Raw genomic sequence first — 55,921 nt, forward strand, 5'->3', positions numbered from 1 at the left:
CCATGTGAAACAGGCATTGAGTCCCAAAAAACTAACCCACTTGGCTCATCCAGCGCAAAATAAACGTTACTATCTGCTCAATATCATTCAGGTTTAGTACCGGCACACCCTGCCTCAGAGGAATATCACTGGCAATGGCGATAACATGCTTGTCCAGCGTTAACTCCGCTAAATCATGACCGCAGTCATGCCGCCAGAGCAGGATCTTGGGCACCGCCTCATGTTTAAAACCCTCGACTAATACCAGATCCAGTTTTGTTGCATCCATTCTGCTAACCAGATATGCCAAATCCAGCTCGGCTTCATCTGGGGTTTCTGTCATTAACGCCCATCGTTGTGAACTGGCAACCAACGTTTGCGCCGCACCTGCTTTACGTAATTCATAGCTGTCTTTACCGGGCTTATCGACGTCCATATCGTGATGAGTATGTTTGATTAAGCCCGGACGAATACCTTGTTCGCAGAGAGCGGGAATCAACTTTTTAAGCAGCGTCGTTTTGCCGGTTCCGCTCCAGGCAGCAATAGCAAGTAGTGGGATCATGTTCTCTCCTGCCAGTGCGCGAGATCATCTGGGGTGTTCACATTTGTGAATGCGGATTTCACATCACTACAATCCACCGAATGTCCTCCGGCTTGTCGCATAAATACCATCACTCGACGTTCGCCGCTGGCGAGATAATCCTGCAAAAATGGTAAAACGCTGCGGTGTACCAGAGCAATTGCCGGGTGATCTCGTTCGCCATCATTAGCCCACACTGCCGGCGCATTATGCTGCCGGTTCTTTTGTAACCGAGCCATAAGATCCGTTGGTATACGCGGCGTATCGCACGGGCAAAACAGAAACCACTCCCCATCGCTTTGCTGCATAACGGAGAGAATTCCCGCCAGCGGGCCGGGAAAGTTATCCAGCATATCTGTGAGGACGGGTAAGCCACTGGCGCGATAGATTTCAAGGTTTCGATTGGCGCTGATAACTAAGCTGGATACCTGTGGTGCCAGCCGTTCCGCAACATGTTGCCACAGCGGTTTGCCATTTAATTCCTGCAGCCCTTTATCTTTTCCACCCATCCGCGAGGCTTTTCCTCCCGCCAACACCACACCTGTTACTGCACTACTGTCCGTCACCCTTATCGCCTCTTTTATTGTGGGTTTTACCCTGCTAACGTGTCTGTACCCAGAGTAAGGAGCACGATTATGAAATGTAAACGCCTGAATGAAGTTATCGAACTTCTCCAGCCCGCATGGCAAAAAGAGCCGGAGCTTAATTTAGTGCAATTTTTGCAGAAACTGGCGCAAGAGTCAGGTTATCAAGGCGACCTGGTGGATTTAAGTGATGACATCCTGATCTATCACCTGAAAATGCGCGACTCCTCGAAAGATGCGGTGATCCCCGGCATTCAGAAGGATTATGAAGAGGATTTTAAAACCGCGCTGTTGCGCGCGCGCGGCGTAATTAAAGAGTAAAAGCTTGTAAGCGGCGCAACCGAATACGCTACGAAATGATATCCTGAATTATTAGTCGTATTTTTGGATCCCAGGATGACCTGCAACGCCTTTACTTTCCAGACATTACACCCGGATACCATTATGGATGCGCTGTTTGAGCAGGGGATCCGGGTGGATTCCGGGCTTACTCCGCTTAACAGCTATGAAAACCGCGTTTATCAATTTCAGGATGAAGATCGCAAACGCTATGTGGTGAAGTTTTACCGCCCGGCGCGTTGGTCTGCAGAACAAATTCTTGAAGAGCATGAATTTGCTTTAGATTTGCAGCGTGATGACGTGCCGGTTGCGGCGCCGCTCGCTTTCAACAATCAAACCTTACTCACGCATCAGGACTTCTTTTTCGCTGTTTTCCCAAGCGTTGGCGGCCGTCAGTTTGAAGCCGACAACCTGGAGCAAATGGAGTGGGTGGGCCGCTACCTTGGCCGTATGCATCAAACCGGCAGTAAAAAGCGTTTTATAAGTCGTCCGGAAATAGGCGTTAAAGAATATCTGATTGAGCCACGCCAACTTTTTGAAACATCAACGCTCGTTCCTTCTGCTTTAAAAGATGAATTTTTGCGTGCAGCCGATAAGCTTATCGATGCTGTAATGGCGCAATGGCATAACCGTTTTAATCTTCTGCGTCTGCATGGTGATTGCCATGCAGGGAATATTCTCTGGCGAGACGGGCCAATGTTCGTTGATTTAGACGATGCCCGTAATGGCCCCGCCGTACAGGATCTCTGGATGTTGCTACACGGCGATAAAGCCGAGCAGCGTATGCAACTGGAGATAATTGTCGAGGCCTACGAAGAATTCAGTGAATTCAACATGGCTGAGCTGGGGTTAATGGAGCCGCTACGCGCCATGCGCCTGGTTTACTATCTGGCATGGCTGATTCGTCGTTGGGACGATCCAGCATTTCCCAAAAATTTTCCGTGGCTGAGTAGTGAAGATCACTGGCGCAGGCAAATATTGATTTTTCTTGAACAGGTGAAAGTTCTTCAAGAACCACCTTTAGCATTAACACCAATGTATTAAATGGAGAGAGTTGACCATGAAGAAGATTTGGCTGGCGCTGGCAGGAATGATTCTGGCTTTTAGCGCCTCAGCAGCACAACCTACAGACGGCAAGCAATTTATTACGCTCGATAAGCCAGTGGCGGGAGAGCCGCAGGTGCTTGAGTTCTTCTCGTTTTATTGCCCGCATTGCTACGACTTTGAGCAGGTCTGGCATGTTGCTGACGCGGTGAAGAAGAAGCTGCCAGAAGGGACAAAAATGACCAAATACCACGTGGAATTCTTAGGCCCACTGGGTAAAGAGATGACGCAGGCGTGGGCTGTGGCCATGGCGCTTGGTGTGGAAGATAAAATCACCTCTCCACTGTTTGAAGCCGTGCAGAAAACGCAAACCGTGAAGTCTGTTGCTGATATTCGCGATGTCTTCATCAGCGCGGGCGTGAAAGGCGAAGAGTATGACGCTGCGTGGAACAGCTTCGTGGTGAAATCGCTGGTTGCTCAGCAAGAAAAAGCGGCTGCGGATTTACAACTGCAGGGCGTTCCTGCCATGTTTGTTAACGGGAAATACCAGGTTAACCTGCAGGGTATGGACGGGAGCAGCCTGGACGCCTTCGTTCAGGACTACGCAAATACCGTGAAATATCTGGTTGAGAAGAAGTAAAAATAACGCCGGTCACTGACCGGCGTTTTTGTATTCTGCTTTGATAGTATCAATCAGTTCGTCTTTTCCAAGCCACAGTTTATTCAGCCACTGCTGGAAACGCCGTTTAAAATTCTTATCGTTAACGTAGTCGCCATGTAGCGCTTCATCCACCGGCAATAAATTGACTCGCACGACAATACGCGTCAGCTTACCGCTGAGCATATCAAAGAACGGCGTCCGGTCGTTTTCCGGATAACAGAGCGTAACATCAAGCAATTTATCGAACTGTTTACCCAATACATTTAGCGCCATGGCAACACCTGCTGCTTTTGGCGACAGCAGGTTTTTGAAAGAAGAGCGTGTCTGTTGGCGCTTTTCTTCTGTAAAGCGTGAGCCTTCAACAAAGTTCACAATGGTGGTTGGGTGAAAGCGAAATTTCTCGCATGAACGGCGCGTAGTTTCGACATCTTTACCCCGACGTTCAGGGTGGCGAATCAGATAACTTCTGGAGTAACGACGCATAAAAGGCATATCCAGCGCCCAGCAGGCTAGGCCAATAAAAGGTACCCACGCCAGTTGCTGTTTAAGGAAATATTTGTTCATGGGAATATGTTTACGAAACAGTACACATAACACCACAATATCTGCCCAACTATGATGATTGCAGATCAGCAAATACCAGTTCTTCTTATCCAGGCCTTCCAGCCCTTCAACATCCCATTTTAAATAAGGGTTGAGATGCAATAACCAGGAAAGCCCTTCACACCAGCAATACATCATAAAATTGCAGAAAGCGGAGATCGCGCGCCATACCACGGGAACTGGAATTAACAGCTTGAGCATTCCGGCGATAATAATGGGCACGGAGCAAAAAATGGTAACCAATATGGTGAGCAGGACACTCAAAAATAGAGTGGCTACCGCAAGGAATCTCGACATAGTTATATTATTCAGAAAGTTAGCTGCTAAAAGCACACTAAAACAAGCGCAAGGCGCAGATCTTAACAGAAAACGGTTATCAGGAATGCTTAAACCTTGCTGGTAATACCTGAGGAATTATTGGCAATAAATCAAATCAAAATTACTTATATCCACACAGCGTAAATTGTCAGCAAATAGCAATAACGATCATCTTTTATATTATAACTCATTGAATATAAATAATTTGTATAATCCTGCGATCGGCGAAATGGCACAAAAGTCCAGCCTGATAAAAACTATTCACAAACTTATCCACAGGATGTTTATGCGAGCGATCCTGACGATCGCGAAATCTTTTCGGCATTTTCCGCGAAAAACTCATGTTTTCTCCCTGTCTGTGGCATCCTTTAACCATAATTTGATAAACAGGCATGGACATCATGGTTCAGATCCCAGAAAACCCACTTATCCTTGTTGACGGCTCGTCTTACCTTTATCGCGCGTATCATGCGTTTCCGCCGCTGACCAACAGCGCCGGTGAGCCTACTGGCGCTATGTACGGCGTGCTCAACATGCTGCGCAGCCTGATTTTGCAATACCAGCCGACACATGCTGCGGTGGTGTTTGATGCGAAAGGCAAAACCTTCCGTGATGAACTGTTTGAGCATTACAAATCACATCGCCCGCCAATGCCGGACGATTTGCGTGCGCAAATTGAGCCGCTGCACACCATGGTAAAAGCGATGGGATTGCCGTTACTGGCGGTCTCCGGCGTTGAAGCGGATGATGTCATCGGCACGCTGGCGCGTGAAGCCGAAAAAGCGGGGCGGCCCGTGCTGATAAGCACAGGTGATAAAGATATGGCGCAGCTGGTGACGCCAAATATTACGCTTATCAATACCATGACCAACACGATCCTTGGCCCGGATGAAGTGGTGACAAAATATGGTGTCCCGCCGGAGTTAATTATCGATTTCCTCGCTCTGATGGGGGACTCCTCAGATAACATTCCAGGTGTGCCAGGTGTTGGCGAGAAAACGGCGCAGGCGCTGCTACAAGGGCTGGGCGGCCTGGACACGCTCTATGCCGAATCGGATAAAATCGCCGGGCTCACCTTCCGCGGTGCCAAAACCATGGCGGCGAAACTTGAGCAGAACAAAGAGGTGGCTTACCTCTCTTACCAACTGGCCACGATCAAAACGGATGTTGAACTGGAGCTGACCTGCGAACAGCTGGAGGTTCAGCAGCCTGCGGCGCAGGAACTCCTTGAGCTATTTAAGAAATATGAATTCAAACGCTGGAGCGCAGATGTAGAAGCGGGCAAGTGGCTCCAGGCGAAAGGCAGTAAACCGGCGGCGAAACCGCAGGAAACCATTGAGATTGAGGCAGAAGCTGATATTCCCGCAGCCGCACTATCGGCAGAAAATTACGTCACCATTCTCGATGAAGAGACGTTGCAAACATGGATTGGCAAACTGAAAAGCGCACCGCTCTTTGCTTTCGATACGGAAACCGACAGCCTGGACAATATCAGCGCCAACCTGGTTGGCCTCTCCTTTGCGACCGAACCGGGTATCGCGGCTTATGTGCCAGTTGCGCATGATTATCTTGATGCTCCGGATCAAATTCCGCGCGAACGCGTGCTGGAATTGCTGAAACCGCTACTGGAAGATGAAAATGTCCGTAAAGTGGGGCAGAACCTTAAATACGATCGCGGCGTGCTGGAAAATTACGGCATTGAACTGCGCGGTATTGCCTTCGATACCATGCTGGAATCCTACACGCTGGATAGCGTCGCTGGCCGTCATGATATGGACAGTCTCTCCGAGCGCTGGCTGAAGCACAAAACGATCACCTTTGAAGAGATCGCTGGTAAAGGTAAAAACCAACTGACCTTTAATCAGATCGATCTTGAGCAGGCCGGGCGTTATGCGGCGGAAGATGCCGATGTCACGCTGCAACTGCATCTGAAGATGTGGCCGGAGCTGCAAAACAATGCCGGGCCGCTGAACGTCTTCCAGAACATCGAAATGCCGCTGGTGCCGGTAATTTCGCGTATCGAGCGTAACGGCGTCAATATCGATCCCGCCGTGTTACACAAGCACTCCGAAGAGTTGACGCTGCGCCTGGCAGAGCTGGAGAAAAAGGCGCATGAAATTGCGGGCGAGCCGTTTAACCTCTCGTCAACCAAGCAGTTGCAAACCATTCTGTTTGAGAAGCAGGGCATTAAGCCGTTGAAGAAAACGCCTGGTGGCGCGCCGTCGACGTCGGAAGAGGTGCTCGAAGAGCTTGCGCTGGATTACCCACTGCCAAAAGTCATTCTCGAACATCGTGGGCTGGCGAAGCTGAAATCGACCTATACCGATAAGCTGCCGCTGATGATTAACCCGAAAACCGGGCGCGTGCATACCTCGTATCATCAGGCTGTGACGGCAACGGGCCGTTTATCTTCGACCGATCCGAACCTGCAAAATATTCCGGTACGTAATGAAGAAGGCCGCCGTATTCGCCAGGCCTTTATCGCGCCGAAAGATTACGTCATTGTCTCGGCGGACTACTCGCAAATCGAGCTGCGTATTATGGCGCACCTGTCACGCGACAAAGGCCTGCTGTCTGCATTTGCCGAAGGTAAAGACATTCACCGCGCAACAGCGGCAGAAGTGTTTGGTTTGCCATTGGAAAGTGTCAGTAACGAGCAGCGCCGCAGCGCGAAAGCGATCAACTTTGGGCTGATTTACGGCATGAGCGCCTTTGGCTTATCGCGCCAGCTCAATATCCCGCGTAAAGAGTCGCAGAAGTACATGGATCTCTACTTCGAGCGTTATCCTGGCGTGCTGGAATATATGGAGCGTACCCGCGCACAGGCGAAAGAGCGTGGCTATGTTGAAACACTGGACGGGCGTCGTCTTTACTTGCCGGACATCAAATCCAGCAATGGAGCCAGACGAGCCGGTGCGGAACGTGCGGCGATTAATGCTCCAATGCAAGGCACGGCTGCGGACATCATTAAACGCGCCATGATCGCTGTAGATAGCTGGCTGCAAAGCGAGAAACCGCGCGTGCGGTTGATCATGCAGGTACACGATGAACTGGTGTTTGAAGTGCACAAAGATGATGTTGAGGCCGTGTCGAAAAAGATCCATGAACTGATGGAGAGCAGCACTAAACTGGATGTGCCGTTGCTGGTGGAAGTCGGGAGCGGTCAAAACTGGGATCAAGCGCACTAAGTGTTCTGTGGGTAAAGAGCTTTTTCTGTAAGTAAGCAACAAATCACCGTGAGTTTTGTGACAATCATTAGAATTCCCTATGTAAAAATTGAAAAGAAATTACAAAAAGTGCTTTGTCCGGATCTAAAAAGGGAGTAGAGTTATTCGCGTAGGGTACAGAGGTAAGATGTTCTATCTTTCAGACCTTTTACTTCACGTAATCGGATTTGGCTGAATATTTAGCCGCCCCAGTCAGAAATGACTGGGGCGTTTTTTATTGTGCGAAAGAAAGAAAAAAGCGCGGCGAATGCCACGCTTGATAGGAAGGTTACTCGCCCGTTTCTTCTTCCACTGGCGGCAGGTTATTGAACCAGCCATCCAGTTTCTCACGTAGTTTGTCCACGCCCTGTTTTTTCAGCGACGAGAAGGTTTCAACCTGTACTTCGCCGTTAAAAGCAAGCACAGCTTCACGTACCATATTCAGCTGCGCTTTCCGCGCACCGCTGGCCAGTTTATCCGCCTTGGTCAGCAGCACCAGCACTTGCAGATTGCTCTCGACTGCCCACAGGATCATCTGCTGATCAAGATCTTTCAGGGGATGGCGAATATCCATCAGCACCACCAGGCCTTGCAGGCACTGGCGTTTTTCGAGGTATTCGCCCAGCGCGCGCTGCCATTTGAGTTTCATCTCTTCCGGCACTTCCGCGTAACCGTAACCCGGCAAGTCGACAAGACGTTTGCCTTCAGCGACTTCAAACAAGTTGATCAGCTGCGTACGGCCGGGCGTTTTCGAGGTTCGCGCCAGGTTTTTCTGGTTAGTCAGGGTATTAAGTGCGCTCGATTTACCTGCGTTGGAGCGGCCAGCAAAAGCCACTTCAATGCCGGTATCAGCGGGTAAGTGGCGAATATCAGGCGCACTGGTGACAAAGTGCGTCTGTTGGTAATTCCAGTTAGTCAAAATGGTCGTCTCCATCGTCAAAGCATGCGGCGATTATACCTGAACCCACGCAAAAGGCTGTTTTTCTCGCCAGAAACTCTGCTGTGAGCCATTACCGCGCGCTATGTAAGATATTTGCCCTTTTCGTTATACGAACTTTCGGAGAAGTTGCAGATTAAAAAATGGCTAAAAGTTATTTAATCAAAGGGTTATGTATATAGAATTTTCTTAAACTGCGGGTTCCGGGACTTTTCCTGCTTGTCAGTTTAGCTCAGAAGGGTAAAGTAACCCACCAAGGCCGGATGCTGCTTGTGGAAGGATAACTCACGGAATGAGGGGTCAGGAGCGCCAGGAGGCGAAGACCGGAGACTAACGTCAGAAGACGTTGAAAAGGAAAAGGAACCGTAACAGGGAACGTTCTACGCTAACGGATAAACAGGGCAAGTTGATAGCGAACACGGAATGTAAAACCCATTACGGGTGAAGGGTCAAGAAAAAAGGCGACAGTTTGCACTGTCGCCTTTTTTCTTTGCTTGCTTTCTGCTAGATTCCGCCGCAATTCTATACTGATGAAAAACGACTTAAGACCACTAATATGAAAAAACCGTCCACCAATCCGCGCGGTAAAGTGCGCCGTAAAACCCGTGAAGAGTTAAATCAGGAAGGCCGCGATCGTAAGCGTGAGAAAAAGCACCGCGGTAATGCTTCAGGCAGCCGTGCGAACGGTGGCGACGGCGCTTCTGGCTCCGGAAGGGGTAAACAGCAAAAAGATCCGCGTATTGGCAGTAAAAAACCGATCCCGCTGGGTGTCACCGACACGCCGGTCAATAAGCAGCACAAACCTAAGAGCGAGAAACCTATGCTTTCACCACAGGCTGAGCTGGAAATGCTGGAAACGGATGAGCGCCTGGACGCGCTACTGGAACGTCTGGAAGAGGGTGAAACCCTGAGCGCTGACGATCAAGCGTGGGTCGATGCCAAACTGGACCGCATTGATGAGCTGATGCAGAAGCTTGGCCTCTCTTACGATGATGACGAAGAAGAGGAAGAAGAAGGCAAAGAAGATATGATGCGTCTGCTGAAAGGCGGCAACTAATCCTTTTCTATGGGGCTTTCTGTCCTGCTTATAACCCTTCCGGTTATATGTTATCTGGTGTGGTTATTCGTTAAACTACAGCGGTTGTCGCGGCGCAAGCTGTGGCTGCGCAACCGGCTTATGACCCGAAACGAGGTCAGGCCGGGCCGCCGGAACCGCCAGCGGCGTCATCGGAAGGAGTAAACAATGTCTGAGCAAGTCATCGACTGGGACCTGGCCCTGATCCAGAAATATAACTATTCCGGGCCGCGTTACACCTCATATCCTACCGCGCTGGAGTTTTCCGACGCTTACGGCGAAGACGATTTTCGCCAGGCTGTGGCGCGTTATCCTGAGCGACCGCTGTCGCTATATGTGCATATCCCGTTTTGTCACAAGCTGTGCTACTTCTGCGGTTGCAATAAGATTGTCACCCGCCAGCAGCATAAAGCCGATCAGTATCTGGACGCGCTCGAGCAGGAAATTATTCACCGCGCGCCGCTATTTTCAGGTCGCCACGTCAGCCAGTTGCACTGGGGCGGGGGAACACCGACTTACCTGAACAAAGCGCAAATCAGCCGTCTGATGAGCCTGCTGCGCGGTCATTTTGCGTTTAATGCTGATGCGGAAATCTCGATCGAAGTTGATCCGCGCGAAATCGAACTGGATGTGCTCGATCATCTGCGCAGCGAGGGCTTTAATCGCCTGAGCATGGGCGTGCAGGATTTCAACAAAGAGGTTCAGCGTCTGGTTAACCGCGAGCAGGATGAAGCCTTTATCTTCGCGCTGCTCAATCATGCCCGCGATATTGGTTTTACCTCGACCAATATTGACCTGATTTACGGCCTGCCAAAACAGACGCCGGAAAGCTTCGCTTTTACGTTACAACGCGTGGCGGCGCTTAGCCCGGATCGCCTGAGCGTCTTTAACTACGCCCATTTGCCAACATTATTCGCCGCACAGCGCAAAATCAAAGACGCTGATTTGCCGACGGCGCAGCAGAAGCTCGATATTTTGCAGCAGACCATCGCTTCGCTGACCGGCTCCGGTTACCAGTTTATTGGCATGGATCACTTTGCCCGCCCGGACGACGAGCTGGCTATTGCTCAGCGAGAAGGTGTATTGCATCGTAATTTCCAGGGCTACACCACGCAGGGCGACAGCGATCTGCTGGGGTTGGGTGTTTCTGCCATTAGCATGATCGGCGATAGCTACGCGCAAAACCAAAAAGAGCTGAAACACTATTATCAGCAAGTGGACGAGCGCGGAAATGCGCTGTGGCGCGGTATCGCGTTAACCCGTGACGACTGTATTCGCCGTGATGTGATCAAAGGACTGATTTGCAACTTCCGCCTTGAGTTCGATGCGGTGGAACGTGCCTGGGATCTCAACTTCCGTGACTATTTTGCCGAGGATTTGCGCCTGCTGGCGCCGCTGGTGGTGGACGGGCTGGTGGCAATGAACGAGCAGGGATTGCAAGTCACAGCGAAAGGGCGTTTGCTGATCCGCAATATTTGCATGTGTTTCGATGTTTATCTGCGGCGCAAGGCGCGTTTGCAGCAGTTTTCACGCGTGATTTAACGAGATGGCGCATCAAGCCTACAAAACACGTTCTGTAGGCCTGATAAGCGCAGCATAACGCGAAGATTAGCTAAACAGCCCAACCAGCGCGGCACACAGAACAGCCGCGATGGCTGTTTGCGGTGTGTGGCTTGCCGACGCGCCAGCTTCTACGCCTGCAGTGACCACATTGATTAATGATTCCAGCATGATGACCTCTCCCATGAACGGGCAAGATCATACGTCACTGCCGGTAACAGTAAAGCGCAAAATAACGGCAATTTGCGATCGCGATTCATTCTTTACATTTCACCCGCACACTACTCCATTCCCAGTTCTTTCAACTTACGCGTCAGGGTATTACGACCCCATCCGAGCAGCCGCGCCGCTTCCTGTTTGTGGCCCTGCGTGTGACGTAGCGCCGTGGTCAGCAAGGTACGCTCCATTTCCGGTTGCGCTTCTGAAAGCAGGTTTTGATGACCGGAACGTAATGCGCGATCCGCCCATTGCGCCAGCAGCGTTGCCCAACTGTCCGGCAGGCTCTGCGAAGGGCTGTCCGGCACGCTGGTTTCGAACAACTCGCCTGGCAAATCCTGAATCAACACTTCCTGGCCTGCGGCCATAACCGTTAACCAGCGGCAGGTGTTTTCCAGCTGGCGGACGTTACCCGGCCATGCCAGACGCGTTAACGCGGTTTCGGTTTCCGGGTGCAGTTGTTTCGTTTCCACGCCCAGTTCACGGGCGGCGACTTGCAAAAAGTGGCGTGCTAAACGCGGAATATCTTCCCGGCGTTCACGCAGCGGCGGCAAATGAACGCGGATCACATTCAGGCGGTGAAACAGATCCTCACGGAATTTGCCCTCCTGAACGCGCTGTTCCAGGTTCTGGTGTGTGGCTGCGATAATACGGACATCGACCTTCACTGGCGCATAGCCGCCAACGCGATAAAACTGGCCATCGGCCAGCACGCGCAGCAACCGAGTCTGCACATCCAGCGGCATGTCGCCTATTTCGTCCAGAAACAGTGTCCCACCATCGGCTTGCTCAAAACGTCCCTGACGAATTGTATTCGCGCCGGTAAACGCCCCTTTTTCGTGACCAAACAGTTCCGATTCAATCAAATCCTTCGGAATGGCGGCCATATTGAGGGCGATAAACGGCGCTTTCACACGCGGACTGTGGCGATGCAGCGCATGAGCCACCAGTTCTTTACCGGTCCCCGATTCACCATTAATCAATACGCTGATCGACGAGCGCGACAGGCGACCGATAATGCGAAACACATCCTGCATCGCCGGTGCTTCACCGATGATGTCAGTTGTCGGGCCGCTGGCCTGCACATTGCGCGGCTGCTGCTGTTCCTGATAATGGCTGATAGCGCGCTCAACCAGCGCAACGGCTTCGTCGATATCAAACGGTTTAGGCAGATAATCGAATGCCCCTTGCTGATACGCGCTTACCGCCGCATCAAGATCGGAATGCGCGGTCATAATTATGACCGGGAGCATCGGATGGCGCTGTTTGATCTGTTTCAGTAACGCAAGACCATCCATCCCTGGCATACGAATATCCGAAAGCAGTACATCCGGGGTTTTGGTGGTGAGTGCGTCTAGCACTTCATTGGCACTTTCAAACGTTGTACAACTCAAGCCAGCTCCGGTGAGCGCGCGTTCCAGCACCCAACGGATGGAGCTATCGTCATCAACGATCCAGACTATCCCTCGTTGCATAAACACCTCTACTTCCGAATAGGCAGAAATACCGAGAATTCGGTATGGCCTGGCCAACTGGTAAATTCAATTTTGCCAGAATGTTGATCAATCAAACTGCGTGCGATAGATAACCCCAGCCCGGTACCGCCTTCGCGTCCGCTTACCATCGGATAGAACAACGTATCCTGCAGGTGCGACGGAATACCCGGGCCGTTATCTTCCACATCTATTCTCGCCGCGAGGCGATAACGCACACCGTGCAGCGTTAGCTGGAAGGCAGTACGGGTACGCAGAATAATTTCGCCCCCCTCCGGCCCCAGCGCCTGCAAAGCGTTACGCACAATATTCAGTAAAACCTGTTCGATTTGGTCGGGATCGTGCGCGAGCTCCGGCAAACTTGGATCGTAATCACGGGTTAAGGTGACATTCTCCGGTAGTTCCATCGATACCAGTTTCACTACACGCTCAGCCACTTTGTGAATACTTTCGGTAACGTGCATCCCCGGTTGTTGCGGCCCTAACAGGCGATCAACCAGGTTACGCAAGCGGTCAGCCTGCTCGATAATCACTTTGGTGTATTCCAGTAATGCTGGATCGGGCAGGGCTTTGCTCAGCAACTGCGCCGCACCGCGTAAACCGCCAAGCGGGTTTTTAATTTCATGCGCCAGACCGCGTACCAGATCGCGCGCCGCAACTTGTTGCGCATGCTGGAGCTGCTCCTGGCTGAGACGGCGCTGGTTATCCATCGGCGCCATTTCAAGCAGAATCAAACCATCCGGCAGACGCTGCGCCGTCAGCGAAAGAATGTGTGAGCGCCCGTCAATCACGAGGGTCACTTCGTTATCGGTAAACCCCTGTCCGGCATGCAAACTTTCCCGCATCAAATCGATGTTCAGTGAAAAGTAACTCAGCAGTTCGGGGAGCGGTGTGCCGAATAACTTACGAGAGCTTTGCGCCAGCAGTTGCTGTGCCGCAGGGTTGGCGTAATGTACCGCCAGGTCGTCATCAACCAGCAAGATGCTGTTGATCAAAGAATTGAGGATCTGCCCAGCATCGGGCAGCACGCCGCTTGCCATTTAGCAGTCTCCCGGAGGTGTGCACCAATTTAGTGCAGTATAGCGTTTTATTGATAAAAAGCGCGTTAGATCAGGTTGTTGGTGGAGAAAAAAGCCCATCCAGGGATGGGCTAAAAGTTCCACGGCAACTAAAAATCCTCTGGCATCTTTCTCACCGTAGCAGCGTTGGCTGCCCTCATTAGCCCGAATCACTTATAGACTAAGCTCATCGGGACTCATTCGGTTGCCACCTTGCTGCGACAAGACTTCTGCCGAGTCTTAATTATTAAACGCTGTAGTACAGTTCGAACTCTACCGGGTGCGGCGTCATGCGAACGCGGTCGTTCTCTTCCATACGCAGCGCGATGTAAGCATCGATAGCGTCGTCGGTGAACACGCCACCAGCAGTCAGGAACTCGCGGTCAGCATCCAGCGCGTTGAGCGCTTCTTCCAGAGAGCCTGCAACCTGCGGGATCTCTTTCGCTTCTTCAGCCGGCAGGTCATACAGGTTTTTGTCCATCGCTTCGCCCGGATGGATTTTGTTTTTAATGCCATCCAGACCGGCCATCAGCAGCGCTGCGAAGCACAGGTACGGGTTAGCAGCCGGATCCGGGAAGCGAACTTCGATACGGCGCGCTTTCGGAGAAGCCACCACCGGAATACGGATAGAAGCAGAACGGTTACGAGCAGAGTAAGCCAGCATTACCGGCGCTTCATAACCCGGGACCAGACGCTTGTAAGAGTTGGTGGTCGGGTTAGACAGGGCGTTGATCGCTTTTGCGTGTTTGATTACGCCGCCAATGTAGTACAGCGCCATTTCAGACAGGCCAGCGTATTTGTCGCCAGAGAACAGGTTCGTGCCGTTCTTGGACAGAGACATGTGGCAGTGCATACCGGAACCGTTATCACCGAACATCGGTTTCGGCATAAAGGTCGCGGTTTTGCCGAAGCGGTGAGCAACGTTGTGCACCACATATTTGTAAATCTGAATTTCGTCCGCTTTTTTGGTCATGGTGTTGAAGCGGGTAGCCACTTCGTTCTGACCAGCCGTTGCCACTTCGTGGTGGTGAGCTTCAACAACCAGGCCCATCTCTTCCATCACCAGACACATGGTAGAACGCAGATCCTGTGATGAATCAACCGGCGGAACCGGGAAGTAACCGCCTTTCACTGCCGGACGGTGACCTTTGTTACCACCTTCGTATTTGGTGGAGGTGTTCCATGCGCCTTCGATATCGTCGATAGCGACGCTGGAACCGGAGATGGAGCTGCCGAAACGTACGTCGTCGAACAGGAAGAATTCCGGTTCTGGCCCAAACAGAACGGTGTCTGCCAGACCGGTGGAGCGCAGGTACTCTTCAGCGCGTTTAGCGATGGAGCGCGGGTCACGATCGTAGCCCTGCATGGTGCCTGGTTCGAGGATATCGCAACGAATGATCAGCGTAGACTCTTCGTAGAACGGGTCAATGACAGCGGTAGTCGCGTCCGGCATCAGCACCATGTCTGATTCGTTGATGCCTTTCCAGCCACCAATCGAAGAACCATCAAACATTTTACCTTCTTCAAAGAAGTCGGCGTTTACCTGATGGGCTGGGATAGTGACGTGCTGTTCTTTACCTTTGGTATCGGTGAAGCGCAGATCGACAAACTTCACTTCGTGCTCATTCAGCATCGTCAAAACGTGTTCAGCGGACATACTTAAACTCTCCCGGATTTGTCATTGTCGTCGTGGTAACGAGGTCTTCTAATTACTACGTAAGCTGGCGTAGTTATCGTGCAATCGTTAAAGCGAAATCTATGCCAACTTTTAAATGCCCCTAAAAAGGCGTTATCATGCACGGTATAGTGCAAAAGGGCTGCACCATGATGGTTATGTTGCACCAATATAGTGCCTTTATGTGAACATTGGGCACTATATTGGTGCAATTTTCGTTAAATGCCCCTTTTAACGCTCCGTGAAAGCGATCACAAAGCAACTCTGCAATACTTGTTTGCGGAGGATGTTTGTGATCCTGTTTAGTCCTTCGATTAATACGTGTACAATAACGCGCTATTTCTAATGCCTGAGGCAAAGTTGTGATCGAAAATCTGCGTAACATCGCCATCATTGCTCACGTTGACCACGGTAAAACGACCCTGGTTGACAAGCTGCTGCAGCAATCCGGTACGTTCGACGAACGTGCTGAAACTCAAGAGCGTGTGATGGACTCCAACGATTTGGAGAAAGAGCGTGGGATTACCATCCTCGCTAAAAACACCGCTATCAAATGGAATGATTACCGTATCAACATCGTTGATACCCCAGGGCACGCCGACTTCGGTGGTGAAGTTGAGCGTGTGATGTCCATGGTCGATTCCGTGCTGCTGGTGGTTGACGCATTTGACGGCCCTATGCCGCAAACGCGTTTCGTGACCAAAAAAGCATTTGCCCATGGCCTGAAACCGATTGTGGTAATCAACAAAGTTGACCGTCCTGGTGCGCGTCCGGACTGGGTTGTCGATCAGGTATTCGACCTGTTCGTTAACCTGGACGCGACCGACGAGCAGCTGGACTTCCCGATCGTTTACGCTTCTGCGCTGAACGGTATCGCGGGTATGGACCACGAAGACATGGCTGAAGACATGACCCCGCTGTACCAGGCGATTGTTGACCATGTACCTGCTCCGAACGTCGATCTCGACGGCACTTTCCAGATGCAGATCTCCCAGCTCGACTACAACAACTATGTTGGTGTAATCGGCATCGGTCGTATCAAGCGCGGTAAAGTAAAACCGAACCAGCAAGTCACTATCATTGATAGCGAAGGCAAAACCCGCAACGGTAAAGTCGGCAAAGTGCTGACCCACCTGGGGCTGGAGCGTATCGATAGCGAGATCGCCGAAGCCGGCGACATCATTGCGATCACCGGTCTGGGCGAGCTGAACATCTCCGACACCATCTGCGATCCGCAGAACGTCGAAGCGCTGCCGGCACTGTCTGTTGATGAACCGACCGTAACCATGTTCTTCAACGTCAACACCTCTCCGTTCTGTGGTAAAGAAGGTAAGTACGTGACTTCACGTCAGATCCTCGACCGCCTGAACAAAGAGCTGGTGCACAACGTTGCGCTGCGCGTTGAAGAGACCGAAGACGCTGACGCATTCCGCGTTTCCGGCCGTGGTGAGCTGCACTTGTCCGTGCTTATCGAGAACATGCGTCGTGAAGGTTTCGAAATGGCGGTTTCCCGTCCGAAAGTTATCTTCCGCGAAATCGATGGCCGCAAACAAGAGCCGTTCGAAAACGTCACGCTGGACGTTGAAGAGCAGCACCAGGGTTCTGTGATGCAGGCGCTGGGCGAGCGTAAAGGCGATCTGAAAAACATGAATCCGGACGGCAAAGGCCGCGTACGTCTCGACTACGTGATCCCAAGCCGTGGTCTGATCGGCTTCCGTTCAGAGTTCATGACCATGACTTCCGGTACCGGTCTGCTGTACTCCACCTTCAGCCACTACGACGATGTTCGTCCGGGTGAAGTGGGCCAGCGTAACAACGGTGTGCTGATCTCCAACGGTCAGGGTAAAGCGGTTGCGTTCGCACTGTTCGGCCTGCAGGATCGCGGTAAGTTGTTCCTCGGTCACGGCGCGGAAGTTTACGAAGGCCAGATCATCGGTATTCACAGCCGTTCTAACGACCTGACGGTAAACTGCCTGACCGGTAAGAAACTGACCAACATGCGTGCGTCTGGTACAGACGAAGCTACGGTTCTGGTTCCGCCGATCAAGATGACCCTGGAGCAAGCTCTGGAATTCATCGATGACGACGAACTGGTAGAAGTGACCCCGCTCTCTATCCGTATTCGTAAACGTCACCTGACGGAAAACGACCGTAAACGCGCAATGCGCGGAGCGAAAGAAGAGTAATCGCTCTTTATTTGCTTGTGAAAAAGCCGCTGATTTTCAGCGGCTTTTTTTATGTCTGTATCTTCTTCGCGTGAAGCCGCGAACTATTCAAGTCAGAACTTTCCCGCTACAGTTAACTCTCCACGGCTGGCAAGGAGAGAGAAATGCTCTATATCTTTGATTTAGGTAACGTGATTGTCGACATCGACTTCAATCGGGTGCTGGGTGTCTGGAGCGATTTTAGCCGTGTGCCGCTGGCGACCTTAAAGCAGAATTTCACCATGGGCGAGCCGTTTCATCAGCACGAACGAGGGGAAATCAGCGACGAAGATTTCGCTAAAGCGCTGTGTCATGAAATGGAACTACCGCTCAGCTACGAGCAGTTTTCCACCGGCTGGCAGGCCGTGTTTGTCGCGCTGCGCAAAGAGGTCGTCGACATCATGCACAAACTGCGTGAGCAGGGGCATCGGGTCGTCGTGTTATCGAATACTAACCGTCTGCACACCACGTACTGGCCGGAACAATATCCGGAAATTCAGGCGGCGGCTGACCATATTTATCTTTCCCAGGAAATGGGGATGCGTAAGCCGGAAGCGCGAATTTATCAGCAAGTGCTGGCGCTCGAAGGTTTCTCTGCCGAAGATAGCGTCTTTTTCGACGACAATGCGGATAATATCGCCGGTGCGGAACAACTGGGCATAACCAGTATTCTGGTGACGGATAAAACGACCATCCCGGACTATTTCGCGAAACAGCTATGCTAAAAAATCTGCGGCATCATGCAAAACATCGCACGCGCCCGCTTGTTGCCTGGTTGCGGTTGCTATGGCGGCGCATTGATGAAGACCATATGACGACGCTGGCGGGGAATCTCGCCTACGTCTCTTTGCTTTCGCTGGTGCCGCTGATCGCCGTGGTGTTTGCATTATTCGCTGTTTTTCCTATGTTTTCTGAAATTAGCGTCCAGTTGCGCCACTTTGTATTTGCCAATTTCATTCCCACCACCGGCGATGTGATTCAGAACTACATTGAGCAGTTTGTGGCGAACTCCACCAAAATGACGGCGGTTGGCGCATGCGGGCTGGTGGTGACATCTCTGCTGCTGATGTACTCCATCGATTCGGCGCTAAACACCATCTGGCGCAGTACGCGTGTACGCCCGCATGTTTATTCATTTGCCGTCTACTGGATGATCCTGACGCTCGGCCCGCTGCTGGCGGGTGCCAGCCTGGCGATAAGCTCCTACTTGCTGTCGCTGCGCTGGGCCAGCGAGCTGGATAGCGTGATTGATGATGTGCTGCGCATATTTCCGCTGATCCTGTCGTGGCTCTCTTTTTGGTTGCTGTACAGCATTGTGCCGACAACCCGCGTGCCGAACCGCGATGCGATTGTCGGCGCGTTTGTCGCCGCACTGCTGTTTGAGTTCGGTAAAAAGATTTTTGGTCTCTACATCACCATGTTTCCGTCTTACCAGCTCATTTATGGCGTGCTGGCTGTCATCCCCATTTTGTTCCTCTGGGTCTACTGGACCTGGTGTATCGTCTTGCTTGGCGCAGAAATAACTGTCACTCTCGGTGAATACCGAAAACTCAAAATAGCCGCACAGCAAGAAGAAGCAGACCAACCATGATTGCATTAATTCAACGTGTTTCCCGCGCGAGCGTTAGCGTGGCGGGTGAGGTGACGGGCGAAATCGGCCCTGGACTTTTGGTGTTGTTGGGCGTCGAAAGGGAAGACGATGAACAAAAAGCGAACCGCCTGTGCGAACGTGTGCTGGGGTATCGTATTTTTGGCGACGCGGAAGGGAAGATGAATCTTAACGTCCAGCAGGCTGGTGGGAGTGTGCTGGTGGTGTCGCAATTTACGCTGGCGGCGGATACAGAACGTGGCATGCGTCCGGGGTTTTCCCGTGGCGCTGCGCCGGAAAAAGCCGAGGCGCTGTACCACTATTTTGTTGAACGTTGCCGCAGCCAGCAAATGGAAACGCAAACCGGGCGATTCGCTGCCGATATGCAGGTTTCGCTGGTCAACGACGGCCCCGTCACGTTCTGGTTGCAAGTATGAGCCAGCTTGCGGCGTGGCCCCTGGTTACAAGAGAGAGTGCTGCTATGTACCACCTTCGCGTACCGCAAACGGAAGAAGAGTTAGAGCTCTATTACCAGTTCCGCTGGGAAATGCTGCGTAAACCGCTGCATCAACCGAAAGGTTCCGAGCGTGATGGCTGGGATGCGATGGCACATCATCAGATGGTTGTCGACGAAGAGGGCAACATTGTCGCTATCGGTCGGTTGTATATCAACGCGGATAACGAAGGGTCGATTCGCTTTATGGCGGTCCATCCGGACGTGCAGGAAAAAGGCCTTGGCACATTGATGGCGATGACGCTGGAGTCCGTGGCCCGCCAGGAAGGGGTGAAGCGCGTGACCTGTAGCGCCCGTGAGGATGCGGTGGCGTTCTTCGCGAAACTCGGGTTCGTCAATGAAGGGGAAATCACCGCGCCGCAAACCACGCCGGTACGCCACTTTTTGATGATCAAACCGATCGCCACGCTCGATGATATTCTGCATCGCGGCGACTGGTGCGGGCAGTTGCAGCAGGCCTGGTATCAGCATATCCCGCTGAGTGAAAAGATGGGTGTGCGTATTCAGCAGTACACCGGGCAGAAATTTATCACCACCATGCCGGAAACCGGCAACCAGAATCCGCACCACACGCTGTTCGCCGGTAGCCTGTTTTCCCTGGCGACGCTTACCGGTTGGGGGCTGATCTGGCTGATGCTGCGCGAACGCCATCTCGGCGGCACCATCATCCTTGCCGATGCGCATATTCGCTATAGCACGCCGATCACCGGTAAACCGAGCGCGATTGCCGATCTTGGCTCGCTAAGCGGTGATTTGGACCGTCTGGCGCGCGGGCGCAAAGCGCGCGTTCAGCTACAGGTTGAGCTGTTTGGTGAAGATAAGCAGGGTGCGATCTTCGAAGGCATTTATATCGTCTTGCCCGCCAAACCCTTCGGCTCGTTCGAAGAGGGCGGTAACGAGGAAGAGTAATCGTTCGCGCCTGACGATACAGGCGCGCAACGTCCTGCGAACAACCCCTACTGCGCGAAGAAAAACCACGCGATTTTGATCAACCCATCCTGCACTTCATAGACGGCCATATTTTCAATCACCGACTCGCCGATGCCGTAGATTTTTTCGTGATCGAACACCTTATTGCCCATCACCGTGCGCGAGAGCAACTCGGCGCGTAATGCCGGGTTGTTAAAGCGATGCGCAGCATAAAAGGCACGTAATGCTTCAAGCCCTTGCAGCGACGGCTCAGTGGATGGCAAGCGATACGCGATAAAATCGTCGCTAAAACAGGCGGTAAACGCCTCAATATCATGGGCATTGTAAGCAGCAAACTGCTTTTCCACAGGACTTACGACAGACATCGGCTCTCCTTTTTTCACGCGGTTATATCCTGGCCACCCGTGCGGCCACGTCTCTTATCGCATCTTTTGCACTTTGGCTGATCCCGGCAAGCTGGAAGAAGCCATGGATCACGCCCTGATATTGTGAACAAGTGCAGGTTACGCCCTGCTCGGTCATGTGCTTAAACAGTGCTTCGCCCTCATCACATAACGGGTCGAACTCTGCGGTAATGATGTGTACCGGCGGCAGACCGGAAAAATCATCGCGCCACAGCGGGCTGACATCCGGCAACAGGCGATCGGTATCGCCAAGATACATTTCATAGCCTGAAAGCAGCGCCTCGCGGGTAATCACATAATCGGAACCGTTAAAGGTATAGCTATCAAAATAGGCGGTGGCGTCGAGCATCGGGTAAATCAACACCAGTTGCGCCGGTTGCCATGTCGCCGCAGCTTTCAGCCGTAGCGCCGTCACCAGCGCCAGGTGACCGCCTGCGCTATCCCCCGCAAGCGTGATACGTTTGCTGTCGATACCGAGTTTTTCGGCGTTTTTCCATACAATATCGGCACCAGATTGCGCATCATCATGTGCGGCAGGCCAGCGATGTTCCGGCGCCAAACGGTACTGCACAGCAACAACCCGGCAACCACTATAAAAGGCCAGCTGACGCAACTGCTTATCGTGCGTGTCGAAGCCGCCGCTAATAAAGCAGCCGCCGTGGTAGTAAATCAACGCGGGAAGATCACCGCTGGCGTTCTGCGGCGAAAACAGACGAAACGTCATGCCTTCAAGCGTTATATCTTCAACCTGAACGCGCGTTTCCGTTTCCCCTGCCAGTACGGTGCTGGCGACATATCCACTGCGCCGGTCATCAATACTCTTCGCCCGTGCTGACGGGCGACCGGCGGCAATAAAGTCGCTCACCAGCCCGGCAATACCTTTTTCCAGTGCCATTCCGCTAACCTTTATCTGTATAAATATCCAGCCTTTATAGCCTGGTTTAACCTGAATGGGAACGGTGATTTTTAACGCCAGAAGGCGTGAGAAGAGGGCAGGGGAAAGTGAAAAAGGCTGACAACCCTTGCCTGGAAGGCAAGGGCTGGAGGCGATTATTCCCCTTCGCCGGGGAATAAAAACGGGTTGATGGAGCTGCGGGCGAAGCCTTCCTGCTCCATGCGGGCATCTAACACCAGCGAGGCCAAATCGTCCGCGACCGGCTCGACGTTCGGGTCTTTTTCCTGATACAGGATCTTCAGGTAAGTGCCGCAGTCGCCGCAGCTTTCCGCTTTGATTGCTGCCTGCTCGTTATCCAGCGACCAGTAGTGTAAATCGCGGGTTTGCTCGCAGTTGCTGCATTTGACGCGCACCACATGCCACTCGGTTTCACACAGGTTGCAGTGCAGATAGCGCAACCCTTGCGTCGTGCCAATATGCACCATGCTGGAGACCGGCATTGATCCGCACACCGGGCAGAACTGGCGCTGTTCACCATATTCCGCGCGTGCTTTGCCGGGGATCAGGCTGGCCATTTGCGCCCAGTAAAGCGACAGCGCAGCCCAGATAAAAGGCGCTTTATCGCTGCTAACGGAGGCGAAATCAGCGGCAAACAGCGCGCTGGCCATCGCTTCCAGTTCCTGCGCAGAGGCTTTTTCCAGGTTCTCAATGACCGCCAGCGCCGGGCCGCTCATCTCCGGCTTCAGCTCGGCGATCAGCGAATGCAGCAGTTTGTGCCAGTGCGCATCGCGCGGCAGCACATGAATGTCCAGCGGCGGTTTGCCCTGTTCAGCGGCCTCTTTAATGCGCGCAGTCAGGTCGATGTGCAGGGGGTGGTCGTAAAGCACCACTTCCTGGGCATGGGCGATAAGCGCAGCAAAACGCAGATAATCACCCAGCGGGTTACTCTCTGCCAGCTCACGCAAACGCTCTGCGCGGCGGTTATAGAGATTTTTCAGTCTGGGGAATAATAACGGCGGAATAACTTCCGCCGTGCGTTTATCGCTCTTCTCCAGCTCATCTTGCGGGATTATGCGAATACTCATTCAGTCGATTTTTCCGTTGTCTTGCGAACTTCCCGGTACCAGCGCGGGTGATGTTTCTTCGCCCACGAACTGGTAACCCAGCCTTCCACCATTGCGGTTATCGTGCCTTTTACCCACAGGGCGGCGTAAATGTGCACCATAATAACCACAATTAACGCGACCGCGGCAAATGAATGCACCATCAACGCTAATCGGATCACCGGAATGGGAAACGCTGGCGCGAAGTAAGGGCGCCAGATAACCACGCCGCTTACCAGTAGCAACACCAGGAAAATAATCGCCGCCCAGAAAACACATTTCTGACCGAAATTATAGCGCCCGGTGTCACCCACTTCCTCATTGACGACGATCTTACGAATATTCTTCGCCCAAAAGATATCATCCCTATTGATGAGGTTATGGTGCCAGTAGCGGAAAAACATGATTATAAACGACGCGAACATCACCACGCCGACAAACGGATGGAGAATGCGCGCCAGCTGCGGCGTACCCAGAATCCCCATCAACCAGTTGAAGGAGGGGAAGAAAAACCCCAGCCCGCTCACCGCTGCCAGCACGAAGCAGAAGGCGGTGACCCAGTGGTTGATGCGCTCTGGCGCCGTGTAGCGCACGATGGTGTCACGTTTTTTCATTTGCGCACCTCGTCTTTCACTTCATGCAGGTTATCGTCTTCCTCTTCTGCGCGGTTCGGACCGACACCGACATAATGGAAGATGCTGGCAGCGAAGGTCGCGGCAAAGCCGACCGCCGCAAGAGGTTTCCAGATACCTTTCCAGAACTTCACGGTAGAGCTGATTTCCGGGTTCTCCGGCAGGCCGTGATACAGATTCGGCTTGTCGGCATGATGCAGCACATACATCACGTGCGTACCGCCAACGCCTGCCGGATCGTACAGGCCCGCGTTGTCGTAACCACGGGTTTTCAGTTCCGCCACGCGCTCGCCGGCCAGCGTTTTCATATCCTCTTTAGAGCCAAAGTGGATAGCGCCGGTCGGGCAGGTTTTCACACACGCCGGTTCCTGGCCCACGGTCACGCGGTCAACACACAGCGTACATTTGTAGACGCGGTTGTCTTCCGGGTTCATGCGCGGCACGTCGAACGGACAGCCGGCGATGCAGTAACCGCAGCCGATGCACTGTTCGGACTGGAAGTCGACAATGCCGTTGGCATACTGAATGATAGCCCCTTCTGACGGGCATGCTTTCAGACAGCCAGGATCGGCGCAGTGCATGCAGCCATCTTTACGGATCAGCCACTCCAGTTTGTCGTTCTGTTCCACTTCCGAGAAGCGCATGACCGTCCACGATTTGGCGGTCAAATCCGCCGGGTTGTCGTACACCCCGACGTTATGCCCCACCTCATCACGAATGTCGTTCCACTCGGAACAGGCCACCTGACAGGCTTTACAGCCAATACAGGTGGTGACGTCGATAAGCTTCGCCACTTCCTGCTGGTGATCCCGCGCCTGCGGCGCGGGAGTGAAGCCGTTAGTCGCGGAACGACGGATGATGTCTTGCGATTGATAAGCCATAAGTCGTCTCCGTTACACCTTTTCCACATTCACCAGGAACGCCTTAAACTCCGGCGTTTGGGTGTTCGCATCGCCGACAAACGGCGTTAACGTGTTGGCGATAAAGCCTTTCTTCGCCACACCTTCATAACCCCAGTGGATAGGAATACCGATGGTATCGACTTCCTTACCGTGCACGTTGAGCGTGCGAATACGTTTGGTCACCACCGCCTTGGCTTTGATATAGCCACGGTTGGAGGAGACGCGCACCGTATCGCCCTGCGTGATGCCCAGCTTGTTCGCCAGTTTCTCGCCAATTTCCACAAACTGCTCCGGCTGCGCGATTGCGTTAAGCAGCGCGTGCTTGGTCCAGTAGTGGAAGTGCTCGGTTAAACGGTAAGTGGTACCGACATACGGGAACTTATCCGCTTTACCCATCGCTTCCAGATCGCCTTTAAACACACGGGCGGCCGGGTTGGAAACCACTTTCGGGTGCAGCGGGTTGGTGCCCAGTGGCGTTTCAAACGGCTCGTAATGTTCCGGGAACGGCCCTTCTGCCATCTTATCGAGCGCGAACAGGCGGCCCATGCCTTCCTGCTGCATGATAAACGGCCCAACATTGCTGCCAGGTGCGGCAGCGCTGTAGTCCGGAATATCCACCCCGCCCCATTTCGCACCGTCCCATTTCAGCAACTGACGCTTCGGATCCCACGGGTTGCCCTGCGGATCAGCGGAGGCGCGGTTATAGAGAATGCGGCGGTTAAGCGGCCATGCCCATGCCCAGCCCAGCGTATTGCCGAGGCCCGATGGGTCAGCGTTATCGCGGTTCGCCATCTGGTTGCCTTTCGGCGTCCAGCTCCCGGCGAAAATCCAGCAACCGCTTGCGGTGGTGCCGTCATCGCGCAGGTGAGCGAAGGTGCTCAGTTGCTCGCCTTTCTTCGCCAACACGGTGCCGGTTGCCGGATCGATAATATCCGCCAGCGCTTTACCGTTGCTTTCCATGGCCACTTCTTCCGGCGACGGGTTTTCCGGCGTCGAGTAGTTCCAGGTCATGTTCAGCACCTGTTCCGGGTTGGCGCCGCCTTCTGCCGCGTACATTTTACGCATGCGCAGGAAGATGCCCGCCAGGATCTCGCCGTCGTTCAGCGCATCGCCCGGGGCGTCCGCGCCTTTCCAGTGCCACTGCAACCAGCGACCCGAGTTAACGATAGAACCGTTCTCTTCCGCGAAGCAGGTCGATGGCAGACGGAACACCTCGGTCTGAATTTTCGACGGATCGACGTCGTTAAATTCGCCGTGGTTCTGCCAGAAGTTCGAGGTTTCGGTATTGAGCGGGTCAATGGTCACCAGGAACTTCAGTTTCGACAGTGAGGCGACAACTTTATTTTTGTTCGGGAACGACGCTACCGGGTTAAAGCCCTGGCAGATATAGCCGTTGACCTTGCCCTGGTTCATCATGTCGAAGTACTGCAGGACGTCGTAACCCTTGTCCCACTTCGGCAGCCAGTCAAAGCCCCAGCTATTTTCCGCTGTCGCTTTGTCGCCAAAGAAGGATTTCATCATCGAAACGAAGAATTTCGGGTAGTTGCCCCAGTAGTTCACCTGGCCTTCCAGCAACGGTTTTGGCGTATTGGCGGTCAGATAAGTCTGGAGATCGGTCTGTTTTTCATTTGGCAGCGTCATATAGCCCGGCAGGCTTTGTGACAGCAGGCCAAGATCCGTCAGCCCCTGAATGTTGGAGTGGCCGCGCAGGGCATTCACGCCGCCGCCTGCCATCCCCATATTGCCCAGCAGCAGCTGAATCATCGCCATGGTGCGGATGTTCTGCGCGCCAACGGAGTGCTGCGTCCAGCCAAGTGCATACAGGAACGACGCGGTTTTATCACGGGCGCTGGTTTCGGCGATGTATTCACACACCTTCAGGAAATCCGCTTTTGGCGTCCCGCAGATGTCCTCCACCACGTCCGGCGTATAGCGGGAGACGTGCGCTTTCAGCAGGTTCCATACGCAACGCGGATGGGTGAGCGTGGTATCGCGTTTGGCGAAACCTTTCTCATCCAGTTCGTAGTTCCAGCTGGTTTTGTCGTATTTACGTTTTTCCGCGTCATAGCCGGTGAACAGGCCATCTTCGAAGCCAAAATCTTCACGCACGATAAGCGTGGCGTTGGTATAGGCCTCGGTGTATTCGCGCTGATATTTTTCGTTGGTCATCAGGTACAGCAACACGCCTGACAGGAAGGCGATGTCAGTACCGGAACGAATCGGCGCATAGAAATCCGCAACAGAGGCGGTACGCGTAAAGCGCGGATCGATAACAATCAGCTTCGCGCCATTGTGGATCTTGGCTTCCATCGCCCAGCGGAATCCCACCGGATGCGCTTCTGCCGCGTTCCCCCCCATCACAACGATAAGGTTGGCGTTTTTCATGTCGACCCAGTGGTTGGTCATCGCACCGCGACCAAAAGATGGAGCAAGACTTGCTACCGTTGGTCCGTGTCAGACACGCGCCTGGTTGTCGACGGCTAACATGCCGAGTGCGCGGGTGAATTTTTGCGTTAAATAACCGGTTTCATTACTGGATGCGGATGCGCACAGCATCCCGGTGCTCAGCCAGCGGTTGACGGTCGTCCCTTCTGCGTTTTGCGCAATATAGTTGGCGTCACGATCCGCTTTCATTAATTTGGCGATGCGGGTAAAGGCTTCATCCCACGAAATTTGTTGCCACTTATCCGAGCCTGGTGCGCGGTATTCCGGGTATTTCAGGCGGCTTTCTGAGTGGATGAAATCCACCAGACCCGCGCCTTTCGGGCACAGCGCCCCACGGTTTACCGGATGATCGGGGTCACCCTCAATATGGAAGATTGACGCTTTGGCGTTTTTTGCTCCATCGCCGAGGCTGTACATCAACAGCCCACAGCCGACGGAACAATATGTGCAGGTATTCCGGGTTTCGCGGGTGCGCAGCAGCTTATACTGCCGTGTTTCCGCGAGCGCAACACTCGGGGCAAAGCCCAGCGCCGCTGCCGTGGTTCCTGCCATACCGCCAGCGCAGATCTTAAAGAACTGCCTTCTGCTGACCTGCATGGTTTGCTCCTGGTTCGACATTACTCTTATCGTTTTTTTCTTTGCGGTGCTTTTCGCAAAGGTTCAGAATTGCTGCTAATCCCTCATATCCAGGGGGATTCGCAACGAAGAATACCACAATGTAGGTATGCTTATTCTGACGTGAAGGATTCAGAACTGCTGCTATTCCCTCTTTTCCCCAAGGGATATGCGCGGAGAATACCATAATGTCGATACGCTTGTTCGATAACGGTTAAGACAAAGTGAACGATTTGCAGACAAAAAAGCACAAAAATGCAACATCAGTCACAGGAGCCCGCGAGGTTAGCCTGTGGAAACGCATTGATTTGCAACATGCCGTGCCGGATATGCTGGCGGAAGAAGTGCCTGTCGCGCTGGTGTACAACGGCATTTCGCATGTGGTGATGATGGCGTCACCCAAGGATCTTGAACTCTTCGCGATCGGCTTCTCCTTATCCGAAGGGATTATCGGAAACGCATCAGACATTTACGGGATGGATGTGGTCCCCTCCTGCAACGGCCTTGAAGTGCAAATTGAGCTCTCCAGCCGCCGTTTTATGGGCTTAAAAGAGCGGCGACGCGCGCTGGCCGGGCGCACCGGTTGCGGCGTATGTGGTGTCGAGCAGCTTAATGACATTGGCAAGCCCATCGCGCCGCTGCCTTTTACCCAAACCTTTGATTTACAGGCGCTGGATGCCGGTCTGGCGCACTTAACCGATTTTCAGCCTGTCGGGCAGTTCACCGGCTGCACGCACGCCGCCGCCTGGATGCTGCCATCCGGTGAGTTAGCGGGGGGGCATGAAGATGTCGGGCGTCATGTGGCGCTGGATAAGCTGCTTGGTCATCGCGCCCGTGAAGCGCAAGCCTGGGCGAGCGGTGCGGTGCTGGTTTCCAGTCGCGCCAGCTATGAGATGGTGCAAAAGTCGGCCATGTGCGGTGTCGAAATCCTGTTTGCCGTCTCCGCCGCCACAACGCTGGCGGTGGAAGTGGCGCAGCGCTGTAACCTGACGCTGGTGGGTTTTTGCAAGCCAGGCAGGGCAACAATCTATACCCATCCGCAGCGATTAATGGGTGTATAGATTGGTCAAAAAAATTGAATGTTGAGAACAAATCCTTCCGCTTTTTGTTGTGAGTAAACAGGACTACTCTTTATTTCATCGAGGCACGGTGCCTCACTCCAACAAATTAACGTAAGGGTTTATATCATGAAAAGCATCAAAACTTTTGTCGCAGTTATCGCCCTGGCTACTTCTTTTGGTTCTTTCGCTGCCCAGTCCGTGACCGCAACTGATTTAACGCTGAGCGGTGCTGAAGCAAAAATTGCTGCACAGGCTCAACAGGCTGGCGCATCTTCTTACCAGATCACTGAAGCGTATACCGGAAACCAGGTTCACATGACCGCCGAACTGAACAAATAAGTCACGTTTTCCTGTCGAAAGAGCGCCTGCGGGCGCTTTTTTTGCTTTTTAGCCAGCCTGCCGGGTGAGCCGCCAGTACGACACCAGCGTACTGAGAATGAAGGCGCTCTCCATGGCAACCGCCACGGGCGATCCGATCACCATATTATTCACCAGCCAGCAGCCGCTACCGCAGAGGGTGAGCCGCCGCATACTTTTTGCCGCCGGGTGAAAAGCGGCGCTGGTCATCAGCAGGCTACCGAGCAGCGGTAAAACATCGGTGGGTTGCTGCCAGCTTAGCGCGCTGCACAGGCAGGTTGCGACAATAAACCCATTTTTCATATTCCGCGCGGTCGTCATGATGGCGGTGAGATAACGGCATGCGGCCAGCGCCATCAAACTTGCGGCTACGGGCGCGTTCAGCAAGCAGAAATGTACCGCCAGCAGGCTGGTGGAGGCGGCAAGTATCGCCAGGGTTATCCGCCGACGGGCAAACTGAAATGCCAGCAAATCAAAAATGAAAGAAAAGCCAGCCAGCATTTGCGACAACCAAAAAGCGCTCATCATCGTTTCCTCTACGGCGTGATGGCGGCGATGGTAGCGGCCTGGCGGCGGGCTTTCGTTAACCTTTGTTAAGACGCGCGCGGATGCGCGACAGGCTCACCGGTGAGATGCCGATATAACTGGCGAGATCTTTTTGCGTTAATTGTGCTTCCCATGCGGGAAAATGGGTTTGCACATAGCGATAGCGTTGCTCCGGGTTATTGAGCAAAAACATCTGTTCCTTCTTCTCTTTAAAGATCAGTTGCTGGCGCAGGAGCGCTATTTTTGCCACCTGATGTTCTTCTTTTTCCAGTAAACGCAGCGGTACTTCGCTGAGCACGCCTGGCGTCAGCATTTGCAGGCTGTAATCCGCCACGCTACCGGTTAGCCAACTGAGATAGAGAAAACAGCACTCACCGGGAAAATAAAACTCCTTTACGCGCTCGCTCCCTTCCGGCGAATGCCAGACCGCACGCGCAATACCTTCGTGCAGCACAAACATTTTTTTCTGGAGATCACCCTGTCTGAGCAGGGTTGTCGCCGGGCTGATTTGCACTGTTTTCTGACCGACAAGGAGGGGGGCTAACCAATCAGCTATCATGCAGATCTCTATTGTTCATTAATTTTGACAAAGAATGGCAAATCATTCCGCTTTTTGTTGTGAGCAAACAGAACTACTATTTATTTCATCGAGGCACGGTGCCTCACTCCAACAAATTAACGTAAGGGTTTATATCATGAAAAGCATTAAAACTTTTGTCGCAGTTATCGCCCTGGCTACTTCTTTTGGTTCTTTCGCTGCCCAGTCCGTGACCGCAACTGATTTAACGCTGAGCGGTGCTGAAGCAAAAATTGCGGCGCAGGCTCAACAGGCGGGTGCATCTTCTTACCAGATCACTGAAGCGTATACCGGCAACCAGGTTCACATGACCGCCGAACTGAACAAATAAGTCACGTTTTCCTGTCGAAAGAGCGCCTGCGGGCGCTTTTTTTATTTCTGCGATGGGATGATAGCGTATTATCGGGGATGTAGTTGTGTTCAGTAATTACCCAAAGTGTTTTAAAAATATCCCTATATTATTGAAATGCCCGATGGCATATAAGAAATGTCGTCGGGCATTATTATTATGGGTGAGTTAAATTCACATTCTTATTATTGCAGTGCGTTATCAATAATAATATTACGCGGTAAGCGAATTATTAATTATATGTGTAGTTAACAATAATCTGGCTTGACTGGCCATTGACTGTCACCATTCTACCGGTGCCATTTACGCGGGCATATAAACTGAACGGTTGGTTCGGTGCGAGATTATAAGGTGTGAAGTCAATATTACCTGAACGTGCATCAGAAATATCCCTACAGTTGTTACCGTTGTTATAGCATAAATAAACCTGCATTCCAGCCGGGTAGGAACTGTAAGCCCAGGTGTAATAAACCATGCCAACTTTACCAGTTGAAGGTGTTCCGGCTGTAATCGGGAACGTCTTGTTATACCATTGGTTTTTTACTGAAATTGATGGTGCAAGCATTGAGCCGATGGACGTGCCGCCCGTTGCAAATGCGCTTGAAGAGATAAACATTAAACCTGATAAAGCCAGCAGGATCGATTTCCGTTTCATTTAAAGCCTCATTAAAGAGTAAGCTAACTAATATCCATGATATTTAACTTAAATCATGGGAATTATTGAGTTGCCCTGCGTGAATACAAGGTAACTCAATAATTCTTATTTGTCAGCCATAATTTCCTTTTGCCCGTGGAAAACTAGATAATATATTTACTTTTGTCAACGTTTATTATTTAAATTAAGCGAGGCTTAATTGCTGTTTAATATTTAAATATCCAGGGTAAAGTATACGGAATACCTATCGGCGGATGTGGTTAATTCTTTAGGTGTCAATTTTGGTAGGTTTGGTTGAAATGAATCCATGGCAAAAAAGCTAAAGCTTTCGTTTTTCTGGCCGTTAATATTGATATGTAGTTCACACCATATCCGTGTTCTTCAGGATGAATTATTGGCAAACATGGAACGGTTGCACGACTCAGGGATAAGCGAAACTCACCACACGACATCTGGCGCTGACTTGATACGCCTGGATTCGGTGACCTATTCCTACGCCGCCGGTACAGCGCGGCAGACGATCCTGCACAACATTTCGTTATCTATCCCCGCCGGGCAAAGTTGCGCCATTGTTGGCGCGTCTGGCTCGGGGAAAAGCACACTGCTCAATCTGCTGGGATTGCTTGATACGCCCACTTCCGGGCGCGTGATGTTTCATGGCGAAGATATGTCCCGCTGTGGCGCAGACGCCCGCGCGACGGCGCGTAATCACATCATTGGTTTTGTCTTTCAGAGCTTCAATTTACTGCCCCGGCTTACCGCGCTGGACAATGTTGCTTTGCCGCTGCTCTACCGCGGCGTGCTGCGCCATGAGGCCCAGGACGCTGCCCGCAAACAGCTTCAGCGCGTTGGTTTAAGCGATCGCGCGCATCACCGTCCTGCGGATTTATCCGGCGGGCAGCGCCAGCGTGTGGCCATTGCCCGCGCGCTGGTCGGTGAACCGGCTTTGCTGCTTGCCGACGAACCCACCGGTAATCTTGATAGCCAAAACGCTGCTGACATTATTGACTTGTTGCTGGCATTGAATCGCGACAGCGGCACCACGCTGGTGCTGGTAACGCATGACAATTCCATTGCCCGCCGCATGTCGCGCTGCATTCAGGTGGCTGACGGGCGGATCAGCGAGGCAACGCATGTCTGATGTGCGTCTGCCCGCTGCAGTCCGCGTGTCTCAGCCTTCACGCTACGGAATGCCGTGGCTGCAACTTTTGCTGGAGTCGCTGGATAACCTGCGGCTGCTGGGGCGCCGCGCGGTGCTGGCGCTATTAGGTATCGCGGTGGGCTGCGCGGCGGTGGTGGCGTTGCTCAACATTGGCTACAACGCCGAACGTGAAGCGATGAGCATCTTTCGCGGTATGGGTAGTGAGCTGCTGGTGGCTAACATTCAGCAGCCTGTCGGTTCCGGCCGAAAACCACTGGTTGCGCCGGCCGATCTGGATATCGATACCTTGCATCAACGCATCCCGGAAATTGACGCCGCCTCTGCGCTCGTCCCCAGTAACACGCAAGCACGTTTTAATGGCCGAACGGCGGCGGCAACGCTGGTCGGAAGCGGCGCTGAACTGCCTTCTGTTCTGCGGTTGCAACTGGAACAGGGCCGCTTTTTGAGCCGCTTTGATGCGCAGAGCACCTACGCCGTTCTCGGGGCGAATGTCGCCGCACAATGGGCTCAGCCCGACCGCCCTGTACTACTCGGCGACCGCATCCAGATTGGCGGTTATCTCTTTGAGATAGTCGGTATTCTGCACCCGCAAGGGCCAAACCCGATCATTCCGGTCTCCGTGGATGATGCCATTTTGCTGCCGATTACCGGTATGCGCCGGGTAATCAGTTTTCCGCAAATAACGGGCGTAGCGGTGCGCAGCCGCAGTGGTGAAGAACTTGATCGCATCGCGCCCCGGCTACAAGCGTGGCTCAGCGAAAAGATGCCCGGCTTCGAGGTCAATGTGCAGGTTCCTCAGCAATTGCTGGAAGGCATTGAGCAGCAGTCGCGCCTGTTTTCCTGGTTGCTCGCCGGACTTGGCGGCATCTCGCTGTTGGTCGGCGGGGTGGGCGTGATGAATGTGATGGTGATGAATGTGTCAGAGCGTCGCCGGGAGATTGGTGTGCGCATGGCGCTGGGCGCGCGTCCGCGCGATATCGCGATGCTCTTTTTGCTGGAAGCGATTGTCTTAGCCACCGTTGGCGCGCTGCTTGGCGCGGCGGCGGGGTTGGCGGCGGCGTGGCTGTTTGTCTGGTTTTCCGGCTGGTCTGATTTTGCCTTATCCGCCGCTGCGTTGCCGCTGGGCATTGGCAGCGCCATTGTTATCGGGCTGTTTTTTGGCTTATCTCCCGCACTGGCGGCGTCCCGGCTGGAGCCGGTGGAGGCGCTGCGCGATGCGTAGACATGCCTGGCTGTGGTTACTGGCAAGTCTGATTGTTTGCCCGGCGCGTGCTGAAATGCCGGTGAACCCTTCCCATGCCACGCGAGACGGCGAGACGGCGCGTATTGCCCTGAAAGGCGACAGTATCGATCTCACCCTGAGCGATGCCATCTATCTCGGGCTGCGTGATAACCGCGCTATTCGTAGCGCGTATCTCGACAGGGTTGCGCAGAAATTTGACCTGCGCGTGGCCGAAGATCGCTTCACGCCAAAACTGGTGCTCTCCGGCAATTATCTCTCCACGCGTAACCAGGACGACCGCTACCGGCAGGGAAACCTGACGCCGCGTTCCACGCTGCTCACCCCGTACGGCACGCGCGTTAGCCTCGGCTGGACATATCAGCACACCGACGCCAACGTGGCGGGGTTATCCCACAACGACGGGGCGAACTTTTCTGTTATTCAGCCGCTGCTGCGCGGCGCGGGTAAAGATATTGCCACCGCGCCGGTTCGCCTTGCGCAGATGACCGAGCAAATCAACCGCCTGAATTTGAAATCCACCGTTTCGCAGACGATCACCCAAATTATCACCGCTTACCGCGATCTGTTGCTGGCGCAGGAGCAGTTAAAGATTGCTCAGGATTCGCTGGCGCGGGCGCGCCAGTTGGTGGAAGTGAACCAGGCGATGATCAGCGCCGGGCGCATGGCGGAGTTTGAAATTGTGCAAACCGAAGCCGAAGTGGCCTCACAAGAGCTGTCGCATGAAGAGGCGCGAAACCGGGTGGATATGGCGCGGCTGGCGCTGTTGCAACTGCTGGCGTTGGATCTGCATGCGCCAATCGTCGCGACCGAAGCGCTACAGGCAAGGCCTGTCGAGGTGCAGGCCGATCGCGCACTGAAACAGGCGGAGGCGTCGCAGCCCGCTTATCTGGCGCAGCTGCTTGTTGGCGAACAGGCTGCGATTAATCTCGCCGTCGCCCATAATGACCGGCTGTGGGATGTTTCGCTGGTTGGCGGCGCGACACAGCAGCGTAACCGTGCGGCGCGAGGTGATGGCGCGCGCAACTGGGATAACTATGTTGGGGTTCAGGTGGAGATCCCTATCGGCGACATGACCGCACGGCAGGCGGAAGTGCAAGCGCAGGTTAATGTGAAGAACCAGCAAATCCAGCTGGCGGAAGCGCACCAGCAGCTTGACCGTGACGTAACCAACGCCGTGCGCGATATGGGCACCCGCTGGCGGCAGTTTGAGATAGCCCAACGCGCGCGGGATTTGTCACGCCGCAAACTGGAAATTGAACGGGAAAAACTGACCGCTGGCCGCTCCAGCAACTTCCAGGTGCTGAGTTTTGAAAACGATCTTCGCAACGCGGAAAACGCCAGGCTAAATGCGCTTATCAGCTATTTGAATGCGCAGGCCGGGCTCGATCAAACGCTGGGAACCACGCTGCAAAGTTGGGATATTTCGCTCAATGATTAAGTTTCTTATGCAAAAGCAACGCCTGCTTTTACTGCTGACACTTGCGGTAGTGGCTGGCGGCTCGCTCTTATGGTGGATTGTCGCACGCGAACCGGAGAGTGGCGCTGCGCAGGAGATCTGGCTGCCGGTTCAGCCGCAGCGGCTTGAAAACCAACTGGGGCTGGTGGGGCGTATTCAGGCGGCCCGCCAGCAAACCCTTGCCGCGCCGTTTGACGGAGTGATCCGCGAAATCGCGGTTCACGAAGGGCAACGCGTTGAAAAGGGGCAAGTGCTGATAGTGCTCGATCCCGGACAGATTGAGATCCAACTTCGCCAGGCGCAGGCGGAGCTTTTGAAAGCGCAAAAAGAGGTGGCGCTGTTTCGCAACTGGAGCAGCAGCCCGGATGTTTCGCGCGCCAGACGCCTGGTGCAGACTGCGCGCGTGACGCTTTCCAATACGCAGGCCAATCTTCGCGATACTACTACGCTTTTTAAGCGCGGGATTGTCGCCCGTATGGAAGTCGATGCGCTGGCGCAGCAGGCACAAGCGCAGCAGCAGGATCTGGCTGCCGCGCAGGAAGAGTTACAAACGATGGAAGCGCGGGGTAAAGGCGAGGACAGCAAAATTGCCGATATGGAGCTGACAAATGCGCAGGCCCGCTACGCTGCGCTGAAGGCGCAGGTGGAACGGCAAACGTTACGTGCGCCCTATGCCGGTTTTATCATGCGCCCGGTCGCAACGGACAGCGGTAAACCGGTTACCCTCCAGCCGGGTTTGTCGGTGAGCCAGGGCGCGGCGTTGTTGACGGTGACGGGGCTGGACACGATGCAGGTAGTGACCCGCGTCGAGGAAGCGGATCTCCACCAGTTAAAAGAGGGGATGCCGGTCAATATCACCGGAGAAGGGTTTGCCGGAAAAACGCTCAGCGGGCAGATCCGTGAAATTGGCGTTCAGAGCAGCGCGGCAGAGACGCAGGGCGCTTATTACGATGTCACTGTGTCGGTAGATACGCCGCTGGCGGATTTACAGCAAGATATTCGGCTGGGAATGAGCGCCCGGCTGGCGGTGATCACCTGGCAGAACGAACACGGTATTGCGGTGCCCGCTCAGGCGTTACATATCGATCCGCAATCCGGGGCGAGCTGGGTGCTCTGGCGAGCCTCGTCCGGTGAGACGCCGCGCAAAGTGGGGGTCACCATCGGGCAGACGGTGGCGCAGGGGGTGGAAATCCACGGGATTGACGCGGGGGAAGTACGCGTTGAAATGGGCGCGCAGGGCAGTTCGGCTAACCCTGTTCCCGTGAGTATCCATTAACACACCCGTTTCTTATGCGATTCCGGCAAGGCGCAGCAGCGCGGTGACGACCGCAGCGGAGAGGATCACCACAATCAGCGGCATTTTGCGCCAGGCGAGAAACAGCGCGAAAAGCACGCCCAGTACGCGTGCCATGCCAGCGAAATGCCCGCCTTCATAGAGCATTGAGGCCAGCGCGACCGCGAAAAGCAGGGTGGTAGCCGCATCCGACAGCAGTGCCTGCGAATGTTCGGAAAGCGCCAGCCGGCTGCCGAGTTTTGCGCCGCCAAGGCGCATCAAATAGGTGCCGATAGAAAGGATGGCGATACCGCCAATAATGAGCGCGATGCTGGCCATTATTTCTTCCTCGTCAGTAAGCCAAGTAAAGAGAGCAGCACCGGTAATCCCACCGGCGCAAAAGGAACGGCGGCGAGCGACAATACCGCGCCGCTCGAGGCGCGAATCAGCGTGGTGCGCTTTTTCAGCGCCGGCAATACCAGCGCCAGCAAAATTGCCGGGAAAACCGCATCCAGACCGATGGTTTCCGGTGCGGGCAGCAATTTACCCACCGCCGCCCCTACCAGTACGCCAGCGGGCCACAATAACGCGACACCTAAACCGCACAGCCAGTAAGCGGCTTTACGCTGCTCGGCGGTGGATTGTGATAAGCCGAACACGACGCTTTCATCATTCATGATGTGGCAGCCGAGAAAAGTGGCCGCACGTTGTCCTACCAGCTCACGCACCGTGACGCCAAAAGGGATATGGCGAGCGTTAACTAACAGACCCGCCAGAGCCGCAGCCAGCGGATTGCCGCCGCTGGCGACAATACCGATAAACATAAACTCGGATGCGCCAGCCAGCACAAGGGTGGAGAGCGCCAGCGGCACCCATAAAGGAAAGCCGTAGGCCATGGCCAGCGATCCATACGAGACGCCGACAACGCCCACGGCCAGGCAGACCAGAAAAATAGCTTTTACAGTGTCGCCCTTCAGCGAGGCGAAGTGTCTGGTGAACATCTCTCTTTACCCATATCGAACGTTTATCCATTATAATGAACACACCAGAATCGTTTTTCAACAAGAACGATTCGTTCGATTAAATGAACAATGGGGTGTTTATGACACAGCCAATTAGCATCATTGCCAAAAGTCTGGTGCGTGAGCGACTGCGAACCGGGCTTTCGCTGGCGGAGATTGCCCGCCGGGCGGGTATCGCCAAATCCACGCTTTCACAACTGGAAGCGGGTAACGGTAATCCTAGTCTGGAAACGCTCTGGGCGCTGTGTGTCGCGCTCGACATTCCCTTTGCGCGCCTGCTGGAACCGCAAAAACCCACCACGCAGGTTATTCGTCGTGGCGAAGGCACGAAAGTGATTGCCGAAGAGGCAAATTACCAGGCGATATTGCTTGCTGCCTGCCCGCCCGGCGCACGACGCGATATCTATCTATTGCTGACTCAGCCAGGCGCCGATCGGATCTCGCATCCTCACCCGACAGGTTCAGTGGAGCACATTATTGTGACACAAGGGCGGGCGCTGGTCGGGCTGACGGAAGCGCCGGAAGAGTTAGGCGAAGGGGATTACATTTGTTATCCGGCGGACAGAGAACATATCTTTAAAGCACTCGAAGCCGATACACAGGCTATTCTGGTGGCTGAACAAAATTAATCCGCTTTAATTCCACCCGGCGTTAATAAAAAGTGCCGAACAGACATTTCCCGTTCGTTAATCCCCCTCCGTTGCGAAGGGGGCTAACCGCTTACTCCAGGTAGAACACTTCTTTTAATTCCGCGCTGACCGGGCTGTTGTCCGGATTAGCGGGCATTACATCACGCATATATTTCCACCAGCGCTGGCACACTTCCGTATTCGCGACCGCGTTCCAGCGCGCTTCCGATTCAATCTCAACGGTGGCGAACAGCAGGTTGCGCTGTTTATCGAGAAAAATGGCGTAATGGTGCGCCCCGCCTGCTTTCAGCGCTGCTTCCAGCTCCGGCCAGATCGGGTTGTGGCGACGTTCATACTCTTCGTGTGCATCGGGATTTACCTGCATCACAAAGGCTTTACGGATCATAATGCCTCCAGATAAAGCTCGCGGACTTCGTCCCGGCTGGCGGTTCGCGGGTTGCACGGTGCGCACGGATCGGCGAGCGCTTTATCCAGCCAGCCTTCGATATCCGCTTTGGTAACGCCGAGTTTGCTGAAACCAGAAGGAATACCGACGCGCGCGCTCAGGGCGCGGATCGCATTGATGGCTTCCATGCTGGCGGTTTCATCGCTCATTCCTTTGGTGTCGACACCCATCGCCTGCGCCACGCGGGCAAAACGGGCGACGGCGTTCGGGCGGTTAAAGTTTTCGATGACTGGCAACAAGATGGCATTGCATACGCCGTGCGGCAAATTGTGCGTGGCACCCGGCTGGTGCGCTAACGCATGAACCAGACCAAGCCCGGCGCTGTTAAAGGCCATGCCGGCAAGATACTGGCCGTACGCCATTTGCTCACGCGCTTCGAGGTTGTGGCCGTCATCAACCGCCTTTGGCAGCCACAGGTTAATTAAGCGAATCGCTTCCAGCGCGTTGGCGTCGGTCAACGGGTGCGCACCCACCGAGACATACGCTTCAACGGCGTGGGTCAGCGCATCCATGCCGGTTGCGGCGGTAACAGAAGCGGGGATCTCCAGCATCACGCTGGCATCATCGACGGCGATATCAGGAATAATGTTCGGGTCGATAATCACTTCTTTCACCTGCCGCGCGGAATCAATGATCACCGCGTTACTGGTCATCTCCGCCGCCGTCCCGGCGGTGGTATTGATGGCGACCAGCGGCACACCGGGGTTTTTCACTTTGCCGACGCCGGAATAGGCGGTCGACGGGCCAGGGTTAGCGGTGAGGATTTTCACCCCTTTGGCGGTATCGATCGGGCTGCCGCCGCCGAAGGCGATAATGTAATCGCAGGCGGCGTTTTGATACGCCGCATAGCCTTGTTGTACCAGCGCTTCCGTTGGGTTCGGGAACACGTCATCAAACAGGTGATACGGCATGTGATGCGCTTTCAGCGCGGCAAACAGGCTGTCCAGCAGACCCAGTTTGACCAGTTGCCCGTCGGTGACAATCAGCGCTTTTCCCCACTGTTTGTTCGCCACCATCTTGACCATATCGCCGATAGCGCCCGCGCCATGCAGGCTGATTTTGGGTAGTGCTAACATAAAGCTCATACATAACTCCTTTATTTTCTTTGATTTTTACCGGCGACGAAACACCCTGTCGCCGGAGGGATTCATAAACGCCTGCGCTGCATCATGCGGCGGGTGATGATCGGCAGCGAAATCACCACAATCAGCATCGCGCCGACGATAATCGACATCACAATGCCCGGCACATTGAGCAGGCTCAGGCCAAAGGTCACCAGCCCCATCAGGAAGGCGGCGATAATCACGCCGACCATGCTGCCGGAACCGCCAAGAATGTTGACGCCGCCGAGCACCGCCATCGTTACCACCGACAGCTCCCAGCCCAGCGCAATCGTCGGGCGCGTGCTGCCCAAACGCGATGTCAGCAGCACCGAGGCCAGACCCGCCATCAGCCCCACCAGCGCGAAGAGGATCAGGTTGTGGCGTTTCACATTGATGCCGGAATACCACGCGCCGGTCGGGTTATTGCCGATGGCGTACGTGCGGCGGCCAAAGTTGGTTTTGTGCAGCAGAAAAGCGAACAGCAGCGCCAGCACGATGAACAAGGCAAACTCAAACGACAGTGCGCCCCACACGTAGCCCTGACCAAACCACGCAAAACTCGCAGGCCAGGTGTTAAGCGCCTGATCGCCGAGCAGAATGTAAGTAATGCCGCGATACAGGCTCATGGTGCCGATGGTGATCACAATTGAAGAGAGGTTAAAGCGAGTCACCAGAATGCCGTTGAACACTCCGCACAGCAGCCCAACGCTCAAGCCGACGCACACCAGCAGCGGCGTATCCATACCCGCCTGGGCGCAAAAGCCCATCGCCGTTGAGCTGAGCGCGATGGTGGCGGCGACAGAGAGGTCAATTTCGCGGGCAATGATCAGCATCGCCATCGGCAACACGATGATCGCTTTTTCGGTGAAGTTGAATGTCGCGTCGGAAAGATTCCAGATGTTGAGAAAATAGGGCGATGCGAGGGCGTTCACCACAAACACCGCCAGTGTCACCGCCAGTAAAAACCCTTCCCAGCACAACAAGCGCTTAAAGAACGGTGTCGCGGCAGGGATATTTTTCACGGGCTCAGAAGTCAATATTTTGCTCATGGTTTCACCGCCTGTTTTTGTCGTGCCAGCGCCGCGTCACGCAGGATCAGGCGGCCTTTGCGTTTGTTACCGCGCTCGTTGAGCAGTACCGCAATCACAATCACCGTGCCGGAAATCGCCATCTGCCAGAACGGCGAAATGCCAATTACCGGCAGTGCGTTATTGATAACGCCGAGGAATAGCGCGCCGAATAAACAGCCGAGCACGCGCCCGGTGCCGCCCATGGTGCTGATGCCGCCAATCACACAGGCGGCAACCACTTGCAGTTCGAACCCGTTAGCCACGTCGACATAGGCCACGGCAAAACGCGAGATCCACAAGTAGCCGCAAAAGCCCGCCAGTGCGCCAGAAAGGCAGAAGCTGACAAACTGCATCTTTCCGGCGTTGATACCGGTGTAATACGCCGCCGTGGCGTTGCCGCCCGCGGTATAGAGCGCTCGTCCGGTGCGGCTGTAACGCAGGAAGTAGCCCACCAGCAGCAATATGGCGATGGCGCACCAGCTCAGTACCGGCAAACCCAGCACTGAAGTTCGCGGCAGGCCGAGAAAATCCGCGCCCATCTGGTTCGAGTTCACCCAGCCGCCGCCGGAGAGCAAAAAGATAATCCCGCGATAAATACTCATGGTGCCAAGCGTGACGACAATTGCCGGGATACCGAGTTTCCATACCAGCAGGCCATTGATGATGCCCATCACCAGCCCGAGCACCGTTGCCAGTAGCAGCAACGACCAGACAGGTACATCCGGGTGATGGAAATTAATCAGCGCGACAATCATGCCGGTCAGCGCCAGGTTGGCGGCCATCGACAGGTCGATGCCTTTGGTGAGCAGCACCATCATTTGCCCGAGGGCGAGAATGATCAGAATGGCGGTGTCGTTGAACATCTCCACCAGGTTGCCAGGGCTGATAAACGAGGGGACACGGCTGCCGATGATAAGCACCAGCAGCACAATCACGCCGCCGAGCAACGCTTCGCGATGTTTAAGCAGTTGTTGCCACATTATGCTGCCTCCTTCCCGGCACCGCTGGCGGCGCTGACGATGGTTTCCGCCGTCGCTTCACCGGCCTGGTACTCGGCGACCATCAGCCCTTCGTGCATGACGATCACCCGATCGGCCATGCCCATCACTTCCGGCAATTCAGAAGAGACCATAATCACCGCCAGCCCGTGGGCTACCAGTTCCGACATAAACTGGTGTACGGCGGCTTTCGAACCGATATCGATGCCTTTTGTTGGTTCATCGAGAATGATTACGTCCGGATGGGTGGCGAGCCATTTGCCGATCACCACCTTTTGCTGATTGCCGCCGGAGAGGGTTTCCACCGCCTGCTTCCAGCTAAAGGCTTTCACCTGCAAACGGCGGGCGTACTCATCCGCCAGCGCCCACTCTTTGGCCTCGTTAAGCACGCCGTTGCTATTGAGTTTGCTGAGCTGCGGCAGGCTGATGTTCTGGGCAATCGACAGCTCAATGATCGCGCCCTGTTTTTGCCGCTCTTCCGGTACGCAAACAATCCCGGCGTTGATAGCGTCCGCAGGCTGGCGGAAATGCACCGTTCGCCCGTTAAGGATGATCTCGCCAGAAGAGGGGCGCGACACGCCGGAAAGTGCCTGCATCAGTTCCGTGCGCCCGGCACCCACCAGGCCGTAAAAGCCGAGGATTTCGCCTTTGCGCAGCGAAAAGTTGATATGGGCAAATTCCGTGGGATGGCATAAATCGCGCACTTCCAGCACGGTTTCGCCGGGTGTGCAGGCCACTTTCGGCCAGCTCTGGTTAATGGCGCGCCCGACCATCATCGCCACCATCCGCTCTTCGGTGATGTCATTGATGGCGCCGGAATCGACATACACTCCGTCGCGCAAAATGGTGTAGTGATCCGCCAGCTCAAAAATTTCATCAAACTTGTGCGAGATAAACAGGATCGCTTTGCCTTCCTGCTTCAGACGTTCAACGATTTGGTAGAACTCCAGGATCTCATGCTGCGAGAGCGCGGCGGTCGGTTCGTCCAGAATCACCACCTGCGCTTCAAAGGAGAGCGCACGGGCAATCGCCACCATGTGGCGCTGGGCGATACTCAATGTTTTCAGCGTCGCGCGCGGATCAATTTGCACCTCCAGTCGGGTGAGGATCGCCTGTGCTTGCTGGTGCATGGCGGGCCAGTCGAGTTTTTTCAACAGCCCTTTATACAGATACTGCCCAACGAAGATATTTTCGGTGACCGATAACTCGTCAAACAGCACTGTTTCCTGGTGAATAGCGGTGATCCCTACTTTATGCGCCGACTCGGGCGTGGGGAGCGAAATGGGGATCGCTTTGTAGAGTATTTCGCCCTCTTCAGGCTGGTAAATACCGGTCATCACTTTGACCAGCGTGGATTTGCCCGCGCCGTTTTCACCGATCAACGCGGTGACTTTGCCGGGCCAGAGATCGAGCTGTACGTTCTCAAGGGCGCGCACACCGGGAAAAACTTTGGTGATGCCCTTGAGCGACAGCAGAGGGGTGGATGCCGTCATGATAGTTCTCCAGTTTTTGCCCTCTCCCGCAAAAGAGGGCAGGAAGGGATCAGAAAATCTTCGAGAACTTATCAATGTTGCTGGCATCGTAGACAAACGGCTCAGCCATCGCGCCGTTTCCGTCGGCGTCGAGTTTCACCTTGCCGAGTTTGCCCATGCTGGCTTCGTCTTTGGTCGCCGTGCCTTTCACCAGATCATCCGCTAAATAGGTGGCGGCATATCCGAGGTCGATCGGGTTCCAGATGGCGAAACTTTTGCTCGCGCCGGACTTGATCGCGCCCGCCATTTCAGACGGCAGCCCTAAACCGGTGACATACACTTTGCCAATCTTGCCCTGGTCTTTTACCGCTTGCGCCGCCGCGACAATGCCGACCGACGATGGCGAAATAATCACTTTCAGGTCCGGATACGATTTCAGCAGGCCGACCGCTTCGCGGTAGCTCTTATCGGAGAGATCGTCGCCATAAGCGACAGTCACCAGGTTAATCGACGGGTACTTCGGCAATACCTTTTTCATCTCCGCAATCCAGATATTCTGGTTGGTGGAGGTGGGCGTGGCGCTAAGAATCGCCACATCGCCTTTTTCAACATTCAGCGCTTTTAGCGCATCGGCGGCCAGTTTGACGTTGGTTTCGCCAATCAGCGCGTTATTTGAGGGGTTGAGGTGGATTTGGCGTCCGGCTTTCGCCACGCCGGAATCCCACGACACCACTTTAATGCCGCGCTGCATCGCTTTTTTCAGCACCGGCACCACGGCATCGGGATCGTTGGCGGAGATGGCGATCGCATCCACCCCCTGGGCGATCAACCCGTTAAGCACTTCGATCTGCGCTTCGGCCGTGGTGGTGGTCGGGCCGGTGTAGATCACTTTGACATCTCCTAGCTCTTTGGCTGCCTCCTGTGCGCCGGTGTTTGCTGCTTCAAAAAAGCCATTACCTAAAGATTTCGCCACGAGGGCGATTTTTACTTCAGCTAAAGCGGAACCGGACAACGCCAGCATGGCAACGGTGAGGATTAAGCTTGCTTTTGTTTTCATTGCTTTTACTCCACGAGAGTTAGTGTTTGTAGGGCTTGCAGGTGAGGATTCGCCCCGTCTCAGTGAGCGGGGCGCGATGTTGTTATGGGTACAGATCTAATGCCGATTGCAGCGGCGTCACGCCAAAGCGTTTACCCAGCGCAATCAACTCTTGCTGCGTGATGGTCTGTTTCATACCGCCCATCGAATAGATTTTTACCAGCACCTCGGCGGATTTCTCGGCGGTGTCGATCAGACCAAACGCTTCATCCAGCGTCGGGCCGCTACCGAACACGCCGTGGAAAGGCCACAGCACCAGCGAATGTTTCTGCATATCTTTGGCGGTCGCCTGGCCGATTTCATCCGTGCCTGGCACCATCCACGGCAGAATGCCAACGCCATCCGGGAACACCACCAGACACTCGGTACTGCCTTCCCACAGTTTGCGGGTAATCAAATCGGCGGAGTTTTCCAGCACGTAGGTCAGCGCAATCAGATTGGTGGCATGACAGTGCATGATCACGCGGTCTTTCCCGCCGGTGGCTTTGATGCGTTCGCAGTGCGACAAAAAGTGCGCCGGTAGCTCTGACGTCGGAACCGCTTCATGCTCCAGCCCCCAGAGAATGTGGTAACCCGCGCCGTCGCTGTCGACTTTCACTACGCCTAAATTTGCTGCCGGATCGAGCTGCACGTTACGGAAAAATTTGCCGGAGCCGGTGACGATAAACGGCGTATTAGCCAGCAGCGGCATCGGCTGGCTGAGGGCGATATAGCGTGGTTTCTGGTGAAAATCAGCGGCGAACGATGTGATGTCTGCCTCATCCAGGCGCAGCGTCAGGTTGCCGCCGTTGCGTTCATCCCAGCCTTTCAGCCAGGCGTCCGAGGTGGCTTTGATCATCCCCTGGACGAACCAGGAATCGGTAATGGTCTGCATAGTCTTCTGTTTCCCGTTTATTGCCCGGTAGCGCTGCGCTTACCGGGCTGATGAATGCGCAGCGATTAGCCACGTTTGCTTAATACGTCTTTCTCATAGGCCCGCACGCTTTCCAGCCACTGGCTACCGGCTGGCGTATCGTGGCGCTGGCAGTACATTTCCCACACCGCCTGCCACGGCAGGGATTTCTGCTCTTCGAGCAGCGCCAGGCGCGCGGTGTAATCACCGTCCGCTTCCAGTTTGCGCAGTTGTTCAACCGGCTCGAGCAGCGCCCGCAGCAGCGCTTTTTTCATGTTGCGCGTACCAATCACCCACGCGGCGATGCGGTTGATGGAGGCGTCGAAGAAGTCGAGCCCGATATGGACGCGATCGAACAGTTTGTGGCGGATAATTTCGCTGGCGATGGCCTGGGTTTCGTCATCCAGCAGCACCACATGGTCGCTGTCCCAGCGTACCGGGCGGCTGACATGCAGCAGCAGACGCGGCACATAGAGCATGGCGGCGGAGATTTTGTCGGAGATAACCTCCGTTGGGTGGAAGTGTCCGGCATCGAGGCACAGCGCGGTCTGGCGGCTGGTGGCGTAACCCATATAGAACTCGTTGGAGCCGACGGTGTAGCTCTCAGCGCCGATGCCGAATAACTTACTTTCCACGGCGTCGATATGGTGCGCTGGGTTCAGTTTTTCGCTGATCACCTCATCCAGCGCATTGAGCAGGCGCTGGCGCGGCGCAAGACGGTCAACGGTGACATCTTTCATGCCGTCCGGGATCCAGATATTCATTACCGACGGTGTACCCAGTTGTTCGCCAAAATAAGCGGAAACGCGGCGGCTGGCTTTCACGTGGTCGATCCAGAACTGACGGATCTCGTCGTTAGCGTGGGAAAGCGTGAAGCCATCGGCGCTCAGCGGGTGCGAGAAGCAGGACGGGTTGAAGTCCAGCCCCAGATTGTTGGCTTTTGCCCACTGCACCCAGTTTTTGAAGTGTTCGGGTTTGATTTCATTTCGCGCGACCGGCGTTTCGGCTTCGTGATAAATCGCATGCAGGTTCAGGCGTTTCGGACCTGGGATCAGGCTCAGCGCTTGTTCCAGATCGGCGCGTAATTCCGTGGCGTTGCGCGCTTTGCCCGGATAATTGCCGGTAGCCTGAATGCCGCCGGTCAGGCTGCCTTCCGGGTTTTCGAAACCGGCAACGTCATCGCCCTGCCAGCAGTGCATGGAAACCGGCAGCCTGTCGAGCTGGCGCAGCGCCTCCTCGACATCAATCCCCACAGCGGCGAAACGCTGTTTAGCAATGTCCCAGGCTTGTTCAAGTTGAGTGGTCATGCGCAAAGCTCCTTTGTCTGTCGTTTTTGCTGAAAGCGCGCGACATAGCGGGCGATTTCATTATCAGGATTAGGGGTAAACGTAATCAGTGAGTGGTTAGCTGTGACCAGCTGGCGAAAGTCATCGACGTTGCTTAACTCATCCAGCGTCATCAGTTGCACGCCAATATTGCCCAGCGTCGAGGCTTCCACCGGCCCGGCGACCACCGGCAGCCCGCAGGCATCGGCGCAGAGCTGGTTCAGTAACTGGTTCTGGCAGCCGCCGCCGACAATATGCAGGCGGGTAAACGGCTTACCACGCAGGAAAGCCAGTTCGCTCAGCACATCGGCATACAACAGCGCGAGGCTATCGAAGATGCAGCGCGCCAGTTCGGCAGCGTTTTGCGGTACGGGTTGGCCCGCTTCCTGGCAGGCGGCCTGGATTTCGGCACTCATGTTGTCCGGGTTGATAAAGCGATCGTCGTTCGGGTTAATCACGCAGCGGCAGGTAGGGAGCTGCCCGGTGAGGGCGATTAACGCCGGCAAATCGGTGATGTTTTGCTCTTTCAGTACGCGTTGCAGCAGCCACAACCCCATGATGTTTTTCAGCACCCGGTAACGGCCTTCGGCACCGCCTTCGTTGGTGATATTGGCGGCGAGCGCCTCATCGCTGGTGTGTGGGGTTTTGCTCTCAAAGCCCATCAGTGACCAGGTGCCGGAAGAGAGATACGCCGCGTCGGGATTTTCCAGCGGTGCGGCGATAACCGCGCTGGCGGTATCGTGGCTGGCGACAGCGACGACCGGAATGGCATTCCCCTGCGGGCAGATCCAGTTGCCGATAACGTTGCCAGGATGGCTTGGCGTGCCAAACCAGCGAGCCGGAACGCCTGCCCAGTTCAGCAGGGATTCATCCCAGTTATCGGTGTTGATATTGACCAGTTGGGTGGTGGTGGCGTTGGTGTATTCCCAGTTGAGATTGCCGGTCAGGCGGTAGCTGAAGTAATCCGGGATCAGTAGTGCGTGGTCGGCCTGTTCCAGCAGGTGCGGTTGCTGTTCTGCCAGTGCGCGCAACTGGTACAGGGTGTTGAAGGGTAAAAACTGAATACCGCTGCGGCGATAGATATCGGCTTTGCCGGGGTTTTGCAGCGCGCGGTGCATCACGCCATCGGTGCGATTATCGCGGTAGGCAATCGGCAGCCCGACGCGCTGGCCTTCACGATTAACCAGAATGTAATCGACGCCCCAGGTATCAATGCCGATGCTGTCTGGCTGTATGCCTTCGGCGCACACCTTATTCAGGCCGAGGCGGATTTCGGCTTCCAGGCTGTCGATATCCCAGCAATCAAAGCCGTCCACTTTTTGCAGACAGTTTACAAAACGGTGCATTTCGCGAAGCGAAAGCGTGCGGTTCTGGCGGTCGTAGCGCGCCAGCATGACGCGTCCGCTGGAGGCGCCTAAATCAACCGCAACACAATGGCGAAAAGTCATGATCGGGTCCTTCTTAGAGTCATTGCGGACAGTCTAAAAAGGGCGCGGCAGTCGTACCTTCTTGCTACTGACAGTGGCGATTTCGCGCTGGCAAGAAAGCAAAGATGAACGTGAGAGAGTTCACAGTTTCCAGTAATCGCGAGGTTTTCAGCCATTGTGACCCTCACCACATTTCCCGATCTTTCCGGCCGTTTCTTGAAAAAACGGCAGGCTATGCGCAAATCGGCGTCGAAAATTTAAGGTGAGGTGGAAAACCCTTAATTACTATTTTGAGAACATTTCTCAAGACCGGGGCCATCATGACCGTACTGCATAGCGTGGATTTTTTTCCGACAGGTAAATCACCCGTTGCCATTGAACCGCGATTGCCCCAGGCCGCGTTTCCGGAACATCATCATGATTTTCATGAAATTGTGATTGTTGAACACGGTACGGGGATTCATGTGTTCAATGGTCAGCCGTACACCATCAGCGGCGGCACGGTCTGTTTTGTGCGCGATCATGACCGCCATTTGTATGAACATACCGATAATCTCTGTTTGACCAATGTGCTGTACCGCTCGCCGGATGCGTTCCAGTTCCTTGCCGGGTTGAACCAGTTGCTGCCGCAGGAGCAGGACGGGCATTACCCGTCGCACTGGCGGGTAAGCCAGCACACGCTGGGGCAGGTGCGCGGCATCATTAGCCAGATGGAAGAGATGGGCAGTGAAGTGGCAACGCATGACATTGCCAACCGCGAGATCCTGTTTATGCAGTTGCTGGTGTTATTGCGTAAAAGCAGCCAGCAGGAAGATGCGGGCAACAGCGATGCGCGGCTGAACCAGCTTATGCTGTGGCTGGAAGATCACTTCGCGGAGGACATTTGCTGGGAGTCGCTGGCAGAACAGTTCAGCTTGTCGTTGCGTACGCTGCATCGTCAGCTTAAACAGTCCACCGGCATGACGCCGCAGCGCTATTTAAACCGCCTGCGGTTGATTAAAGCGCGCCATATGTTACGCCACAGCGACGAGAGCGTGACGGATATCGCTTTTCGCTGCGGGTTCGGCGACAGTAACCACTTTTCGACGCTGTTTCGCCGCGAGTTTGACTGGTCACCGCGCGATATCCGCCAGGGGCGCGACACGCTGCTTCAGTAACGAGAAGGTTATCACCGATTTTTAGCCGGGCTTCCGTTAATAATGTCAGGTTGTTCACGGCAGAGGTGGCGTTGTGGCTGGTGAGTTAATTCTTCGTAAAGCAGACTTTTTTCCGCGCGCCGGACAGGCGGTCGTGGTGGCCGATCGCTACCCGCAAAATGTCTTTGCTGAACATACGCATGAGTTCTGCGAACTGGTGATGGTGTGGCGCGGCAATGGGTTGCATGTGCTTAATGACCGGCCTTACCGCATTACGCGCGGCGATCTGTTTTATATCCGCGCCGAAGATCGCCACTCTTACGCCTCGGTTAATGACCTGGTGTTGCAGAACATTATCTACTGCCCGGACCGGCTGACGCTGAATCTCGACTGGGCGGCGCACATTCCGGGGCTTAACGGCGCGCCGTCCAACCCGCACTGGCGTATTGGTAGCAGCGGCATGGCGCAGGCGCGGCAGGTGATTACGCAACTGGAACATGAGAGCGCGAAGGACGATCCGCTGGCCAATCTGATGGCGGAAACCCTGTTTGCTCAACTGGTGATGACCCTAAAACGCCACCGTTTCGCCACCGATAACCTTGCCGCGACCCACAGCGAAACGCTGCTGGATAAGCTCATCACCGCGCTTTCCGGCAGCCTGAATCGCAGCTTTGTGCTGGAGCATTTTTGTGAACAGGAACAGTGCAGCGAGCGGGCGCTGCGCCAGCAGTTTCGCACTCAAACCGGGATGACCATCAACCACTATTTGCGCCAGTTGCGCATTTGCCACGCCCAATTTTTGTTGCAGCACTCCGAGCAGATGATCAGTGAAATCGCCATGCAGTGTGGCTTTGAGGACAGTAACTACTTTTCGGTGGTGTTTAGCCGCGAGGTAGGGATGACGCCAGGTCAGTGGCGTCATCGTAGCCGGGTTGCTGCCTGATTAGCTCGCCATGCCGAGGCCGACGATATTGGCCGCGACAATGATCACCACGCAGCCGAGACTCAGCACACTCACCGGTTGCCGTCCGGCATTCTTCCACTCTTTCAGCACCAGACCGACCAGCCCGCCGCACAGCACATAGAAGCTCATATGCAGCATCCAGCTAATGTAGTCATACTGCCCCGGAATGCTGGCGTGACCCCAGGCGTAGAAGAAGAATTGCAGATACCACATCAGGCCACCCAGTGCCGAAAGCAGGATATTGCTGATAAGCAACTCTTTTGCCAGCGAGAAGTCGGCTTTTAGCGACAGATCTTTCACTTTTGCCAGCCGGATAAAGCAGAAGCTCAGGTTCACCAGCGCACCGCCGCCCATGATCACCACGTAGCTTGGCAATGCGGTATAGAGCGGATCGATACCCAGCGCGGCGGCGGCGTCGTGCATCGGTTTGGCGGCGTTCATCGCAAAAGACATCCCGGCAGAGAACACGCCGCACATCACTGCCAGCGCTAACCCTTTTTTCAGGTTGAACTCTTCGGCTTTGATGCCCATTTTGCGCTCTTTCAACTGACCGGCGCGGGTAACAATGCCAACACCAATCAGCGCCACCAGCACACCCAGCAAGGTCATTCGCCCGCCTTCGGTGTTGATCAGCACATCGAAGTGACCGTTGAGGATCGGCGTCATCAACGTACCGACAATCAGCGTAATACCAATGGCGATACCAATACCCATCGACATGCCTAAGTAGCGCATGGTCAGGCCATAGTTGATGTTACCGATGCCCCACATTGCGCCGAAAAGAAACACCGGCAGCAGCGTTGAGGCGCTAAACGAACTGAAATAAGCCCAAAAATCAGGCAATAACAGCGCGCTGATAGTCCAGGGAAGGATCAACCACGAGACGATGCCGCCGATTGACCACATCGTTTCCCAGGACCACTTTCTTACCTTTTTAAACGGGGCATAGAAACAGGCTGCACTGGCTGCACCTATCAAATGCCAAAAAATACCCATCGTAATCGCGTTACTCATTTCACAATCCTCTTTGTTTTTATCGCCGGGATACGAGCAGCCGACCCGATGAGTGTAAAAATCGGTCAGAAGATTAACCTTGAGGCGTTTGCCGCGTTGCGTTGCAGGCTGGCAATGAGCACGTGATGAGGGTGAGCGGCTTCACAATTTCAATAACATAACCAAAAGTTATAACCTTATTAAAACTACGGCATTGATAAACATTTTCAATATCATTTAATTAACTATAATGAACCAACTGCTTACGCGGCGTTAACACAATAGCCGCTTACCCTTAATGGAGATGAATATGAGCTATACACTGCCCGCTCTGCCGTATGCATACGATGCCCTCGAACCGCATTTCGACAAGCAGACGATGGAAATCCATCACACTAAACATCACCAGACTTACGTGAACAACGCAAACGCCGCGCTGGAAAGCCTGCCGGAGTTCGCGAGCCTGCCGGTTGAAGAGCTGATCACCAAACTGGACCAGCTGCCAGCCGACAAAAAAACCGTACTGCGTAACAACGCAGGCGGCCACGCTAACCACAGCCTGTTCTGGAAAGGCCTGAAAAAAGGCACCACCCTGCAGGGCGATCTGAAAGCCGCTATCGAGCGTGATTTCGGTTCCGTGGACAATTTCAAAGCTGAATTCGAAAAAGCAGCGGCGACTCGCTTTGGTTCCGGCTGGGCATGGCTGGTGCTGAAAGGCGACAAACTGGCTGTGGTTTCTACTGCTAACCAGGATTCCCCGCTGATGGGTGAAGCGATCTCTGGCGCGTCCGGTTTCCCGATTCTGGGCCTGGATGTGTGGGAACACGCTTACTACCTGAAATTCCAGAACCGCCGCCCGGACTACATTAAAGAGTTCTGGAACGTGGTGAACTGGGACGAAGCTGCTGCGCGTTTCGCTGCGAAAAAATAAGCCGCTTTCGTCACGCCGTAGAGCGTGAGTCGAAGCCCCGCCAGGCGTTGCCGGTGGGGCTTTTTTATTCCTTTTTGGCTGCCAGAAACCAAAAGGAACGTTGATCCTAAAATAATGAAATAATGTTTTGTTATGGTTGTTTGATCACTTTTCTCGCATCAATCCGGGTCTACCCTCTCTTCATCCGCGCGGCTGTTGTTCCGTTCAACCGGAGTGCTTGCGCCATAAAAATCGAACGGTTTTTACAGGTGAAGATATGCAAATCAAGCGTGCAATAGAGAAAATCCCTGGCGGGATGATGCTGGTTCCATTGTTCATCGGTGCTCTGTGCCACACTTTTGCGCCCGGCGCAGGGAAATACTTCGGTTCATTCACTAACGGCATGATTACCGGCACGGTGCCGATCCTTGCGGTGTGGTTTTTTTGCATGGGCGCGTCGATCAAACTGAGCGCGACCGGTACGGTGCTGCGCAAATCCGGCACGCTGGTGGTGACGAAAATCGTGATCGCCTGGGTGGTGGCGGCTATCGCATCGCGGTTGATTCCGGAACATGGCGTGGAAGCGGGTTTTTTTGCTGGCTTATCGACGCTGGCGCTGGTGGCATCGATGGATATGACCAACGGCGGGTTGTACGCCTCCATCATGCAGCAGTACGGCACCAAAGAGGAGGCCGGGGCATTTGTGCTGATGTCGCTGGAATCCGGCCCATTGATGACGATGATTATTCTCGGCACAGCCGGTATCGCTTCTTTTGAACCGCATGTGTTTGTTGGTGCGGTGCTGCCATTCCTCGTGGGGTTTGCGCTGGGTAATCTCGACCCGGAACTGCGCGAGTTCTTCAGCAAGGCGGTGCAGACGTTGATTCCGTTCTTCGCTTTCGCGCTTGGCAACACCATCGATTTAAGCGTGATTGCGCAAACCGGACTGCTGGGGATTTTGCTGGGCGTCGCGGTGATTGTGATCACCGGGATCCCGCTGATTATTGCCGACAAACTGATTGGCGGCGGTGACGGAACAGCGGGTCTGGCGGCTTCCAGTTCGGCTGGTGCCGCGGTGGCAACGCCGGTGCTGATTGCTGAAATGGTGCCAGACTTCAAAGCGATGGCGCCAGCGGCGACCGCGCTGGTGGCGACATCAGTAATCGTTACCTCGATCCTGGTACCGATTTTGACGTCTGTCTGGTCACGAAAAGTGAAAGGGGCGGAAGCGGACATGTCGCTACGCAACACCGTGAAATAACGAAATGAGGCCGACCTTTACAGGTCGGCTTTTGCATTAGCGAATAGCAAAAACGGTGTCGATAATGTTGCACTGATCTTCAGTGAGGGCACCGCCGAAGTTACGGGCGACGGGGGTGCAGTAACCAAACTTGCGCGAGACCACGGTTTTGATGGTGGTAACAAAATCGTCGCCGATGCTGTAGATGGCCATAAATTTGCCGATCTCTTGCTGCACCTGATGCAGGGTTGCCAAATCACTTTGTCGCCACGCCTCCCGCGCTTTAACGAACAGCTCCGGCATCACGTTGTTTAAGCCCGAAATCACGCCAGCGCCGCCCGCCAGCAAAGTAGGAATGAAATACTCGTCGTAACCGCACAGCACTGCGAAATCATCGCGCACGTTCCTGGTTGCCAGAATCATATTGCGGGTGTGCGACTGGCAATCAACGGTGTCTTTAATGCCGGCAAAATCGGGGAATTCGGCGGCCAGCGCCGCGACCAGCTCGGGTGTTAAATCACAGCCGGTGCGCGCCGGGAAGTTATAGGCAAACCATTTACCGCTGATCGCTTTGCCCAGCGCGCGAAAGTAGCTTAAAAGCTGGTTGCTGGTTTGCCCATAGTAATAAGGCGGCAGCACCATCACGGCTTCATAGCCGGTGCGGTAGGCTTCATCAGCCATCCACAGGATGTCGTTAAAACAGGTGGAAGAGACGTTAGCCACCATCGAAATGGGCGACATTCCGCGCGCTTCACGGATCAACATTATTCGTTCATCCAGTGTGAAAGAGGCGAACTCGCCGATACTGCCCATCAGCAATACCACGTCGATTTTCGCCGCCGTCAGGCGGGTAAGGTGCTGTTTTAATCCATTGAGATCGATGTTGCCTTCACTGTCCATCGGCGTGATGGAAGGGCACCAGACGCCGGAAAAGGGGGTTGTTTGCGTCACGTCACTGCCTCCTCGATTAATGAAATCATGTTTCAAAAGCGTAAGGTAAGTGATAGCACGGCACAGCGGCGCGCATGTGCATGAATGTCTCATTTTTGCAGGTTTGGTCTGAGCTCAATTGTGGTGTAATACCGTGATGAACGAAGCCTGTTGGAGGGAATATGCAACATCCGGTTGAAGTATTTGTAGGAAAAATAAGGGATTATCAGGGCAGCCGACCGAGCGCCATCGCAAAATTGCAGGTTGAAGGCGAACTCACGCTAACCGAAACCGGTATCGCCGGGGACGAGCAGGCGGAGAAGAGTTACCATGGCGGGACAGATCGCGCATTGTGCCACTACCCGCGAGAACACTATGCTCACTGGGCGCAGATGTTTCCGCAGCAGGCGGCCTTATTTTGCGCCCCCGCATTTGGCGAGAATCTTTCCACCAGCGGTCTGACAGAAAAAAACGTCTTTATCGGCGATATTTTTCGCTGGGGCGACGCGCTGATCCAGGTGACGCAACCGCGTTCGCCCTGTTTCAAACTCAATTTCCACTGTGGCATCAGCGACATGTCAACGCAGATGCAGTCCAGTGGCCGTACTGGCTGGCTTTATCGGGTGATTGCGGGCGGCAATGTATCGGCGGAAGCGCCGCTGGAGCTGGTTTCACGCGTGAGCGATGTCAGCGTCTATGACGCGGCGGCGATAGCCTGGTTTCAGCCGTTTGATGATGAGCAATATCATCGCTTGCTGTCGGCCGCCGGGTTGTCGGCGAGCTGGACACGTACGATGCAAAAGCGGCGTTTGAGCGGCAAGATTGAAGATAATTCACGCAGGTTGTTGGGGAAATAAAACGCCCCCTCCGGTGAGCGGAGAGGGCGAGTTATTAAGCGCGTTTATATAACGGCAGCCATATCGTCAGGCGTAACCCGCCGAGCGGGCTGTCGTCTGCTTTTACCCAGCCGCGATGCTGCTGAATAGCGGTTTCGACAATCGCCAGGCCAAGGCCCGTGCCGCCGGACTCGCGATCGCGCGCTTCGTCGGTACGGTAGAACGGGCGGAAAATCTGTTCCCTGTCCTCCGGGCTGACGCCGGGGCCGTCATCGTCCACGTTAATGGTGATGCCGTCTTTATCCACCGCGAAACTGACTTCGATTTTACTGTGTGAGTAGCGCAGTGCATTGCGCACGATGTTTTCGACCGCACTTTCCAGCGCGCTGGGGTTACCGTACAGCGGCCACGGGCCCGGCGGGAAGTTGACGGTCAGGGATTTGCCCATCTGCTCCGCTTCAAACGCTGCGTTATCCAACACCTCATTCCACATTTGATTGGCTTTCACCGTTTCGCTGACCAGCGCGTTTTTCTGCTGATTGCGCGACATGACCAGCAGATCGTTGATCATGCTGTCCAGCCGCTGCGCTTCAGTTTCAATACGCTCCAGCTCTTTGCTTTCGCCGCTGCGGCGACGCAGCAGGGCGGTGCCGAGCTGTAAGCGTGTGAGCGGTGTACGCAGTTCGTGCGAGATGTCTGAAAGCAGGCGCTGCTGCGCGGTCATCATGCGTTCGAGCGCCGTCACCATCTGGTTGAAACTGGCGCCGGCGGCCAGAAACTCCTGCGGCCCGGATTCCAGTTCCGGATGCTGCCGCAAGTTGCCTTGCGCCACTTCATCCGCCGCATTTTTCAACTTACGCGCCGGTTTCGCCAGGCTCCACGCCAGCCACAACAGCAGCGGCGAGCTGATCAGCATGGTGACAATCAGCAACAATAACGGGCGGTCAAACAACAGGTTGATAAAGTCAGATTGCGAACTGCTGGCGGGACGAATCAGATAGAGCTGGTAATTGTCTTCCCCGTCACGCACGGAGAAGGGCCCTACCATTTCGACCCGGCCATATTTTTTCTTCTGCGGATGGTCGGAGTTGTCCGCCTGGCCGATGAAGTTACGGATGATCTGCATCTCGTTGCGTTCGGCGCCAATGACGCGCCCTTCGCTGGTCACCAGCA

At 54.4% G+C, this 55,921-nt stretch carries 56 protein-coding genes (1 of these 56 cut by a window edge); 25 read left to right on the forward strand and 31 right to left on the reverse strand.

The features are described from left to right. Window positions 1-31: 31 nt before the first annotated feature. On the reverse strand, window positions 32-541 hold the full coding sequence (gene mobB, locus O3S68_RS22255) for a molybdopterin-guanine dinucleotide biosynthesis protein MobB (protein ID WP_045512438.1): 510 nt from the start codon (window positions 539-541) through the stop codon (window positions 32-34). Continuing rightward, on the reverse strand, window positions 538-1,125 hold the full coding sequence (gene mobA / locus O3S68_RS22260) for a molybdenum cofactor guanylyltransferase MobA (protein ID WP_269232560.1): 588 nt from the start codon (window positions 1,123-1,125) through the stop codon (window positions 538-540). Before mobA ends, mobB begins: the two co-directional genes overlap by 4 nt. Before the next feature lie 69 nt (window positions 1,126-1,194). On the opposite strand from mobA, the gene O3S68_RS22265 reads away from it, so the two are divergent. The 3 genes from O3S68_RS22265 to dsbA all read left to right on the forward strand — a co-directional run bounded on the left by O3S68_RS22265 (window position 1,195) and on the right by dsbA (window position 3,166). Then, window positions 1,195-1,464, forward strand: coding sequence for a YihD family protein (locus O3S68_RS22265; protein WP_017460091.1), 270 nt, complete (start codon window positions 1,195-1,197; stop codon window positions 1,462-1,464). A gap of 75 nt (window positions 1,465-1,539) precedes the next feature. Beyond that, the gene (locus tag O3S68_RS22270) at window positions 1,540-2,526 is read left to right on the forward strand and encodes a serine/threonine protein kinase (RefSeq protein WP_045512429.1); all 987 of its coding nucleotides are present in this window, start codon (window positions 1,540-1,542) and stop codon (window positions 2,524-2,526) included. Window positions 2,527-2,542: 16 nt separating this feature from the next. Then, window positions 2,543-3,166 (forward strand): thiol:disulfide interchange protein DsbA, encoded by a 624-nt coding sequence (gene dsbA / locus O3S68_RS22275; RefSeq protein WP_020455881.1) that lies wholly within the window; start codon window positions 2,543-2,545, stop codon window positions 3,164-3,166. Window positions 3,167-3,178: 12 nt separating this feature from the next. On the opposite strand, the gene O3S68_RS22280 is transcribed toward dsbA, so the two are convergent. Continuing rightward, a complete protein-coding gene (locus O3S68_RS22280) occupies window positions 3,179-4,087 on the reverse strand; it encodes an acyltransferase (RefSeq protein ID WP_269232605.1) in 909 nt (302 codons plus the stop codon). Window positions 4,088-4,509: 422 nt separating this feature from the next. Here O3S68_RS22280 and polA point away from each other — a divergent pair, with 422 nt between their 5' ends. Together polA and O3S68_RS24355 are read left to right on the forward strand one after the other, a co-directional pair. Next, the gene (gene polA / locus O3S68_RS22285; protein ID WP_269232561.1) at window positions 4,510-7,296 is read left to right on the forward strand and encodes a DNA polymerase I; all 2,787 of its coding nucleotides are present in this window, start codon (window positions 4,510-4,512) and stop codon (window positions 7,294-7,296) included. Window positions 7,297-7,462: 166 nt separating this feature from the next. Next, on the forward strand, window positions 7,463-7,510 hold the full coding sequence (locus tag O3S68_RS24355) for a spot 42 RNA, inhibition of DNA synthesis (protein WP_071892919.1): 48 nt from the start codon (window positions 7,463-7,465) through the stop codon (window positions 7,508-7,510). Window positions 7,511-7,603: 93 nt separating this feature from the next. Here the strand turns inward: O3S68_RS24355 and yihA are convergent, their stop codons facing one another. Continuing rightward, a complete protein-coding gene (gene yihA / locus O3S68_RS22290; protein ID WP_044489766.1) occupies window positions 7,604-8,233 on the reverse strand; it encodes a ribosome biogenesis GTP-binding protein YihA/YsxC in 630 nt (209 codons plus the stop codon). 574 nt (window positions 8,234-8,807) lie between these two features. Here yihA and yihI point away from each other — a divergent pair. Next, the gene (gene yihI, locus O3S68_RS22295) at window positions 8,808-9,308 is read left to right on the forward strand and encodes a Der GTPase-activating protein YihI (protein ID WP_017460097.1); all 501 of its coding nucleotides are present in this window, start codon (window positions 8,808-8,810) and stop codon (window positions 9,306-9,308) included. Between the two features lie 186 nt (window positions 9,309-9,494). Then, on the forward strand, window positions 9,495-10,868 hold the full coding sequence (hemN, locus tag O3S68_RS22300; RefSeq protein ID WP_269232562.1) for an oxygen-independent coproporphyrinogen III oxidase: 1,374 nt from the start codon (window positions 9,495-9,497) through the stop codon (window positions 10,866-10,868). 66 nt (window positions 10,869-10,934) lie between these two features. Here the strand turns inward: hemN and O3S68_RS22305 are convergent, their stop codons facing one another. The 4 genes from O3S68_RS22305 to glnA all read right to left on the reverse strand — a co-directional run bounded on the left by O3S68_RS22305 (window position 10,935) and on the right by glnA (window position 15,310). Then, window positions 10,935-11,057: a YshB family small membrane protein gene (locus O3S68_RS22305; RefSeq protein ID WP_141399381.1), complete on the reverse strand. Its 123-nt coding sequence runs from the start codon at window positions 11,055-11,057 to the stop codon at window positions 10,935-10,937. Between the two features lie 110 nt (window positions 11,058-11,167). Further along, window positions 11,168-12,577: a nitrogen regulation protein NR(I) gene (glnG, locus tag O3S68_RS22310; RefSeq protein WP_020455888.1), complete on the reverse strand. Its 1,410-nt coding sequence runs from the start codon at window positions 12,575-12,577 to the stop codon at window positions 11,168-11,170. An 8-nt stretch (window positions 12,578-12,585) separates the two neighbouring features. Next, window positions 12,586-13,635, reverse strand: coding sequence for a nitrogen regulation protein NR(II) (gene glnL / locus O3S68_RS22315; RefSeq protein ID WP_017460101.1), 1,050 nt, complete (start codon window positions 13,633-13,635; stop codon window positions 12,586-12,588). Window positions 13,636-13,900: 265 nt separating this feature from the next. Then, the gene (glnA, locus tag O3S68_RS22320; RefSeq protein WP_020455889.1) at window positions 13,901-15,310 is read right to left on the reverse strand and encodes a glutamate--ammonia ligase; all 1,410 of its coding nucleotides are present in this window, start codon (window positions 15,308-15,310) and stop codon (window positions 13,901-13,903) included. 380 nt (window positions 15,311-15,690) lie between these two features. On the opposite strand from glnA, the gene typA reads away from it, so the two are divergent. The 5 genes from typA to fabY all read left to right on the forward strand — a co-directional run bounded on the left by typA (window position 15,691) and on the right by fabY (window position 20,543). Next, complete coding sequence (gene typA / locus O3S68_RS22325; protein ID WP_017460103.1) at window positions 15,691-17,514, forward strand: ribosome-dependent GTPase TypA; 1,824 nt, start codon at window positions 15,691-15,693, stop codon at window positions 17,512-17,514. Between the two features lie 143 nt (window positions 17,515-17,657). Next, window positions 17,658-18,257 carry a glucose-1-phosphatase gene (gene yihX, locus O3S68_RS22330; RefSeq protein WP_097407385.1) on the forward strand — a complete coding sequence of 200 codons (600 nt, stop codon included), beginning with the start codon at window positions 17,658-17,660 and terminating at the stop codon, window positions 18,255-18,257. After that, entirely contained in the window at window positions 18,251-19,123 is an 873-nt protein-coding gene (locus O3S68_RS22335; RefSeq protein ID WP_020455891.1) for a virulence factor BrkB family protein, read from the forward strand. Before yihX ends, O3S68_RS22335 begins: the two co-directional genes overlap by 7 nt. Continuing rightward, on the forward strand, window positions 19,120-19,557 hold the full coding sequence (gene dtd / locus O3S68_RS22340; protein ID WP_017459695.1) for a D-aminoacyl-tRNA deacylase: 438 nt from the start codon (window positions 19,120-19,122) through the stop codon (window positions 19,555-19,557). The genes O3S68_RS22335 and dtd overlap by 4 nt, the downstream gene beginning before the upstream one ends. A 44-nt stretch (window positions 19,558-19,601) precedes the next feature. Further along, window positions 19,602-20,543, forward strand: a complete 942-nt coding sequence (gene fabY / locus O3S68_RS22345; protein ID WP_020455892.1) for a fatty acid biosynthesis protein FabY — start codon at window positions 19,602-19,604, stop codon at window positions 20,541-20,543. 47 nt (window positions 20,544-20,590) lie between these two features. On the opposite strand, the gene O3S68_RS22350 is transcribed toward fabY, so the two are convergent. The 6 genes from O3S68_RS22350 to fdnG all read right to left on the reverse strand — a co-directional run bounded on the left by O3S68_RS22350 (window position 20,591) and on the right by fdnG (window position 27,542). Continuing rightward, window positions 20,591-20,929 (reverse strand): nuclear transport factor 2 family protein, encoded by a 339-nt coding sequence (locus O3S68_RS22350; protein ID WP_045512415.1) that lies wholly within the window; start codon window positions 20,927-20,929, stop codon window positions 20,591-20,593. A 22-nt stretch (window positions 20,930-20,951) separates the two neighbouring features. After that, a complete protein-coding gene (locus O3S68_RS22355) occupies window positions 20,952-21,863 on the reverse strand; it encodes an alpha/beta hydrolase (protein WP_269232563.1) in 912 nt (303 codons plus the stop codon). Between the two features lie 155 nt (window positions 21,864-22,018). Beyond that, complete coding sequence (gene fdhE, locus O3S68_RS22360; protein ID WP_020455895.1) at window positions 22,019-22,948, reverse strand: formate dehydrogenase accessory protein FdhE; 930 nt, start codon at window positions 22,946-22,948, stop codon at window positions 22,019-22,021. Next, complete coding sequence (fdoI, locus tag O3S68_RS22365; protein ID WP_017459690.1) at window positions 22,945-23,580, reverse strand: formate dehydrogenase cytochrome b556 subunit; 636 nt, start codon at window positions 23,578-23,580, stop codon at window positions 22,945-22,947. Before fdoI ends, fdhE begins: the two co-directional genes overlap by 4 nt. Continuing rightward, window positions 23,577-24,479 (reverse strand): formate dehydrogenase subunit beta, encoded by a 903-nt coding sequence (fdxH, locus tag O3S68_RS22370; RefSeq protein WP_269232564.1) that lies wholly within the window; start codon window positions 24,477-24,479, stop codon window positions 23,577-23,579. The genes fdoI and fdxH overlap by 4 nt, the downstream gene beginning before the upstream one ends. A gap of 12 nt (window positions 24,480-24,491) precedes the next feature. Then, window positions 24,492-27,542: a formate dehydrogenase-N subunit alpha gene (fdnG, locus tag O3S68_RS22375; RefSeq protein ID WP_147271697.1), complete on the reverse strand. Its 3,051-nt coding sequence runs from the start codon at window positions 27,540-27,542 to the stop codon at window positions 24,492-24,494. Between the two features lie 242 nt (window positions 27,543-27,784). On the opposite strand from fdnG, the gene fdhD reads away from it, so the two are divergent. Together fdhD and O3S68_RS22385 are read left to right on the forward strand one after the other, a co-directional pair. After that, entirely contained in the window at window positions 27,785-28,621 is an 837-nt protein-coding gene (gene fdhD, locus O3S68_RS22380; protein ID WP_269232565.1) for a formate dehydrogenase accessory sulfurtransferase FdhD, read from the forward strand. A 126-nt stretch (window positions 28,622-28,747) separates the two neighbouring features. Further along, entirely contained in the window at window positions 28,748-28,960 is a 213-nt protein-coding gene (locus O3S68_RS22385; protein WP_017460122.1) for a YdgH/BhsA/McbA-like domain containing protein, read from the forward strand. 48 nt (window positions 28,961-29,008) lie between these two features. On the opposite strand, the gene O3S68_RS22390 is transcribed toward O3S68_RS22385, so the two are convergent. Continuing rightward, window positions 29,009-29,506 carry a YgjV family protein gene (locus O3S68_RS22390; RefSeq protein WP_240528454.1) on the reverse strand — a complete coding sequence of 166 codons (498 nt, stop codon included), beginning with the start codon at window positions 29,504-29,506 and terminating at the stop codon, window positions 29,009-29,011. A 55-nt stretch (window positions 29,507-29,561) separates the two neighbouring features. After that, window positions 29,562-30,083: a Crp/Fnr family transcriptional regulator gene (locus O3S68_RS22395; RefSeq protein ID WP_269232566.1), complete on the reverse strand. Its 522-nt coding sequence runs from the start codon at window positions 30,081-30,083 to the stop codon at window positions 29,562-29,564. 136 nt (window positions 30,084-30,219) lie between these two features. Between O3S68_RS22395 and O3S68_RS22400 the strand changes: the two genes are divergently transcribed. Further along, on the forward strand, window positions 30,220-30,432 hold the full coding sequence (locus O3S68_RS22400) for a YdgH/BhsA/McbA-like domain containing protein (protein ID WP_017460122.1): 213 nt from the start codon (window positions 30,220-30,222) through the stop codon (window positions 30,430-30,432). A gap of 250 nt (window positions 30,433-30,682) precedes the next feature. Here O3S68_RS22400 and O3S68_RS22405 read toward each other — a convergent pair whose 3' ends face one another. Then, entirely contained in the window at window positions 30,683-31,105 is a 423-nt protein-coding gene (locus tag O3S68_RS22405) for a flagellar protein FlhE (RefSeq protein WP_082071798.1), read from the reverse strand. Window positions 31,106-31,508: 403 nt separating this feature from the next. Between O3S68_RS22405 and O3S68_RS22410 the strand changes: the two genes are divergently transcribed. The 4 genes from O3S68_RS22410 to O3S68_RS22425 are packed head-to-tail and all read left to right on the forward strand — an operon-like array spanning window position 31,509 to window position 36,242. Then, window positions 31,509-32,246 (forward strand): ABC transporter ATP-binding protein, encoded by a 738-nt coding sequence (locus O3S68_RS22410; protein WP_240528456.1) that lies wholly within the window; start codon window positions 31,509-31,511, stop codon window positions 32,244-32,246. After that, a complete protein-coding gene (locus tag O3S68_RS22415) occupies window positions 32,239-33,489 on the forward strand; it encodes an ABC transporter permease (RefSeq protein ID WP_269232567.1) in 1,251 nt (416 codons plus the stop codon). The genes O3S68_RS22410 and O3S68_RS22415 overlap by 8 nt, the downstream gene beginning before the upstream one ends. Next, complete coding sequence (locus O3S68_RS22420) at window positions 33,482-34,948, forward strand: TolC family protein (protein WP_269232568.1); 1,467 nt, start codon at window positions 33,482-33,484, stop codon at window positions 34,946-34,948. The genes O3S68_RS22415 and O3S68_RS22420 overlap by 8 nt, the downstream gene beginning before the upstream one ends. After that, window positions 34,941-36,242 (forward strand): efflux RND transporter periplasmic adaptor subunit, encoded by a 1,302-nt coding sequence (locus tag O3S68_RS22425; protein ID WP_269232569.1) that lies wholly within the window; start codon window positions 34,941-34,943, stop codon window positions 36,240-36,242. Before O3S68_RS22420 ends, O3S68_RS22425 begins: the two co-directional genes overlap by 8 nt. Window positions 36,243-36,254: 12 nt before the next feature. Here the strand turns inward: O3S68_RS22425 and O3S68_RS22430 are convergent, their stop codons facing one another. Both O3S68_RS22430 and O3S68_RS22435 read right to left on the reverse strand, forming a co-directional pair. Then, window positions 36,255-36,578 (reverse strand): AzlD domain-containing protein, encoded by a 324-nt coding sequence (locus O3S68_RS22430; protein WP_269232570.1) that lies wholly within the window; start codon window positions 36,576-36,578, stop codon window positions 36,255-36,257. Continuing rightward, window positions 36,578-37,240 carry an AzlC family ABC transporter permease gene (locus O3S68_RS22435; protein ID WP_045512381.1) on the reverse strand — a complete coding sequence of 221 codons (663 nt, stop codon included), beginning with the start codon at window positions 37,238-37,240 and terminating at the stop codon, window positions 36,578-36,580. Before O3S68_RS22435 ends, O3S68_RS22430 begins: the two co-directional genes overlap by 1 nt. Before the next feature lie 101 nt (window positions 37,241-37,341). Between O3S68_RS22435 and O3S68_RS22440 the strand changes: the two genes are divergently transcribed. Further along, the gene (locus O3S68_RS22440; protein ID WP_044489536.1) at window positions 37,342-37,890 is read left to right on the forward strand and encodes a helix-turn-helix domain-containing protein; all 549 of its coding nucleotides are present in this window, start codon (window positions 37,342-37,344) and stop codon (window positions 37,888-37,890) included. Window positions 37,891-37,981: 91 nt separating this feature from the next. Here the strand turns inward: O3S68_RS22440 and rhaM are convergent, their stop codons facing one another. The 9 genes from rhaM to rhaB form a co-directional block, all read right to left on the reverse strand. Then, complete coding sequence (gene rhaM / locus O3S68_RS22445) at window positions 37,982-38,296, reverse strand: L-rhamnose mutarotase (protein ID WP_020455911.1); 315 nt, start codon at window positions 38,294-38,296, stop codon at window positions 37,982-37,984. Further along, window positions 38,293-39,441, reverse strand: coding sequence for a lactaldehyde reductase (gene fucO / locus O3S68_RS22450; RefSeq protein ID WP_020455912.1), 1,149 nt, complete (start codon window positions 39,439-39,441; stop codon window positions 38,293-38,295). Before fucO ends, rhaM begins: the two co-directional genes overlap by 4 nt. Window positions 39,442-39,503: 62 nt before the next feature. Next, window positions 39,504-40,508 (reverse strand): ABC transporter permease, encoded by a 1,005-nt coding sequence (locus O3S68_RS22455; protein ID WP_269232571.1) that lies wholly within the window; start codon window positions 40,506-40,508, stop codon window positions 39,504-39,506. Further along, window positions 40,505-41,509, reverse strand: a complete 1,005-nt coding sequence (locus O3S68_RS22460; protein WP_020455914.1) for an ABC transporter permease — start codon at window positions 41,507-41,509, stop codon at window positions 40,505-40,507. Before O3S68_RS22460 ends, O3S68_RS22455 begins: the two co-directional genes overlap by 4 nt. Continuing rightward, window positions 41,509-43,020 carry a sugar ABC transporter ATP-binding protein gene (locus O3S68_RS22465; RefSeq protein ID WP_045512373.1) on the reverse strand — a complete coding sequence of 504 codons (1,512 nt, stop codon included), beginning with the start codon at window positions 43,018-43,020 and terminating at the stop codon, window positions 41,509-41,511. The genes O3S68_RS22460 and O3S68_RS22465 overlap by 1 nt, the downstream gene beginning before the upstream one ends. A 49-nt stretch (window positions 43,021-43,069) precedes the next feature. Continuing rightward, window positions 43,070-44,056, reverse strand: coding sequence for a rhamnose ABC transporter substrate-binding protein (gene rhaS / locus O3S68_RS22470; RefSeq protein ID WP_269232572.1), 987 nt, complete (start codon window positions 44,054-44,056; stop codon window positions 43,070-43,072). Between the two features lie 82 nt (window positions 44,057-44,138). Further along, window positions 44,139-44,969, reverse strand: coding sequence for a rhamnulose-1-phosphate aldolase (gene rhaD / locus O3S68_RS22475; protein ID WP_020455917.1), 831 nt, complete (start codon window positions 44,967-44,969; stop codon window positions 44,139-44,141). 65 nt (window positions 44,970-45,034) lie between these two features. Continuing rightward, window positions 45,035-46,294 (reverse strand): L-rhamnose isomerase, encoded by a 1,260-nt coding sequence (gene rhaA, locus O3S68_RS22480; RefSeq protein ID WP_097407369.1) that lies wholly within the window; start codon window positions 46,292-46,294, stop codon window positions 45,035-45,037. Next, window positions 46,291-47,760, reverse strand: coding sequence for a rhamnulokinase (gene rhaB / locus O3S68_RS22485; protein WP_269232573.1), 1,470 nt, complete (start codon window positions 47,758-47,760; stop codon window positions 46,291-46,293). Before rhaB ends, rhaA begins: the two co-directional genes overlap by 4 nt. 299 nt (window positions 47,761-48,059) lie before the next feature. On the opposite strand from rhaB, the gene rhaS (O3S68_RS22490) reads away from it, so the two are divergent. Continuing rightward, on the forward strand, window positions 48,060-48,896 hold the full coding sequence (rhaS, locus tag O3S68_RS22490) for an HTH-type transcriptional activator RhaS (protein ID WP_160271433.1): 837 nt from the start codon (window positions 48,060-48,062) through the stop codon (window positions 48,894-48,896). 73 nt (window positions 48,897-48,969) lie between these two features. Then, on the forward strand, window positions 48,970-49,818 hold the full coding sequence (gene rhaR, locus O3S68_RS22495; RefSeq protein ID WP_269232574.1) for an HTH-type transcriptional activator RhaR: 849 nt from the start codon (window positions 48,970-48,972) through the stop codon (window positions 49,816-49,818). Here rhaR and rhaT read toward each other — a convergent pair whose 3' ends face one another. Continuing rightward, on the reverse strand, window positions 49,819-50,853 hold the full coding sequence (gene rhaT, locus O3S68_RS22500) for an L-rhamnose/proton symporter RhaT (protein WP_269232575.1): 1,035 nt from the start codon (window positions 50,851-50,853) through the stop codon (window positions 49,819-49,821). Window positions 50,854-51,142: 289 nt separating this feature from the next. Here rhaT and sodA point away from each other — a divergent pair, with 289 nt between their 5' ends. Together sodA and kdgT are read left to right on the forward strand one after the other, a co-directional pair. Further along, on the forward strand, window positions 51,143-51,763 hold the full coding sequence (gene sodA, locus O3S68_RS22505) for a superoxide dismutase [Mn] (RefSeq protein ID WP_020455923.1): 621 nt from the start codon (window positions 51,143-51,145) through the stop codon (window positions 51,761-51,763). A gap of 256 nt (window positions 51,764-52,019) precedes the next feature. Next, the gene (gene kdgT / locus O3S68_RS22510) at window positions 52,020-53,003 is read left to right on the forward strand and encodes a 2-keto-3-deoxygluconate transporter (RefSeq protein ID WP_020455924.1); all 984 of its coding nucleotides are present in this window, start codon (window positions 52,020-52,022) and stop codon (window positions 53,001-53,003) included. Window positions 53,004-53,039: 36 nt separating this feature from the next. Here kdgT and O3S68_RS22515 read toward each other — a convergent pair whose 3' ends face one another. Next, window positions 53,040-53,933 (reverse strand): dihydrodipicolinate synthase family protein, encoded by an 894-nt coding sequence (locus O3S68_RS22515; RefSeq protein ID WP_269232576.1) that lies wholly within the window; start codon window positions 53,931-53,933, stop codon window positions 53,040-53,042. A 161-nt stretch (window positions 53,934-54,094) separates the two neighbouring features. Between O3S68_RS22515 and yiiM the strand changes: the two genes are divergently transcribed. Beyond that, window positions 54,095-54,769, forward strand: coding sequence for a 6-hydroxyaminopurine reductase (gene yiiM, locus O3S68_RS22520; protein WP_269232577.1), 675 nt, complete (start codon window positions 54,095-54,097; stop codon window positions 54,767-54,769). Between the two features lie 34 nt (window positions 54,770-54,803). On the opposite strand, the gene cpxA is transcribed toward yiiM, so the two are convergent. Continuing rightward, window positions 54,804-55,921 carry the 3' portion of an envelope stress sensor histidine kinase CpxA gene (cpxA, locus tag O3S68_RS22525; RefSeq protein ID WP_045512355.1) on the reverse strand. The gene runs 256 nt beyond the window's last position, so the window shows 1,118 of its 1,374 coding nt (coding positions 257-1,374); its start codon lies off the right edge, out of view; it ends in the stop codon at window positions 54,804-54,806.

This window comes from Kosakonia sp. SOY2 (assembly GCF_027109175.1).
GTDB lineage: Bacteria > Pseudomonadota > Gammaproteobacteria > Enterobacterales > Enterobacteriaceae > Kosakonia.

What these genes read in the sequence shown, in the direction of transcription:
- O3S68_RS22460 (WP_020455914.1), bottom strand. Translation starts at nt 41,509, where the DNA reads ATGTGGCAACAACTGCTTAAACATCGCGAAGCGTTGCTCGGCGGCGTG.
- O3S68_RS22410 (WP_240528456.1), top strand. Translation starts at nt 31,509, where the DNA reads ATGGAACGGTTGCACGACTCAGGGATAAGCGAAACTCACCACACGACA.
- rhaS (WP_160271433.1), top strand. Translation starts at nt 48,060, where the DNA reads ATGACCGTACTGCATAGCGTGGATTTTTTTCCGACAGGTAAATCACCC.
- yiiM (WP_269232577.1), top strand. Translation starts at nt 54,095, where the DNA reads ATGCAACATCCGGTTGAAGTATTTGTAGGAAAAATAAGGGATTATCAG.
- rhaA (WP_097407369.1), bottom strand. Translation starts at nt 46,294, where the DNA reads ATGACCACTCAACTTGAACAAGCCTGGGACATTGCTAAACAGCGTTTC.
- O3S68_RS22385 (WP_017460122.1), top strand. Translation starts at nt 28,748, where the DNA reads ATGAAAAGCATCAAAACTTTTGTCGCAGTTATCGCCCTGGCTACTTCT.
- O3S68_RS22265 (WP_017460091.1), top strand. Translation starts at nt 1,195, where the DNA reads ATGAAATGTAAACGCCTGAATGAAGTTATCGAACTTCTCCAGCCCGCA.
- O3S68_RS22305 (WP_141399381.1), bottom strand. Translation starts at nt 11,057, where the DNA reads ATGCTGGAATCATTAATCAATGTGGTCACTGCAGGCGTAGAAGCTGGC.
- fdxH (WP_269232564.1), bottom strand. Translation starts at nt 24,479, where the DNA reads ATGGCTTATCAATCGCAAGACATCATCCGTCGTTCCGCGACTAACGGC.
- O3S68_RS22350 (WP_045512415.1), bottom strand. Translation starts at nt 20,929, where the DNA reads ATGTCTGTCGTAAGTCCTGTGGAAAAGCAGTTTGCTGCTTACAATGCC.
- O3S68_RS22400 (WP_017460122.1), top strand. Translation starts at nt 30,220, where the DNA reads ATGAAAAGCATTAAAACTTTTGTCGCAGTTATCGCCCTGGCTACTTCT.
- O3S68_RS22420 (WP_269232568.1), top strand. Translation starts at nt 33,482, where the DNA reads ATGCGTAGACATGCCTGGCTGTGGTTACTGGCAAGTCTGATTGTTTGC.
- rhaM (WP_020455911.1), bottom strand. Translation starts at nt 38,296, where the DNA reads ATGATCCGTAAAGCCTTTGTGATGCAGGTAAATCCCGATGCACACGAA.
- O3S68_RS22455 (WP_269232571.1), bottom strand. Translation starts at nt 40,508, where the DNA reads ATGAGCAAAATATTGACTTCTGAGCCCGTGAAAAATATCCCTGCCGCG.
- rhaT (WP_269232575.1), bottom strand. Translation starts at nt 50,853, where the DNA reads ATGAGTAACGCGATTACGATGGGTATTTTTTGGCATTTGATAGGTGCA.
- fdhE (WP_020455895.1), bottom strand. Translation starts at nt 22,948, where the DNA reads ATGAGTATTCGCATAATCCCGCAAGATGAGCTGGAGAAGAGCGATAAA.
- hemN (WP_269232562.1), top strand. Translation starts at nt 9,495, where the DNA reads ATGTCTGAGCAAGTCATCGACTGGGACCTGGCCCTGATCCAGAAATAT.
- O3S68_RS22335 (WP_020455891.1), top strand. Translation starts at nt 18,251, where the DNA reads ATGCTAAAAAATCTGCGGCATCATGCAAAACATCGCACGCGCCCGCTT.
- O3S68_RS22465 (WP_045512373.1), bottom strand. Translation starts at nt 43,020, where the DNA reads ATGACGGCATCCACCCCTCTGCTGTCGCTCAAGGGCATCACCAAAGTT.
- O3S68_RS22270 (WP_045512429.1), top strand. Translation starts at nt 1,540, where the DNA reads ATGACCTGCAACGCCTTTACTTTCCAGACATTACACCCGGATACCATT.
- yihX (WP_097407385.1), top strand. Translation starts at nt 17,658, where the DNA reads ATGCTCTATATCTTTGATTTAGGTAACGTGATTGTCGACATCGACTTC.
- rhaD (WP_020455917.1), bottom strand. Translation starts at nt 44,969, where the DNA reads ATGCAGACCATTACCGATTCCTGGTTCGTCCAGGGGATGATCAAAGCC.
- fdoI (WP_017459690.1), bottom strand. Translation starts at nt 23,580, where the DNA reads ATGAAAAAACGTGACACCATCGTGCGCTACACGGCGCCAGAGCGCATC.
- O3S68_RS22280 (WP_269232605.1), bottom strand. Translation starts at nt 4,087, where the DNA reads ATGTCGAGATTCCTTGCGGTAGCCACTCTATTTTTGAGTGTCCTGCTC.
- O3S68_RS22425 (WP_269232569.1), top strand. Translation starts at nt 34,941, where the DNA reads ATGATTAAGTTTCTTATGCAAAAGCAACGCCTGCTTTTACTGCTGACA.
- mobB (WP_045512438.1), bottom strand. Translation starts at nt 541, where the DNA reads ATGATCCCACTACTTGCTATTGCTGCCTGGAGCGGAACCGGCAAAACG.
- O3S68_RS22435 (WP_045512381.1), bottom strand. Translation starts at nt 37,240, where the DNA reads ATGTTCACCAGACACTTCGCCTCGCTGAAGGGCGACACTGTAAAAGCT.
- yihI (WP_017460097.1), top strand. Translation starts at nt 8,808, where the DNA reads ATGAAAAAACCGTCCACCAATCCGCGCGGTAAAGTGCGCCGTAAAACC.
- dsbA (WP_020455881.1), top strand. Translation starts at nt 2,543, where the DNA reads ATGAAGAAGATTTGGCTGGCGCTGGCAGGAATGATTCTGGCTTTTAGC.
- O3S68_RS22430 (WP_269232570.1), bottom strand. Translation starts at nt 36,578, where the DNA reads ATGGCCAGCATCGCGCTCATTATTGGCGGTATCGCCATCCTTTCTATC.
- polA (WP_269232561.1), top strand. Translation starts at nt 4,510, where the DNA reads ATGGTTCAGATCCCAGAAAACCCACTTATCCTTGTTGACGGCTCGTCT.
- O3S68_RS22395 (WP_269232566.1), bottom strand. Translation starts at nt 30,083, where the DNA reads ATGATAGCTGATTGGTTAGCCCCCCTCCTTGTCGGTCAGAAAACAGTG.
- kdgT (WP_020455924.1), top strand. Translation starts at nt 52,020, where the DNA reads ATGCAAATCAAGCGTGCAATAGAGAAAATCCCTGGCGGGATGATGCTG.
- O3S68_RS22415 (WP_269232567.1), top strand. Translation starts at nt 32,239, where the DNA reads ATGTCTGATGTGCGTCTGCCCGCTGCAGTCCGCGTGTCTCAGCCTTCA.
- glnA (WP_020455889.1), bottom strand. Translation starts at nt 15,310, where the DNA reads ATGTCCGCTGAACACGTTTTGACGATGCTGAATGAGCACGAAGTGAAG.
- rhaS (WP_269232572.1), bottom strand. Translation starts at nt 44,056, where the DNA reads ATGAAAACAAAAGCAAGCTTAATCCTCACCGTTGCCATGCTGGCGTTG.
- glnG (WP_020455888.1), bottom strand. Translation starts at nt 12,577, where the DNA reads ATGCAACGAGGGATAGTCTGGATCGTTGATGACGATAGCTCCATCCGT.
- rhaB (WP_269232573.1), bottom strand. Translation starts at nt 47,760, where the DNA reads ATGACTTTTCGCCATTGTGTTGCGGTTGATTTAGGCGCCTCCAGCGGA.
- O3S68_RS22355 (WP_269232563.1), bottom strand. Translation starts at nt 21,863, where the DNA reads ATGGCACTGGAAAAAGGTATTGCCGGGCTGGTGAGCGACTTTATTGCC.
- sodA (WP_020455923.1), top strand. Translation starts at nt 51,143, where the DNA reads ATGAGCTATACACTGCCCGCTCTGCCGTATGCATACGATGCCCTCGAA.
- fucO (WP_020455912.1), bottom strand. Translation starts at nt 39,441, where the DNA reads ATGAGCTTTATGTTAGCACTACCCAAAATCAGCCTGCATGGCGCGGGC.
- dtd (WP_017459695.1), top strand. Translation starts at nt 19,120, where the DNA reads ATGATTGCATTAATTCAACGTGTTTCCCGCGCGAGCGTTAGCGTGGCG.
- glnL (WP_017460101.1), bottom strand. Translation starts at nt 13,635, where the DNA reads ATGGCAAGCGGCGTGCTGCCCGATGCTGGGCAGATCCTCAATTCTTTG.
- O3S68_RS22440 (WP_044489536.1), top strand. Translation starts at nt 37,342, where the DNA reads ATGACACAGCCAATTAGCATCATTGCCAAAAGTCTGGTGCGTGAGCGA.
- O3S68_RS22390 (WP_240528454.1), bottom strand. Translation starts at nt 29,506, where the DNA reads ATGATGAGCGCTTTTTGGTTGTCGCAAATGCTGGCTGGCTTTTCTTTC.
- O3S68_RS22405 (WP_082071798.1), bottom strand. Translation starts at nt 31,105, where the DNA reads ATGAAACGGAAATCGATCCTGCTGGCTTTATCAGGTTTAATGTTTATC.
- fabY (WP_020455892.1), top strand. Translation starts at nt 19,602, where the DNA reads ATGTACCACCTTCGCGTACCGCAAACGGAAGAAGAGTTAGAGCTCTAT.